This window comes from Paenibacillus sp. SEL3 (genome assembly GCF_054602585.1).
On the sequence record NZ_CM137725.1, the window covers coordinates 4,155,976 to 4,213,646 of the forward strand.

Consider the following 57,671-nt stretch of genomic DNA (forward strand, 5'->3'; position numbering starts at 1 on the left):
AATCGGAAAGGTATTCAATGGAGCGATTGAATACAAGAAATGTGCAACGTCAGAAAAGGTTGATCGGGCATTGTCCCGGTCTTCCTTTTTTTAGATTTGATTGATTTTCATTCTCATTTTCATGCTATCATCTGCACAAGCTATGGGTAAACGTGGTATGATATTTGAAAGATTTCAAATACAGAAATATTCAGGCGGAGCGTGGAGAACCTATGGAACCAACAGAAACCCAGAAAACTGACCCGGCCATGGCGTCAACCGTTGGCATGGAGGATATTGTACGGGCGCATCATATGCTGCGTGAGGTGATTGTACGTACACCTTTACAGAGGGATGCCGTCCTATCGGCCAAATATAACTGTAATGTGTATCTGAAAAGAGAGGATCTTCAAGTCGTGCGGTCCTTTAAAATCCGTGGAGCTTACAACATGATCCGTAGCTTGACTCCTGAGCAAATGGAAAAAGGCATCGTGTGTGCGAGTGCGGGGAATCATGCGCAAGGTGTGGCTTTTTCATGTAATGCACTTGGTATCCATGGTAAAATATTTATGCCGAGTACAACGCCCAATCAGAAGGTGAAGCAGGTTCGTCGCTTTGGCGGAAACAGTGTCGAGGTCATTTTGACTGGAGATACGTTTGACGATGCCTATGATGAGGCCATGAAGGTGTGTAGCGAACAGGCAATGACCTTCATACATCCGTTTGATCAGCCGAAAATTATTGCGGGCAATGGTACGATTGCGATGGAAGTGATGGAGAGTCTAGATACACCTATGGATTATGTGTTCGTAACGATTGGCGGCGGCGGTTTGGCGGCAGGCGTAGGTACGTATGTTAAAACCGTGAGTCCATCCACCAAGGTCATTGGTGTGGAACCCCTTGGCGCGGCGTCGATGACGGAAGCGATGCGTTTACACAAGGTGGTTACACTGGATCAAATAGACAAGTTTGTTGACGGAGCTGCGGTGAAGCGTGTGGGTCAGCTGACATACGATATTTGTAAACATACCTTGGACGATATTGTGAAGGTACCGGAAGGTAAAGCATGTACCGCGATTCTGGAGCTGTATAATGAAAATGCGATTGTTGTGGAGCCTGCGGGTTCACTGCCTGTTGCAGCACTTGATCTGTACCGCGAGCAGATTCAAGGCAAAACGGTTGTCTGTATCGTCAGCGGTGGTAACAACGATATAGATCGAATGCAGGAGATTAAGGAACGGTCCCTAATTTACGAAGGACTGAAGCATTATTTTATGGTGAATTTCCCGCAAAGAGCTGGGGCACTGCGTGAGTTTCTACAGGATGTGCTTGGACCGGACGACGATATTACTAGGTTTGAATATACGAAAAAGAATGATAAGGAAAATGGACCAGCTCTGGTCGGCATTGAGCTGTTCCACAAGGAAGACTATTTTCCTTTAATTGAACGAATGAACCGCAAGGGGCTTAAATATACGGAACTGAATAAAAACGAAAATCTATTTAATATGCTAATTTGAAAAGGAGCCTGCGGGCTCCCTTTTTTGTATCAGGATTTTGCAAAATCCTCGTATGTAAAGCGTTATGCGTAGTTTATAAATTTCTTTTTATTTGAAATAAAGCGTTTACAAAATAGAATGTGATAGGTTAATATATGGGTAACTTCATAAGTATAAACACTAATGTAATAGGTGTGTCACCTGAATTTCATTATAAGATACTCATTCGGAGGTGCGAAAGAAATGTTGAAAGCATGGAAAAAATCAGTACGGAGTAAATTGACCCGAACGGCGTTTGCTGCCGTAACCTCGGCTGCTTTGTTACTTTCAGTGATGCCATCTGCATCCGCAGAGCACTGGGCGTTAACTGGTGATGTGGCAGTACATGATCCGTCCATTACGAAGGAAGGCAACGCTTGGTATATTTTCTCCACAGGGCAGGGGATACAGGTTCAAAGATCGGACGACGGACGCAATTTTTACAGATTGCCGCAAATATTCCTGTCGCCGCCATCATGGTGGAAATCGTATGTACCTAAGCAAAAGCCTAACGATGTGTGGGCACCGGACGCTCAGAAGTACAATGGACGTGTCTGGGTTTACTATTCCATTTCTACTTTTGGGTCACGCACTTCGGCCATTGGATTGACTTCAGCAACAAGCATTGGCGCGGGGAGCTGGAGAGATGATGGACTCGTGCTGCGTACGACGGATGCCAACGATTATAATGCGATTGACCCGAATCTCGTCATTGACGCTTCCGGTAACCCGTGGCTTTCCTTTGGTTCATGGAATTCAGGCTTGAAAGTGACTCGATTGGACAAGAATACGATGAAGCCTACGGGGCAGATCTATTCTATCGCCAAGCGTACGGCGGGTGGTTTGGAAGCGCCACATGTTACATACCGCGACGGCTATTATTATCTGTTTGCTTCCATTGATAACTGCTGCAAAGGCGTAGATAGTAATTATAAGATTATTTACGGTCGCTCTACTAGTATTACTGGACCGTATGTGGACAAGAGCGGCAAAAGCCTGATGGACGGCGGTGGAACGATACTGGATGCGGGGAATGACCGTTGGAAGGGACCTGGCGGCCAATCCGTCTATAACAACAGTGTCATTGCGCGTCATGCCTATGATGCCACTGATAAAGGAAATCCAAAACTTCTGATTAGTGATTTGAAATGGGATTCGGCAGGCTGGCCTACGTACTAAAGAGAGGACCGTTTGGAGTCACCTATGTAGTAAAATCATATAGATATATTCAAAAACTGTTCCTCTTATGGGGAACAGTTTTTGGCTTGCAATGTCATAGAAACATGCTATTATGTATCAAGTTGATAATAATTATCATTATCGTTATCATTTTGGAAAACGTAATGATTTTTTCAGGTACGGAGGGAGTGACCTCATCAAATGCAGTCTAAAGACAGCATGGACAAACATACAGCTCGGACAGAGAGGGCAGTTCCTGAAGTAGTCATAACAGCACGTCCAGTACTTCGAGCGGGTAGGATTCGGCAGGCGTTGTTGTTCACAGCTTCGGCTGTATTGTTGGGTTTGGCCATATTCGCCGCCATTTCTCTCGGAGCCAAGGACTTGACCGTAAGCACCGTGTGGTCGGCAGTATTTCACTATGATCGTTCGCTGATGACACATCAGATCATTCATGAGTTGAGATTGCCGCGTGTACTCGGTGCAGCTGTTATTGGAGCTGCGCTTGCGGTTGCAGGTTCTCTGATTCAGGGCATTACGCGCAACCCGCTGGGAGATACAGGTGTGCTGGGCATTAACGCAGGAGCGATGTTTGTAGTTGCAGTGAGTTTTGCCTTTTTTCCCGATCTTCCTTATGGGACGTTAATAGTATTGTCGTTCCTGGGGGCGCTAATGAGTACCTTACTGGTATTTGGTCTGGGAGCATCTGCGCCTGGTGGATTGACACCTATGAGACTGACGGTGTCTGGAGCTGTGACGGCTGCCCTGTTAGGTTCCATGACTTCGGGGATTGCGATTTATTTTGATTTAAGTCAGGATTTAGCCTTCTGGTATGCGGGGGGTGTAGCCGGGATCAAATGGTCGCAGCTTGAGATTCTTGCACCGATTTTGCTTATTGTGATCGCCTGGTCTATGGGGCTGGCACGTTCTATTTCGCTGATTTCGATGGGCGATGAGGTGGCGTTAAACCTTGGGTTGAATCTCAGGCGCATTCGGCTTTTGGGTCTGCTGACCGTAGTGGTACTGGCCGGACTCTCTGTATCGGCTGCTGGAGCCATCGGCTTTGTAGGTTTGGTTATCCCACATATCGCTCGCAAGCTAATCGGTGTGGATTATCGCCAGATCGTGCCGCTGTCTGCGTTATTGGGAGCCGTGTTACTGGTGCTGGCAGATTTGGGAGCGAGAATGGCAAATCCGCCAGAGGAGCTAGCTATTGGAATTATGGTGTCTTTTATCGGAGTACCCTTTTTCCTCTTTCTCGCCCGTAAGGAAAGGAGGGATTTATAGTGAGTCGCTCTTTAGGGATTGGGGACACAAGAACGAAAAAGGCTTGGCTCGTTTGTTTGGTATTGGCGGGAATCAGCTTTGCCGTCCTTGTTTTGGGTTTGAATACCGGAACGATTCGTATTCCACCGCTACGCGTGCTGGATACGTTGTTTGGCGGTGGCAGCGGACGTGATCATATCGTTCTGTTCGAGTATCGTCTGCCTCGTATTGCTGTAACGGTGCTGGCTGGAGCGGGACTAGGCGCAGCCGGGGCGGTCATGCAAGGCTTGTCGCGGAACGGACTTGCTGATCCGGGAGTGCTCGGTCTTCATGCAGGGGCTGCGTTGGGACTGGTAATGTTCGTTAGCTTTTTTCGCGACTTGGACGGTTCGGCCGCCGTCCTGATCCCCTTGTTTACCTTTGCAGGAGGTGTCATTGCGGCGGTGCTGATTGTTTTGTTGTCCTATAGCCGTAACAGAGGAATCGTGCCCGTGCGTCTGATTTTGTCCGGTATCGGTGTAGCCTCGGGCCTTAGCGCTATAACGCTGTATTGGTCCTTACGGCTGGATGAGGATACATACGTATTTACCGCACGTTGGTTGGCTGGCAGCGTTTGGGGCCGGGACTGGATACATGCAGCAGCTTTGCTGCCTTGGTTAGTCATTGTATTACCCTACGTTCTGTCGCAGACGCGCAGTCTGAATAACCTGTCGTTGGGTGACGAGACCGCGGCTGGAATCGGTACAAGTGTGAAGCGCCAGCGCCTATTACTGCTAGGCGCAGCTGTGGCTCTATCTAGTGCCAGTGTATCTATGGCCGGAGGCATCGGCTTTATCGGGCTGATTGCGCCTCATCTGGCTCGCCGTCTGGTTGGGCCGATGTACCAGCATTTGCTGCCAGTAGCCTGTTTGGTCGGGGTCGTCATTCTGGTCACCGCCGACACGATTGGGCGTTCGGTGTTTCAGCCAAATGCGATTCCCGCAGGTGTGGTGGTTGCTGTGGTAGGAGCTCCGTATTTTTTATTCCTGTTGTCCCGAACAAAATGACAGAAGAGCCTTCTATAATGATCATTATAATGTAGAGTTCTATAGCATAGGAGAGAATAAACATGAGAAAACACAGATTTGAGGGTTCAGGTTTTAAACGTTCATGGGTAGTCACAACTCTTGTTGTATGCATGATCATGCTATCTGCTTGCGGACAAGCAGCCGACAAACAGACTGCCGATACGAAAGCGGCGGACAGTGCGCAGACAACTATTAGTGCGGATTCGCGTATTGCTTCGATGTCTATTCATTTGACGAACAACCTGCTGGCATTGGGCATTACTCCGGCTGGTTCGGTCATTGGCGGAGATGTGAAGGATTTTCTGCCGCATGTAAAAGATCGTCTTCAAAGTACCCGTAAGCTAGGTGTTGTCACTGACCCGGATATGGAAGCGGTACTGGAGCTTCAACCTGATCATATTTTCTTGGACAAAAAATATTCGGGAACCGATGTGGCCAAGTTTGAAAAAATTGCGTCGACCGACGTTTTTGATCTGGATGAAGGCACATGGAAGGATCAATTGAAAAAAATAGCCGTTATGGTCAAACATGAAGCACAGGCAGACGCATTTCTAAAAGACTATGATACACAGAGGGAACGAGTCAAAAAGCTGATTCATTCAAAAATTGGGGACGGAACGGTTATGGCTGTACGTGTGACGGCGAAAGAGGTTCGTGTTATGGGGATGAAGCGTCCGGTAGGACCGCTGTTATATCAGGATTTGGGCTTGAAGCCAGCCAAAGGTGTAGAAAAGATCAACAAGGCTTATCAGGTGGTTTCCCAAGAGGTTTTACCGGATTATGATGCCGATGCGATTCTTGTTATCATCAGTAAAGGCGCGGATGCCCAAAAGGTATACAAGCAGCTGGAAGGAAACACAGTATGGCAAGGTCTCAAAGCGGTGAAGCAAGGGCATGTCTACATGTTGGACGGACAGCCTTGGCTGGACTATTCCGCAATGGGACACAAAATGGCTCTGGATAATGCAGAACAACTATTTTCCAAATAAGTTCTAAAGTATATCAGCCGTATTCCTCCATGCAGCTTCTTGCAGACCAGGAATACGGCTTTTTGGCGCACACCCAAGCTATAAGTCGGTTGCCTGATCGAAATGAAAAGGAGCTGCTATGATCCAAAATGAGGCAGCTCCATATAATGAAAATTGCGGGCTATGAACGTTTTTTACGCAGAAAAATCGGTTTGAGTCCAATAAAGCCGATGGCGGCGAGAATTAAATTTACCCAAGGTGAGATCCTGAATACTGGCATTACACTGCGCAGCGCTAGTCCGGCGACAAGAATCACGACAACTAACACAACATACATCAAGATGGATTTAAGATTCATCTGGGGCTTTACAGGGGCGTGGTCTGGATGTTGTGTCTCCTCGCCTTCTTCGGGACGATCCATAAAATTCATCAGGGCTTCAACGAGTAGAATGGCTCCTGCGGCAATGATGATAAGAGTGGATAGGCTGATTTCTTCAAAGGGTTTGAGATTTCCACCAGTAAAGGTGACAAACCATCCGATAATTGCTTGTGTCAAAAAAAACATAGACAAGGCAATCCATGCAATAAGCGCATAATTTTTTGCTTTATTCATTTCTTCCTCCTGCTTTATGAGCGTATCCCGGGCTGATGGAACCGCCATTTCGTAACAAAGACAGTATACGTGAGGAAGCGTCGGATGGCAAAAGACTTTATCAATAGCATGTATATTACCGCTGCATTCTCCTCAAACTGGATAAAGGGTGAGCACATGGAGCAACCTGAATATAAACGTTGAGAGGATGTGGCATCATGAAACTGGAGAACCAGGCAGATTATTTAGTCCAAAAACGACTGGGAAACGCTTCGAATGGGAATAGCAGGGCGGCCTCATCTACAAATGTGAGTCACCGGAGCGTTCAAGGAACATCTCCAACGTACCGTATACTGGATGATATTGAAGTGGCTGAGGATACAGAATTTGCAGGTGAGCTAGGTGCACAGAACTACCGCAGCCTGTGGCATGAGGATGAACATAACGGCGAATCTTGTAAACTGCAGTGGGAAGGACGAACGGAGACCCACCAAATGTTCAGGAACAGCTACGAATAACGAATGTCACTTTAAATGTAGTGGATTCACTCACATAAGTGTAGTATAGCGTTCTCCGGAATCGCATCGGGGAGCGCTATTTGTTTACTTTTTTAACGATGTGAACTGACAGGTTGACAAGGAAGCAGGGCGATGATAGACTGACTTTACTATAAAACTTATTAAACTTATCGGAATTAAAGTGAATAAATATCCTGGATGGATATTCCACGTTACTATATGAGTTCGAATTCATAAATGTGTAGTGAAGCTTGAAACAGGGGGAATCAGGATGGAACGGCAAATTGGAATTCGTTTTGAACATGAAGAGCTGGCCGCAACAATTCATTATCCAAATCGTACAAATGAGGGAGAGCGTCAGAGACGAGTTCCCCTCGTTGTTATATGTCACGGTTTTGTAGGCAATCGTATCGGCGTAGATCGATTATTCGTCAAGACTGCGCGTGAACTGGCCGAAGGGGGATATTTTGTCCTGCGCTTTGATTTTGCCGGTTGTGGGGAAAGCACAGGTGAATACGGCAAGCAGGGGCTCGAGTCCATGATTAATCAGACACGTACCGTATTGGATTACGCCGTCAATTGTGCGGACATTGACCCGACCAAGGTGACGCTGATCGGTCACAGTCTGGGGGGCGCGGTTGCCCTTCTCACAGCCGTACGGGACAAGAGAGTACAAAATCTGGTCCTTTGGTCAGCAGTGGGCTATCCGTTCAATGACATCGTCAAAATTACGGAGCGAAGCGTGTACGATGAGTCTGTTAAAACCGGTCATGCCGACTATTTGGGCTATAAGTTTACGCCTGCTTATTTTGAGTCGTTAGCTCAATTTCAGCCGTTCCAGGAGGCCGTTAAATTTAACGGGGATGTGCTCGTCATTCATGGAACCTCGGATGATATTATTCCTGTCGATTATGCATTTCTGTTTCAAAAGATATTCTGGATGCGTCCAGAGGGACGCTGTGATAAAGAGATTATTTTCCAGGGAGATCACACTTTCTCGTCAGGTAAAGAGCGGCAACGGCTCATTGATCGGACGCTTGAATGGCTGGATGAACAGGAAAATATTCAACGTGATTGGCAGCACTGGATGATCTGATTTCAGTGTGTAACGGATTGTATTGGAAATTGCGCCTCCGCCGGAGTAAAATGGAAGAGTAACACTATACTGGCGTGTGGAGGTTGGCAGCGATGACATTACCCTCAATTTTTGTTGCGCATGGTTCACCGACACTGGCTGTAGAAAATAACGCATATACCAGCTTTCTTGCAAAGCTGGGCGCGAGCCTGCCCCGACCCAAAGGAATTGTCATTTTTTCCGCGCATTGGGATAGCCCCGATCAATGTATTGGCGCGGATGATCAGCATGCAGCGTTGCACGATTTCTATGGCTTTCCTGAAGAAATGTACTCAATCGATTACCCTGCACCAGGCGATCCAAAGCTGTATGAGGAGATAGAGCATCTGTTCAGTCAGCATAACTTGTTCCACCAGCCGGTACGGAACCGGGGACTGGATCATGGAGCATGGGTGGTTTTGCGGCATATATATCCTGATGCGGACATACCGGTCGTACCGTTATCTATTGATTCTCGGCGCGCTCCTCAAGAGCAATACGAGATTGGACGGATGCTGGCGCCGTTGCGAGAACAAGGGATTTTGATTATCGGTAGCGGCGGATTGGTCCACAACTTGCGGACACTCAAGCAGACGAGTGAGCCAGCCGATTGGGCCGTTCAATATGATGACTGGATTGCACAGCAGCTTCAAGACTGGAATTTACGTCACTTATTCCAATATGACAAGAAGGCTCCATACGCCAAACAGGCGGTACCTTCTTATGGAATAGAGCATTTTTCACCTTTGTTTTATGCGATGGGGGCTGCGGATCAGGAGCGCTCCGCACATAAGCTTTTTCAGTCGTATGTCCTTGGCTCGCTGAGTCTCAATTGTTGGGCTTTTGGTCAAGAAAGTGATACGTAAATGTAAAAAAGAACTTCCGAATCCACATGCTGTGTGGGAATGGAAGTTCTTTTGTGTATTTTGCGTCTTCGATTAATTAGATGGCACGTTCTTTTTTAGCCAAGTGGATACCTGCGTAGTACGTTGATCTCCATTTTGATCCAACAGTGTCATAAATGCTTTCAGCTTTTGAATGTAGGTACTCTTCGAATCCATATTACGTTGAACGACCCATTGATACCCTTTTTTAGCATTCGGATGAATCTTCCCGGTGTCATAATCGAATAATGGCGTATTGTTCGTGCCATAGAAAGTATAGAAGAAGTACAGATCGTGCAATTTTCTTATAGCTTGTGTACGATTGGAATGTGGATATTGGTGTAAAAACAATTCCTGTGCCAGCGCTCGTCCGGCTAACTGTTGATAGCCGATACGGAGCGCGGCATCCTTGGTAGCCGCCTGTCCGGATTCCATCGCCATGATGTCAATATAGCTGCGGATATCTGCCGTGGTGTGCTTCCCGAATACTTTATATTTTTCATAGTTGATGATTGGGTAATACATGCCTTCTGCGGTTTCAAGTTTGTAGCCGGCATCTCTTGTTTGCGTCAGCAACTTTTTCAGGTTCGCATCGCTTGTACGGCTGATTACATTTGTGAACGAATCACCGGGTTTATAGATTTGATTTATTTTGGTTTGAACAGAGGTCGGGTATAGGGTCTGTGCATAGGAATCCAATTGCTGGTTCTGTGCATTTTCCAGATGAAGCACCATGAGGGTAGCTTGAGAAGCTGGAATGGATTGAACATGCTTTTGCAAATAAGTGAATGCCTGAGATAGCTTGCCGGGTTGGCCTAGTAGCTGCTCGAAGGTTTTGGAGATATGTTGTACACTTTCTGTCTGAGATGTCGTAGTAGATGTCGCCGCTTTGGCTGATGCCGTATATCCCGATCCCATAGTCTGCACTGTGAAAGTTACTGCTGCGAGCATGAGATAGGCTTTGGTGATTTTTTTCATGATATAACCCTCCATTACGTTCTTTGATGTAACTGTAGTGTATAGGGTAAATGTATCGTGAGCATTCCATGTTGTATCCAACTTGTAAACGTTTGGGGAGGATAATGAATCCGATAAAAGAGTCCGAGTTAGGAGGAGCTAAAATCCTCCTTGTGAGCATAACAGCGCAAAAAAATAACCATTATCCCGGAGGATAACGGTTATTTGGGGGATGTTTAAGCTATTTTTCGACTAGGGTCCGCTGGAAAGGTATCTTTATTTTTACCAAACAGTCCACGCAGGAAGGGCAGTACCCAACGGTCAAAGCCAATTCTTCCGGCATTTGCGCCAGCAACTACGAGGAAGATTTCAAACAGCAGGTAGATTGCATTGGTGCTTACTGTACCCGAGAACAGGAACGAGAAGTTCATAACCATGGCCATCAAAGCAGCCAGTGTAGTCAATGTACCGAGAAGCAGGCCAACCCCGACCAAGAACTCACCCAACGGGATCAGGACGTTGAACAAACCTACATTCGGCAGGGCAAAGGCTTCGAGGAACGATCCCCACCAGCCTTGTACAGCGGGATGGTCTCCACCTGTTTTAGCAATGGCCCCCGAGATAAATCCGCCTGCATCGAATCCACCTGTCAGCTTTTCAAGTCCGTGAGTCATCCATTCATAACCTAGATAAACCCGTACGACAGTCAGCAACCACATTGCGACTTTGTTCTCACGTAACCAGCTATTAAACATTCAAACCACTCCTCTTTCTTAATCTATAATGTTGGTTGTATTTCATTTTGTTGGGATGATCATCTTTGCTACACCTTTATTGTAGTAGGTTCAGTTACAGTTATTTGTGATAAAAATCACAAAGTATGAATATTTTTAAAATTTTAATGTCTTCAGATAAGTATTCTATAGAGAGGTCATGCTTCAATCAAGACAAAAACAGGAAATAAAGCTTATAATGAGAAAAATAACGAAGTGGAGGGATGAACTTGTCCGGGCCCATTTCCCAACGAAATCATTGGTTGCGTGTAATGGCCTCAGCTCTGTTATGCATGACGCTGATGTCTTGTTCTGCTATGTCCAATACGGGAGATACTGAACCCGTTCCTCAACCGACCAAGCATAAAACAGAGAAGGAGGCGCTTGAACCGCCGAAGGAGCAGTCTACTCCGGCATTTACAGCTCCGCTTACCGGTCTTCCGGTGGAGCAGCCAGTTTTGGAGCGACCGCTCGCTGTCATGATTAACAATGCTCCAGCAGCACGTCCGCAGGCAGGACTTAGTCAGGCAGATATGGTATATGAAGTTCTTGCAGAAGGCGGAATTACCCGTCTGGTCGCTTTTTTCCAAAGTCATGGCGGAGATGTAAAGGTTGGTCCGGTCCGTAGCATTCGTCCGTATTTGATTGAGCTGGGCGAAACTTATGGTGCGTTGCCGATACACGCAGGGGGAAGCACAGATGCCTATGCGATTTTACAGCAGCAGCGGAAGGAACATTTAGATGAGATTTCAAATGGAGGGGCATACTTCTGGCGAAGCAAAGATCGTCGTCCTCCGCATAATCTATACACGGACGTGAATAGACTGCGCAAAGGAAGCGATAGTAAAGGGTATGCTACGCATACGGACGTTCCAGTATATACTTACCTTAAATCCGGCGAAACCCCAGTTATGGTGGACGAGACTGCAACATCTTTACAAATCCGGTTTTTGCTTAAAAGCTACCGGGTATCTTATACCTATGATCCAGCGGATCAACAATATAAGCGTTTTGTGAACGAAAAGTCACATGTGGATCAAAATAATAACCAACAGCTCTCAGCAGCCAATGTCATTGTGATGAGCACCAGGCATCGAACGTTGGATGATGTAGGCAGATTAAGTGTTGAACTGGACGGCAGCGGAGAGGCCATGGTGTTTCAACAAGGACAGTTAATACAGGCTGAGTGGCAACATACGCCAGGTGATGCGATTCGTTTTATGAAGAATGGGGTTGAAATTCCGTTAACGCCAGGTACATCCTATATACATGTGGTGCCTGCAGATACACCACTAAAGGAACATGTAACCATAGAAGTGAATTAGAAGACGAATTACACCTTTTTAGGAAAAAATTGTCGGATAATGAGCTTATATGTCGGGCACTGTATACGTATATCATGAAATTTGCTTTTACAAACATTACAAAAACATTGATGAGTGTGATAAGATAGCAAAGGTTGTCTATTGCAGTCGAAACAGGTTGCGGATATTTTCGTAAAGGGGTAATCGTTATGAGATTGAAGAAAAAGGATATATTCTTCGAGACGTTGGAAAATATGGCAGATACGATCGTGCAAGCAGCCGATTATTTTGCCCAACATACTTCAAATCTTCAAGATGTGACTTTGTTTACAAATGAAATGAAGAAGTATGAAAATAAGTGTGATGATTACACACACACGATTATTACTGAACTGAACAAGACCTTCATTACGCCGTTGGAACGCGACGACATCATGGAACTGACAACAACCATGGATGATGTGTTGGACGGTCTTGAAGCGACGGCTTCCCGTTTTTATATGTACAACATTACGGAGCCGGACGAGTATATTGTGCAGTTCGCTGATATTCTGCGTCAATCAGCTTACGAAATTCAGAAAGCTGTACATCTGCTTTCACAGAAAAAATTGCTGGCCATTCGTGAATACACTATTCGTCTGAATGATTTGGAAAATCAGGGGGATGAATTGTTGCGTATTTGCATCAAAAACCTGTTTGCAACTGTAACTGACCCTATTGAACTGATTAAACGCAAAGAATTGTACGAACGCCTTGAAACGACAACGGATTCATGCGAGGATGTTGCAAATATGCTGGAATCCATCATTATGCGTAACTCGTAAGGAGTCCTTTTACATGGATACAAGTTTACTGGTATTGGGTATTGTTATTTTTCTTGCTCTGGCATTTGATTTTATTAATGGGTTTCATGATACGGCGAACGCGATTGCAACTTCGGTATCGACCCGTGCATTGACCCCGCGACGTGCGATTATTATGGCTGCGGTCATGAACTTTCTCGGGGCAATATTGTTTACAGGGGTTGCGAAGACGATTGGTGGAAGTGTGGCTGATCCAACCAAGCTTACGAATGGAATTGATATCGTCATTGCGACGCTGATCGCTGCGATTATCTGGAACCTCTTAACCTGGTGGTTCGGTATTCCTTCATCCTCTTCTCATGCATTGATTGGTGCATTGGCTGGAGCGGTGTATGTAGGTGCAGGATCGGAAAAATTAAACTGGAGCGGCTTCATCGGGATTGTCGAAGGACTTATTTTCTCCCCGTTGATTGCTTTTGTTGTCGGTTACATCGTGATGATAATTTTAAAATACATCTTCGCTCGCCGTAGTCCGCATACGGTAAACAAAGGGTTTCGTACAATGCAGGTCATTACGGCAGCGCTTCAGTCGTTCACGCATGGTACGAATGATGCTCAAAAGGCGATGGGGATCATTACATTCGCACTCGTTTCGGCGGGGTATCAGGACCATTTGGAAGTACCCATGTGGGTAAAAATTTCAGCCGCAACAGCCATGGCGCTAGGTACATCTATCGGGGGCTGGAAAATCATCAAGACGATGGGAACCAAGATTTTTAAAATCGAGCCAATTAACGGATTCGCAGCCGACATTTCGGGAGCCTCTGTTATTTTCACAGCTACATTGCTTCATTTGCCCGTAAGTACCACTCATGCCATTACTTCGGCTATTTTGGGTGTGGGTTCTGCGAAGCGTTTTTCCGCTGTGCGTTGGTCGCTGGCCGGTCGAATTATTATTACTTGGGTGATAACGATACCGATTGCTGCGCTGTTATCTGGATTGATTTTCAAAATTCTTTTCTAGTTCGTTATTATTTCTTGAAAAATAGGTACACACTATAGAACACACAATAAGCTTCCGTCCGCTTTTTGCGGCAGGGGCTTATTGGCATTCTGGGGCAAAACGGCTTCTTCAAAGTTTACACCTCCAGATAGTTCCATGAAACGTTTTTCAAAAATACCTGACATCAAAGTAGTCAATTTTTAATAACTCCTGTAAAATAAACAGAAAACTTTGAACCGTTCAACTGACTGGAGGAAATTATGCAAAAATCTAGAAAACTAATAGCACTTATCATTTGTTTGTTTTTTGTGGTTGCCCTGGCCGGTAATTTCGGTGTAGTGGCACATGCAGAAAATAAAACAAAGTATGATATCGGCACGGATACAACGTTCGCGCCTTTTGAGTTTGAAGATGTAGATGGTAAATTCGTCGGAATTGATATGGATTTGCTGGCAGCTATTGCCAAGGATCAGAATTTTGAATATACCATTAAGCCTCTTGGCTTTAACGCGGCAGTGCAGGCCCTTGAAACAAATCAAGTGGATGGTGTCATTGCCGGGATGAGTATTACCGATGAACGCAAGCGGAAATTTGATTTTTCTGAGCCTTATTTTGATTCAGGCGTCGTCATGGCGGTCCGTAAGGATAATGATACGGTTAAACGCTATGAGGACTTGAAAGGGCAGCGTGTCGCTGTCAAAACAGGCACGGAAGGTTATACATTCGCAGAGTCCATTAAGGCCAAATACGGCTTTACTACAGTACCGTTCGACGATTCTTCTCAAATGTATGATGAAGTTAAAACAGGTAATTCGGTTGCCTGCTTTGATGACTATCCGGTACTGGCATACGGTGTAAACCAGAATAACGGCCTTAAGCTGGTAACAGATAAGGAAAAAGGTGCTTCTTACGGGTTTGCTGTTAACCAAGGCAAAAACAAGGAGTTGCTGGAGAAATTTAATGCAGGGCTTGTTAATCTGCGTAATAGCGGGGAATACGATAAGATTTTGGCTAAATACCTTGGCGAATCGGGCAAAGGTGTGGCGCCTGTAGAGACCAGCCGCTTGGGACTGATTTCCGCTTCGCTGCCTTCGCTGATTAAAGGCATGGGAAATACGTTGCTGTACACACTTGTATCTTTACTCGTAGCTTTTATTCTAGGGTTGGTGTTTGGCTTTATGAAAGTAAGCCATAACAAGGTGTTCCGTGGTATTGCAACTGTTTTCGTCGATATATTCCGCGGTATTCCGCTGATCGTGCTTGCTTTCTTTATTTACTTTGGTATTCCACAGGCACTGGATTTCAAAATGCCGCTTTTTGTTGCAGCTGTATTGACGCTATCCCTGAATGCGGGTGCGTATGTAACTGAGATTATCCGTGGCGGTATTCAGTCCATTGATCCGGGACAAATGGAAGCAGCTCGTTCGCTTGGTCTACCCTATCGGACGGCTATGCTTAAAATCATTTTGCCACAAGCTGTGAAAATCATGATCCCGTCGTTTATCAATCAGTTGGTTATTACGTTGAAGGATACGTCCATTTTGTCTGTTATCGGTCTGGTCGAATTGACCCAATCGGGTAAGATCATTATTGCGCGGACATTCCAATCCTTTGATATTTGGCTGGTAGTAGCGGTGATGTATCTTATCGTCATTACAGTCCTGACCAAAATTTCCAACCGTCTTGAAGGGAGAGTTCGCCGTGGGTAAAATTATCGTTAAAAACCTGAAAAAAAGCTATGGTAGTAATCAAGTGCTAAAAGGCATCGACATGCAAGTACGTGAAGGCGAAGTTGTGTGTGTCATTGGCCCGTCTGGTTCGGGAAAAAGTACGTTTTTGCGTTGTATGAACATGCTTGAAGAAATTACCGCAGGTGAGGTCATTGTCGATGACTACAACTTGAGTGACAAAAACGTGGACATTAACAAAGTCCGTGAAAATATAGGTATGGTATTTCAGCACTTCAATCTGTTTCCGCATATGACCGTGCTTAAGAACATTATGTTCGCGCCGACTGAACTAGGGAAACAGTCCAAGGCAGAGGCCCGGGAAACGGCCATGAAGCTGCTGGATCGTGTGGGGTTGGCCGATAAGGCAAATGCACTGCCTGGACAGCTTTCCGGCGGTCAGAAGCAGCGTGTGGCGATTGCACGTGCGCTGGCGATGAACCCAGACATTATGTTGTTCGACGAGCCGACCTCGGCGCTCGATCCTGAAATGGTGGGCGAAGTGCTTGGCGTAATGAATGATCTGGCGCGTGAAGGCATGACGATGATGATCGTAACGCATGAGATGGGTTTTGCACGCGAAGTAAGCGACCGTGTTGTTTTTATGGACGGTGGTTACATCGTAGAAGAAGGAACGCCACAAGAGGTATTTGGTAATCCGAAAAATGAGCGGACCATTAGTTTCTTAGAAAAAGTATTGTAAGAGGATTAAAAGTGAGGCAGGGTTTGTGGATGTAGGCGGGGATCTCGTTGTAAGACGCTCCGCGTTCCATTTGATCTTTCGATCGCTGTTGCCCCTGAATTTTTTTGGATTGTATAACACATGAAAAGGTTAAAATACAGGGGCAAAGGCGAACGCTCCGCTTCTCCAGATTCAAATGGACCGCTACGCTACGGCTCGCTGATTGCCCTTTTCGTGCCATGAGCCTGCCTCACTTTTGAATGAGTGGGTGCAGTGGAAGAGGGCGCGACGCAGCTCGGTGCTTGCTGCGCCGAGGGGCGAGGTAAGCCTCCGACCGCTTAGTGGCTTATGATGTTTATTTTCATAAGTGAGGATTTTGCAAAATTCTGAAGTGGAAGGCTTGCTTTGAAGATAAGAACTGCTCTGCACGAGGATAAAGGATATCTTGGGATGGCTTGTTGACCCTGAGATATCCTTTTCTTATTTAGTGTATGGAAATGTAGAGCGTGAGATTTGTATAATGCTGATTGGCTTATATAAAATATAAATAACATATCAGACGGAAGTGTAAGCGAGGGGGACGTACGGTGATACGTACATTGGCTATAGGCCATGATCATCAGGTAACAGTGGGAAAACCATTGGATCAGATCGTCATGGAGGATTACATATGGATGTGGGTAGATTTTAGTGAGCCTACAGATCGGGAGACGGAGCTGCTGACGAGTTATTTTCATTTTCACCCATTGGCTGTTGAGGATTGTATGCATGTTCTGCAACGTCCCAAATTGGATTATTACGAGGATGTGCAGTTTCTGGTCGTGCATGCGCTCAATGTAGATACGTTAGCTGCGGAAGAAGTGGATATGTTTATCAGCGCTCGTTTTTTGGTTACATATCACCATCATGAGTTAGAGGAGCTGGATCAAGCCTGGGAGCGGATTGTCCAGCATGCGAATGAACGCAAAATATGGTCGCGAGGACCGCTGGCTGCAGCCTACACGGTGATGGACAAGCTGGTAGATAACTATTTTCCGAGCCTTTTTATGATTGAGGACGAATTGGCTGAGCTGGAGGGCTTGGGCGGTCGCGAATCCGTAGAGGAATTAATGAAGCAGGTGTTTGACCTGCGTGGCAGGCTGCTCAAGCTGCGCCGTACCATCGTACCTATGCGTGATCTGATGTACCGAGTTTTGAATTCGCAGCATGTGCAGGGCCAAGGAGATCATATGGCTTATTTTACCGATATATATGATCATTTATTGAAGCTGACAGACATGCTGGAGGCCGACCGCGAGATGACAGCCGACCTGAGGGACAGTTATATATCGCTCAATTCCAATCGCATGAATTCAATTATGAAGACGCTAACCGTAATTACGACTGTTTTTATGCCCTTGACGCTGATTGCAGGAATCTATGGTATGAATTTTTCGAATATGCCCGAGTTGGGCTGGAAATATGGATATTTTGGCGTACTGTTCTTCATGTTTTTGTTGAGTGTTGCCATGGTGGTCTGGTTTATGCGCCGAGGCTGGTTCAAATAGTATAGTCTACTTTCTTGTGCGTTTGCGCGGACGTCTGCGCGGGGTAGTGGTACTTTTGCGCTGTGTCTTTTTCCGGCGTCGGCGTGGTGGTGTATATTCATCCAGTTCCTCAGTAATTTGTGTTGTAGATTTTTTGCTTGTGTTTTTGTTGAATGCTGGGAGCGAGCCCATAATCAGTTTTGCCATCGGAGCAAATTGCTGCACGCTAGACATGATCTTTTGTACCTTGCCGACCGTAGCAACAATCCCGTCAATACCGCCCATACGGTCAATAATACCTTTAATATCGTTGAGATTACCAAGATTGCCAAGGCCACCTAGCAGTCCTCCTTTGGCAGGGGCGGGGTCTGGTGTAACCACGGCAGAGTCTGTTATACTCGCTGGCGCCTCGTAAGGAACCAGTGCGGAGGAATCGACTTGCGGAACCTCGCTGTATGGATCGAGTCCAGGATAAGGAGATGAACTATACGGATCGGAAATGGCACGCGTTTGCGCCCTCCGATGATAGTAATGTCCAGGCATGAGATCACATTCCTTTGCAGGTTGATACTCTACTGTATGTTACAAACGCACAGTGGGTTTAGGCGCGTGTCCCGAAATCAGGTATAAAAGCGGATTTGGGCATTCGTACGGTATGTTTCTATGATCATAATGTTGTTCTGTAATGCGTGAAACCGTTAATGCTTGAAAAACTGACTATTCCTCAGGTACAATGAGGAGAGATCGTAACCTTGGGAGATGATAATCCATGCAGCTTAAAAAGCTTAATGATAAAAGTATTGATCAATTGTTCGAAGCTATTTTAACTCTTAAAAATTTGGAAGAATGCTATGTGTTTTTTGATGATCTGTGCACGATTAACGAAATTCAATCCCTCTCCCAACGTCTGGAGGTTGCCCGTATGCTAGGCAAAGGCAGCACATATAATCAGATTGAAGCAGAGACAGGAGCCAGTACAGCTACCATTTCACGTGTTAAACGTTGCCTGAACTACGGTAATGACGGGTACAAAATGACTCTGGAACGTCTGGGACGCTAATGCGGAGCCCTGGGATACTGGTCATCAGCCATGGCTCTAGGGAGCCATATTGGGTAGAACAGGTGGATCAGGCAGTTGCAAAGCTTCATTTGCCGGAAGAAATACCGGTAGAGGTTTCATTTTTGGAAACGGTTAAAGAAAGATTGATTCAAAATGGTATTGACCGTCTGGAAGCCTTGGGTGTAACAGATATATTGGTTATTCCTTTGTTTGTGTCATCAGGTAGTACGCATGTAGATGAGATTAGCTATGCGCTGGGTGTCAAAGATGCGCCGGACAAAGAAACAGATTTGGAGCCGTTTCGATTGAAAGCGCGAGTGCATTTTGGTAGCCCGCTGGATGACGGAGAAGATGTTGCTCACATGGTGTGGGACAAGGTTCGCCTGCTGTCGGCCGACCCTGCGAGAGAGGTTATTTTACTCGTAGGTCACGGCAGTGTGCATAACGGCTTTTTTCAGCGCTGGGAGCAGGGGATTTCTTCGTTGGCCCGTACGGTGCAAAACGTGAGTGGTATCATCACGGACTACGCTTTGCTAAATCCCGAGAGTGTGTACGACAAGGCAGCGTACTGGAATCAGGAGCGGGGTCATGATGTTATTGTGGCGCCGTTATTTTTGAGTTCGGGATATTTTACAAGTCGTATGATTCCTAAACGCTTGCAGGGGCTCGAATACCGTTATTCGGGAGATCCTTTATTGCCGCATCCTTTGCTCACAAGCTGGATAGACAGGCAAATTCATGAATTATTGCAAAGCATGCAGAAGCAAGCGAGGTCAAGTAATAGATAGTCTGGTTCGGCTATAACGTCATTTCAGCCTTAAATTTCCTTATTTGGGCAAAGTCTGGCTTCTTTTATTGTAAAAGAGGTCTTTTTCCAGTATGATGATATTTTGTACAGACTGAATATGATGAACTGCGATGTGAATATAAATATCATTAAATATACGGGTGGCGTAACGGAATGAAAAGAGCTAGATTAATCTATAATCCGACCTCTGGGCGTGAGGAAATGAAGCGTCGTCTTGCGGATGTTTTGCAGCGCCTGGATGAAGGTGGTATTGAAGCCTCTTGCCATGCAACTACGGGTGAAGGGGACGCAACACGTGCCGCAATAGAGGCCATTGAGCGTGGGTATGACATGATTATCGCCGCTGGTGGCGACGGTACATTGTATGAGGTCATTAACGGGATGGCTGAAAGAGAAAACCGCCCGCCCCTAGGTGTGTTTCCTCTGGGGACGACGAATGATTTCGCCAGAGCACTGGGCATCCCCAAGCACTGGGAGGATTATTGCGACCTCGTTATTCGTCAAAATCCGAAGCCACTGGATATCGGAAAAGCGAACGACCGCTACTTTATCAACATTGCAGGCGGGGGAACATTAACCGAGCTTACGTATGAAGTTCCGAGCAAGCTAAAAACGATGATTGGCCAGTTGGCGTATTATTTTAAAGGTATGGAGAAAATGGTCAGCCTTGCTCCACAGGAGCTGATCATCAAGGCATCGGGTCAGGAAGTGATCCACGACGAATTTATGCTTTTCCTGATTGCGAATACGAATTCGGTGGGCGGGTTTGAAAAGCTTGCTCCTGGGGCGACAATAGATGATGGACTGCTTGACGTCATCGCTGTGCGGAAATGCAATCTGGCGGAAATGATCCGATTGGTAACCCTTGCGCTGCGTGGTGAGCATTTGCAGGACAAGAAGATTGTTTATTTCAAAACAGATTACATGGAAGTGACCTCACCCGGCTATGTCCAGCTTAATCTGGATGGCGAACTGGGGGGCACTTTGCCAGCGACCTTCCGGAATTTACCGCATCATTTGAATGTTTTCCGGTGAGGAATGATGAGGAAATATTTCTGCTTCCGGACGGCAACGCAATATAGTATATGGAATGCAGAGTAGGTAGTTGTTTTTTTGTGTGAGCATATTGGTTCTTGCCGTTCTCCGTGGGGAGTAACGGCATTTTCGAGTTGATGTTTGTATGTTTAGATGACCGTTCAAATTAGACGTACGAAAGAAAATACCGCATAAAAAGAAGATCAGAAAGAAGTGACATTCATGACGAATAACCGTAGCGGACGTGGAAAAAGCCGCCAGAATGCAGCAACAGCAACTCCTGTTCAAGGAAATCAGCACCAAAACACTATGAAGGCGACAAGAGAGAGCGAACCAGAACAGTCTCAAGTTAGAGCTGGAAATGGGCTACTTCAAGCCGAAATCAAACATAAAAATGGAAATGTGAATGAAAATATGAATGATTCGGATCGGAAGAAGAGAAAGAACGGACGAGATACTCGTCGTTCTTCCAACGGTAGACGAAGTCATGATGCTTCCAATCGTAACCGGTCTAGTGTAGAGCGTAGCGATCTGCCTGTACAAAAGAACGATGAGGCCGTGATAGACATCATCGGCATGAACCACGATGGCGAGGGTGTAGGACGTGTCGAGGGTTTTACGCTGTTCGTTCCGGGTGCATTGCCAGGTGAAAAGGTACGGGTCAAGGTGCTGAAAACGAAAAAGCAGTACGGCTATGCCAAGCTGCTGGATATCGCGCAGGCTAGCCCAGACCGAATTGCAGCTCCGTGCGCCATCTACGATCAATGCGGTGGTTGCCAGATCCAGCATATGAGCTACGAAGCGCAGCTGGGCTGGAAGCGGCAACACGTGGTGGATGTGCTGGAGCGTATCGGGAAGCTGAGTGTGGCTACAGAGCCCAGAGAGCATACTGCACAGGTTGTGGCTGCTTCTGCGGATACAGATGGTGAGGCCGATACAGTCACGACTGCTGATTCGGCCATGAATGCGGATGGAAATGCCGACAGTATGTCGCGTGTACATGGCGTAGTCGTGCATCATACACTCGGTATGAGTGAGCCTTGGCGATATCGCAACAAAGCCCAGGTGCCGATTGGTGTCACCGAGGGCGGGCTTGTCGGTGGCTTCTACGCACGTGGCAGCCATCGGATTGTGGATATGAACACCTGTCTCATTCAGGATGAGCGTAATGACGAAGTTGTCGCACGTGTGAAAGAGATTGGCCGTATGCTGGGCATCAGTGCATATAATGAAGAAACCGGACGTGGGCTACTGCGCCATGTCGTTGTAAAGACCGCTTTTCGCACGGGTGAAATGATGCTGGTGCTCGTCACGAATGGACGAGATATTCCGCACGCTGATGCATGGATCGGCAGTATCCGTGAGCATATCCCACACGTGGCAAGCATATGCCAGAACGTGAACACGAAGCGAACGAACGTTATTTTTGGCGACGAGACTCGTATACTGTGGGGTCGTGACGTGATCTACGATTACATTGGAAACGTCCAGTTTGCGATTTCCGCGCGATCCTTTTATCAGGTGAATCCCGTACAAACGGAAGTACTGTATGGCAAAACCGTTGAATATGCCGGTCTCACGGGCAAAGAAACGGTAATTGATGCGTATTGCGGCATCGGTACGATTTCTCTATTCCTCGCTCAGCATGCAGACCAGGTGTATGGGGTGGAGATCGTCAAAGAAGCCATTGACGATGCACGGAGTAATGCGCTATTGAACGAAATGCGTAATGTGAAGTTCGAGGTAGGCGCGTCCGAGGACGTTATTCCTGCATGGAAAGAGCAAGGGATCACCGCCGACGTTATCGTCGTCGATCCGCCTCGCAAGGGCTGCGATCCACGCCTGCTCGACACCATTCTGGAGATGAAGCCAGAGCGCGTGGTGTACGTATCCTGTAACCCAAGCACACTGGCGCGGGATTTAAGGATACTGGAGGATGGCGGGTATAGTACAGTGGAAGTACAGCCTGTAGATATGTTTCCGCATACGGTTCATGTGGAGTGCTGTTCACTACTGGTAAGAATCGATTGAATAGATGCATCGATGTTTTAGCTCCTCTAATGAGGGGCTATTTTTCTTGTAGGAAGAAAATGTATAATGGTATTAATTTATATTGGGTGGTGCAGTTATGGAAAAGCCAAATTTAAAACACGAAGCAAAGATTATTACCGCACTTCCTGAATATGAAGATGCTTTTATAAATTACTTCCAAGATACCACTAGGTCATTCATGTCGTTAAAGAATGAACTATTGTCCGGAATAGGGACAGTTAGTCATGAAGGGCCTGCTCGTATGCGGACAAGTACTGATGAAGTTATGTTAGACAAAGAACCTGCAAAAATTGAAATGAAGTTTAATACACCATTTGATGTGATTTTGAGGACTGATGTTGAGGCTTTGATGAAAAGTATTGATGAAGCATCTGATTCAGGAATCGAATCGCTCGTCCCTCAAATTTTTCGATTTTTTGGGGAAGTATGTGATGCTAGCGGTCAGGTGGTAGATGGTAGAGGGCAACCCTTCTCATTCGACTTGTTCTTAGAATTGTTGGAGAAAATAGAGATTACTTTTAATGATGATGGTAGTCCGAACATGCCTACGCTGTTCATACATCCCAACATGCGGAAGGTTCTTGAAGATAACCCACCGAGCGAAGAGCAACAAAAACAAATGGAAGAGCTAATTTCACGGAAGAGGGATGATTTCTTTGCTAAGAAACGTACTCGTAAGTTATATTGAAACATTGAACGAAAGGCAATTTGACATCCCCCTTCTTTGCATCTTGTTGAAGAACGGTTTCCATCACATTCATTTCACTCATGGTGCGTTCGAGTTCGGAAAGGATTTTATAGCGAAAAAAATAGAAGGTGAAAAGACAGTTCAATATGTAATTCAATCAAAAGGTGGAAACATCGGACTTGCTGATTGGGGTCAAATTAGATGGCAAATCGAAGAGGCACGGATTAACCCTCTCTCTCATCCTTCATTTGATGAAGAGTTAGAAAGAGAGATCATTCTTATTACAACGGGTAGACTCGTTGGTAGGGCTACCGTATCTGCGCAACAATACAATGATAGATGTAAATCTGAAGGAAAAATAGGGTTTAAAGTATGGGATATCGACACTTTAATAGAGATGATGCTTAATGGTGGAATTAGTCCTTTAGGGCTGATTGAAGAAACACCGGATTTATTACAAATGCTGTCCAAACTAAAGAAAAACGAGTCGAATTTTAAGGAATTAGAGCAATATTCCCGAAGATGGATAGATAAATGTTTATCTAAGGATAAACGTTCCTTTCTCGGAGTAATTTTAGAGTGTACACTATTCACTCATGAGTTAATAAATACAAATAGGTTAGCTCTGGCAACATACGTCAGTCTTTTTCCAGTACGAGCAATGGTACATGCGTTGCATGATATCGGGTCTATACCAAAGTGGTCAAAAGATTGTTTAAGACTGGCAGAGGACCATTTTATGGTTAATGCAATTAGATTTATCGAGCCAATCAGACAATCCTATAGAGAGAACGAGTCAGTTTTCTATCAACATACTAGGGGAGTTTTATCCTTCATAGCTTATCCGGTAATATGTTCACAACTAATGGAGGTTTTAGGTCTTCTTGGTTTACTTCAAATTAAACGACAAGAGGTATCACTAGCAGAGGAAACAGCAGACATACTAGAAACCTTAATAAACAACAATTCCGGTTTTCTCTCTCCAATTTCCGATAAATATGCAATTTCAATAGTTTCTTCCTCTTTACTTTTAAAAGCGTTTAATCGGATAGATTCGTGTACTCTGCTTATTAGAAAAGTTGCAGTATGGATTTGTAATAGATATGAATTATCAGAAGCGGGGTTAGCAAGCCCTTATTCCAACGAAGAAGAAGAAATCAAAACCTTGTTAGGATATGCGTATGATTTTATTAATTTGCCAAGAAGACGGGAGTCATACGTAGCAACAATAGTGATTGACCTATCAGCACTCTATGAGTTGAAACATTTGTATGAAGATGTAGTAAATGATATTCATGCTGTCGCTGCTTATCCATGTAATGTGGAGGTAAAAAACACTTTGGGACAATATGTAATAGATGGTGATGCAATTTATACCTCGGTTGTTAGGTTTAAAGATAAGTTGACAATCGGTGAAAACTGGAGAGTCGGAAATCGCCAAGAGGAATCAAATGAATCGTTCTGTTATGAAAACTCCCTATGGTGGGAGTTAATATCTACTTCCTCTGTAGTGAGAGATAGACATTTTATAAATGATTTAAAAAAGATTGTAACGAGAGAGTTAACTATAAGTTAATTCTCTGATATTAACACTGTCTGTAATGGCAAGATTGATAAAAGAAAGGTCAATGCTACATGAACCGATTTAATTGTCCCTGCTGTGGGTATCCCACACTAGAAGAAAGACGGGGTTGGGAGATTTGTTGTTTATGTGATTGGGAGGATGACGGTCAAGATGACCCTCATGCAGATGAAGTTTGGGGCGGTCCTAATACAGATTACTCTTTAATGGAGGCAAGGAATAATTTTAAAAAGAATTACACAATGTACAGAGATAAAAGGAACATTCTACGACAGTCAGAAAAAGAAATATTAACTAAGAAGGCCCTAATTATTGAATTTGATAAGCTAAAAACTATTACCAATGATTCCGTTAAACAAATATGGAATGAGATTGTTTCTCTTGAAAATGTATTAGCAAATATTGTCCACGAAAGTACAGAACGATACAGTAATAACATAGAGAGAAATCAAGAAACAATAAACCTAATTAATTCCGAAGACCCTGATACAATCGTAAAGGGCTTGCTTTCCCTAGCATTAAATGCAGATGATGGAGAGTTTGTACAAGACCTTATGGTCCGATATAGTCAGCACAAAAACGGAAATATAAGAGGAATAGCAATTTTATGTTTTGGTCATATTGCTAGAATACACAGAGCGGTTAATAAGGAACTAATTATTCCACTTATTAATGATGCTTTGAATGATGAAAGTAAGTTTGTTAGAGGGCATGCTCATTCAGCTTTAGATGATATAAATATGTTTTGCAACTAATTACGCTTCAGAGACTATCTCTGAGGCGTTTTTTATTTGGAGGGGGTGGGTGTCGATTAAACACAAATTCGCATCATTAGCCTGTGTAACCATTATCGACCCAGTATTATTTTTTTCTGAAATTCTTGTGCGTACAATAATGCTCTAAAATTATAACCTATTCCTTTAAGTGACGGTACTTGAGAGAACTGTAAAATGGTTAGTTACCATCATTAAACGGTGTAATTAGCCTACCTTCGCTTTCTCACGTTTTTGTGAAATTAAAATAAAAAAAGCACTACTCGCAACACAGTGCATAGTCTCCACGATAGATACGGTGAGAAGGTTATGTAGTGTATCGCAACTAAGCGTTAGGATACCCCGACCATTCTTAGTGTAAGGACTAATTGGCTGTGCACACCAATTCGAGTTCCTGTAACACCTTAAATTACCAACAAAATTTTGATATTACAGGGAGAGATTTGTTGTGTTTGATACAGTTCGATTGAAAGCTGAGAACATCGTAGTAGAGTCTATTGTTCTTGAAACACTAGATGCAAAGGTAACAACATATCTTGATAAAAATACTGGATTGATTACAGATGTCTATACATTCGCATGTAATCAGATTCCATTTGTAAAATATAACTCGCCTACCTTTGTTCTAGAAGTGGAATTATCTATTCCCAAATTCATTTTCAATGAAAATATATTCCTTCTAACAACAAAGGATGTCGAAGTTTTCTACACATTACTTTCTCATCAATTACGCAATGTATTAAAAGTTGATATTGACCGTAGCGAGTGGAAAGTGAAGAGGATTGATGTCTGTTGGAACTTTAATGTTGGAAATAAGGTTACAGACTATCTTTTTCAACTATCCCTGATGAAATATCCGAGAAAAGATACTGTAACTTACAACCAAACAGAAACGGTAATTTGGCAGAACAACAGCAGTAGAATTATGTTTTATGACAAGGAGAAAGAACGGCGAAGAAAATACGCACCAACGAGTGTAATTGAGCAGGCGAAAGGTATCTTGAGAATGGAGGTTTCCCCTTCCGAACACGAAATGAGAGAATACTCGATGGACAAGCGAGCAAAACATTTGCTTACTAAGGAGTTCTTTGTCTTTATAACTCGAAAAATCAGTCCGCACCTTGTATTTAGTGGAACTCAAGAACTAACAATTGAATGGCTTGAATCACTGAAGAGTGTGCAAGTAGCGGAAACGCTAATTGGTTTTACCTCACTGGGTAAAGCATTTGGGTATGCAACGATGAAACGACTATACAATCAGGGAACATTCAGTAATCGTATGAAATTACTTGAGACGAGCCCTCAAGCTACTATACTAAGTCCACTTGAAATTAGCTATTCGGCTATAAACTAATCTAGGAGGGGCTACTATGACAGCTATCAGAATCTTTGCAGAAGAAGGTAAGTCCTTCTTAGATTTGTTTCTACCGTTGATTGATTCCGAAATTGAAAGGGTATTAGAAGAACTTAACGAAAACGAGTATAATGAAGGTACTGACACCGATGCATCTTGTGATAAAGGAGAGATTTTATCATGAGATGTGCAGTATATATTCGTGTTTCTACAGATAAAGAAGAACAAAAGAAAAGCCTTGATAATCAACAATCCCTCTTCTTTAATTTTATTGAGGAAAAAGGGTGGGAGTTATACGGAATCTATCAAGATGTTGAAAGTGGGACTACTGACAAACGTCCGAATTTGCAAAGACTTATAGAGGACGCAAAACAACGGAAGTTTGATGTCATTCTAGCCAAAGAATTATCTCGTTTGGCTCGCAACGGAAAGCTATCATACGAGATAAAAGATATGGCAGAAAGAAGTGGCACTCATATCATAACACTTGATAGATAATGCCGCTAACACTATCGAAGGCAACCGTAGTATGTTTGGGCTTTATGCATGGATGTATGAGCAAGGGTCACAGAGAACAAGTGAGCGGATTAAAGCTGTATCACGCACTCAGGCTCAAAAAGGCAAGTTTAAGGGTTCTATTCCTCCTTACGGTTACACTGTGGAGGAAGGGAAACTATTCATCAGAAATGATGGAACGCCTGACGTAGTAAGGCGGGTGTATCGGCTTTACTTGGAGGGAAAAGGCTTTGATTCAATCGCTAGAACCTTGACCAAAGAAGGCTTTCCTACTCCTTCTCAAGTTGCTGAGAAAGTAAAATGGCTCAAGAGTAAAGGGGGACTGGATTCCTGCATTATGATTCGCGGGATTGACGGTTCACTTCGAGGTATCCATTATAAGCATCATCGTCCTACTTTGGTTCTAATGGATGATTTGCTCAAGGAGGATACGGCACGATCCGAAGCTAAACGAGAACAAATTAAAAATACGTTTACGGATGTCATTTTGCCTATTGGCACAAGGGATATCAATATTCTAATCTGTGGAACCATTTTGAATGAAGAAGATATTATGGCCGATTTGCTCAAGGGTAAAATCCCAGGTGTGAGAAGTGTTCGTAAAACAGCCGTGCTTCAATTTTCAGAACGGGATGATCTATGGTCAGAGTGGGAACGGATGTATAATAACTTGCAGGATGAGGATAGGATCAATACTGCCTTGTCTTTTTTTGTGGCGAATGAAGAGGAAATGCTGAAGGGTACGGAAATCTTGTGGAGCGAGTATTTAGACTATTATTATTTGATGTGCAAGAAGCAAGCCATGGGTGAAAAGAGTTTCTATAAAGAATTGCAAAATGATCCGCGTTCAACAGACGAATACATATTTCAGAATCTCATGTATTGGGACAGGTTGCCTGAATTTAAGGATATGGAAATGACCATGTACATTGATCCAGCCATTAAAGCCGGGAAGAAAAATGACTATTCGGCTATTTCAATTATTGGTCAGCACCGAAAGACAAAGCAGATGTATGTGGTGGATGGAAATATTTATAAACTGCTGCCAGATGATTTATTCCACGTGGCTATTGAAAAATTAAATCTTTATCCTGTAGATAAGCTGGGCTTTGAAGTGAATCAGGCACAAAGCTATATGAAGCAAAAGTTTGAAGAAGAGCTATGGAAAGCGAAGATACATACACCCGTGGAAAGTGTACATTCCAAGGGGCAGAAGCATGAACGTATTATTAGCTTGGAGCCGGAAGTGAAGAAGGGTCATATTCTATTCAATGCAGATAACCTCAGGTGAAGGACTACAATCGAAACTGTACATACGATGATGCGCCAGATTCACTTTATGGGGATGTTCAATTGATTCAGTCTGTGAAAAGCCTGAAATTTTATGATAGAAGCTTGTTATTTTAAGGCTTCTGCTAAAAACTCAATCTTTATTTAATCCAATCTGATAGTTATGCATGGGGAAAATTACTATATAGATACTACAACACAATCCTACTGCTGAGATGATATGCAGCCTCATTAAACTAATGGGAGATATGCAATATTTTTAGAGTGTCATTACCCCTTCTATTTATCCTGAAAAACGCTAAACTAAAATTGCTACTGGTATTAGAGTTACAGATCTATTTATGGTAACATTAAACTATCAGCTGAAATTTATTAAAAGGAACAAAAAAATGACTAAAAGTAAATTTGTTCACTTTATATTGATTTTTTACATGGGCTGGGCAATTAAGGAGCTAACATTTCATCCCAAAGTATCTGATTTGGGGCTTTTTTTGATATCCGTTTTGATAAAGCTGATTTTTTGGATCGGGTTGGTGACCATTTATTTCGTATGTATCGATCAATTAAGGATGCAACAAATCATCAGCTACTTGAAATTAAAACACAATGTTATCAAGGGAGTATTTACAGGCGGAATTATTGGATTCGTATTGGTAGTAATTGAGCTTGCCATCTTTAAAGGTTTTAGTTTTGACATAGGAATCAGATGGATCATTACACCGTTAGCGGCGTTTTCTGAGGAAGTGGTGTTCCGGGGATTCGTTATGAATAAACTAAGAGACCATCGGGTAAAGGGATATAACTTTATACAAGCAATACTTTTTATGGGAATACACTTTCCAATAGGTATTATTTCAGGATATTCACTTCTTAACTATGTGACCATATTTCTCGTAGGATACATTCTTGGATTCATATATAAAAAGACTTTTTCAATATGGGCTCCAACAATTGGACATAGTGTCTATAATATTCTTGTTTATTTAAGGCAGTGAGTGTATCTATTCCTTTTAGGCGGCAAACATACCGGAGAATGAGAATTCAATTGCAAAAAGGGGGGGATCAGAATGTGGAGAGATGCTCAACATTTTTGGAATCCAAACTCCTTTTTTTAAAAGTTATAAAATAATTGACCTTAACAAGGAACTACCTAATTAGGTGGTTCCTTATTTATTTAACCGAAAATTAAAAAGCAACCATTACATAGCCCATTTTGAAAGGATTCAATGAGATGCAAATTACGGAACAAATTATTATAGAATGTCTAAACGAACTCCAGTCGGCTGCATTAATTAAACAGAAATATGCAGATTACTACAATGGTCAACATGCTATTCTCAAGAACTATGCCATGCAAGAAAGCCGAAGTAATCAAAAGCTTATCTTCAATTTCCCACGTAAATTTGTAGATAATGAAGTTGGCTATCTGCTCGGTAAGCCAGTAAGCTATGTGTCCAAGTCGGATCAGGATGAAGCCATACATAACATAGATGTACATATGAGTCATTGGGATAAAGAGCATAATCTGCAGCTTCGGAAACAATCTGAAATCTTTGGTGAGAGTTTTGAGTTAAACTATATCGACTCCGATGGCCAGTTTTCAGCCACCGTATTGTCCCCTTTAAATGCGTATGTGTTAGGAGATGGAACAGCAGAAGGAAACGTATTACTTGGCCTACATAAATTTACTCGTCGATTCGATAAGCAAGTGTACCTTGACGTGTATACTGATCATGAAATTCTACATTATACAATCGGCAACGATGATAAACACATTCAGAGTAAGCAGGACCAAGCAACTGAATTGAAATATATCGGCAAACATAATCACATCTTTGGAAGAGTACCGCTCATCTCCTGCCCAGCTAATACGGAGAGAAAAAGTGGCTTCCATGATGTGATTTCTTTATTTGATGCTTATAACGCTTTGAACTCTGATTTGGTCAATGAAATCGCAGATCATCGCAATGCCTACCTGGTGATTGAAAATGCCAAGCTGGAAGGAGTATATTTGTACCTATTTCTCGTTTTTGCGGTTTCTAATGCGTAACTTCATTGTGTATCAGATATGACGTTAAACGAATTCAACATACATATGCGTGTTTGAAAGCTCGAACTATACAGACTCGGTGTTATGCATTAGGTGATCCAAAATACGCATAAACAAAGGTTGAAAAACAGGCAAAAGTGGGGAGTTGGTATGTTTGTACCTTTTCCTCGTTTTTGTGATTTCTAAAGCGTAACAACACTGTCCTGAGCATGACATTAAACGGCTCCATACATACATAAGCGTGTTCGGTTCTGTGAGTCGGATGAGCGATAAAGGAGATTATTGAAAATGAATTTAGAACAAGTGAAGCAGTTCATTGAAGAAAACCAAACGAATGAGGAATGGAAAACGTTTCTTCCGAGTTTGAATCCGTATAGCGTAGAAGGGATAGAGCAATTCATTCAATCCAACAAGGAAGCAAAAAGTTGGTTCGATAGCACAGTGGACAAACGATCCGCTAAATCACTGGAAACGTGGAAAGCCAATCATTTGGAAAGTGCAGTAGATGTTGAGATCAAGAAGCGATTCCCGGCTAAGGGTGAGAAAGAAATCGAAGTTGAGAAGCTACGAGCCGAAGTGGAGCATATGAAGCTAGAGAAGCAACGTGAGCGGTTAACCAGTCAAGCGGTAAAAATAGCATCCGAGAAGAAACTTCCACTCCCGCTAGTGGATTTCTTTATTGGTGCGGATGAAGAAGCGACGACAGCGAATTTGGCTATGTTGGAACAATCGCTACAATTGGCTGTACAGCAGCAAGTGGAGCAACGACTTAAAGGGGAAGGATATACCCCTCCGGCTAGTTCAACAAGTAGCACATTTACATTGGATGCGATTAAAGGAATGTCGCCAAACGAGATTAATCAACATTGGGATCAAGTCAAACAAGCATTACAAAACAAATAATAATCAATAGAAAAGGACAGGGTGATTAGAATATGACAGTACAACATTTTATTCCTACCATTTGGAGCGCACGTTTAAATGAAAGTCTGAAGAAGAATCTGGTGTATGGAAATGTGATCAATACCGATTATGAAGGTGAGATCCAAGGTCAAGGCTCCACCGTAAAAATCAATTCCATTGGGGCAGTAACGATTGGTAATTATGATAAAATTGCAGGGATCGGTAATCCGCAGGAACTGGATGCCACGCAAAAAACGTTGGTGATTGATCAAGCGAAGTATTTCAACTTTCAAGTGGATGATGTCGATGATGCTCAAGCGAATGTAAACTTATTGGATGGTGGAATCGTGGAAGCTTCGTATGGACTCGCCAATGTAGTGGATCAGTATCTTGCTGGATTCTATACGGAAGTCAAAGCTGAGAATACAATTGGCAATGATACAGCACCTATTATTCCAACTTCTTCAACGGCGTATGATTTACTAATTGATTTAGGTGTGCTGCTGGATGAGAACAATGTACCGGAAAGCGAACGGTTTGTGGTGGTTCCTGCATGGTACTATGGCTTGCTACTGAAAGATGCTCGTTTCACCAAGGACTCGAACATTATCCGCACAGGTTATGTGGGAGATATTGATAGCATGACCGTTTATAAATCCAACAATGTGCCAAATACAGGAGGAGCCAAGTATAAAATCATCGCAGGTCATAAGAGTGCGATTTCGTTTGCCGGGCAAGTGGATTCGGTGGAAGCCTTCAGACCAGAGAAACAATTTTCAGATGCAGTAAAAGGATTGCAAGTGTTTGGAGCCAAATGTATCAAGCCTGAAGCTCTCGCCGTACTCACGGCCAATAAGTCTTAATTGAAAGTAGATGATATGAAAACACATTATAATAGAAGAAACACGTTCGGGGTATCCGTTTTGGATGCCCTATTTTTCATTTTTGGAGGGTGATAAGATGTGGTTTTTGAATCAAGAAACAGGCTGCACATGGGAAGTCACAGATCAGGAGTTAATGCTGCGGTTACAGGCTAGTGGGCATTATGAGCAAGTGGAGGGATTTCAACCAGATGAGACTAAGCAAGAAGCAGCCCAAACGAAAGTACAAGCTACCAAGAGCATGAAGCGTACCGAGAAGGCACAGGTAAAGGAGGAACAGGAGCCAGCACATGAGTGAGCTAATGGATTTGATGAAACGATTATTAGGCATGGAACCAACAGACTTATCCAAGGATGATATCCTGATCCATTATTTGAATAAAGCGAGGAGTAACATTTATGGCTATTGTAATGTGGCGACACTGCCTGTGGAATATGATCATGTCATGGTCGATTATGCGGTGTTTCTTTATAAGAATAGGGATTCGACGGGGCTTATAAATAAACAGGAAGGTGAACGCTCAGCTACATACGAAACAGGCATTCCGGTAAGTATTCAACTTGCTCTTCCTCTACCTAAAATCAAGGTCGGGACGGACTGATGTTCTACGATACTAAGCTGGAAATTTTAGATGCTACTCATTTCAAACCTATTCTGTCAGTGATGGCAGATGTACAACCTTATCGTAAAAATTTTTCATTTGAAGATGGTTACGTACTAGAGACGACATATCAAGCTTTCTGTCCACTGGAATCCTTATGGAAGCCAAATGGCTATATCCGAATTGGCAAGGATGTCTTTATTATTCTGGATATGAAGGAATGGAGTGATTACGTGGAGTTGTACCTGTATCGCTGCAAGCCGGATTTTGCATTGGCGGTGGAGGAGTGACAAGGAGCCTAGAGTCGATGTTTGATTTCTTCCTGCGAGAGAAGGGAGAGCTTGTGCATATCAATGGTGTGCGTCAACTTGCTCTCATTCGAGATGCGACAAATCATATTCAAAACACCGATGAAAAACTCATTCGTGCAGCAACACCCTTACCAACAGGAGATATTGTGGATTATCGTGATGAACGTTATCTGATCACCAGTCAGGTGGATCAAAATGAAAAGTCGTGTTGAGGCAGGATAAAAAAATGTAATCAAAGGTTAGCTCTAAACTGGAATGGAGAGGTGAAATGGTTTGATGCTGTGGTGGAAGCTAGACCGTTTTCAATGGAAACAGGTAAAGTTATCTCTATGCCAGAGGGCAACATCTTGATTACCGTAGAAGACAATGCAGATACGAGGGGCATTACATTAAGCCAACGGTTTTATATGACTCATCAGCCATTTAAAATAGTCGGAATGGATCGTACGATGAATGGTATTATCCTGTTAAGCTGCACATTAGACAGCATAAATACAGCTTATGATGACGTGGAAAATAACATTGCAGACCGATGGAAATATGAGACTGCTCATATATATGCTTTACAAATAAACCATGGAACGATAGCTCATGTACCTCTAAACGAAACAATACCGTTGAATGTGACTGCTACGGATAATGGGAATGAGATAGCGAATCCGCCAATTACCTATACATCCAGTGATCCGAGTGTAATTAGCGTAGATCAGCAAGGACAGGTTATGGGCATTGCTTTGGGACAAGCAAGTATTACTGCAAAACTAACGTATCACCCTACGATATTGAGTACGATTGAAATGGGGGTCGTCGAAACGAGAACGCATATCTATTCGATAGCCATTACAGGTAATCCTACGCTTAAAACAGGCCAGAGTGCCTCATACGTCAGTCATATCTATGATCATGGAACAGAGGTGTTTGACCAGTCTGTGGAGTGGAGCCTACGAAATCAAGATGATTCAACTCCGATCATGGGAAGCATAACAGCCAGCACAGGAAATAGCGTGACAGTGAAAGCCGGAAGCAGTAGTGGAGCGAACAATAAAGCCCTTGTACTGACAGCCACCTTAGTAAGTGATCCTAGTATTACCATAGAAAAGACCATTAGCCTTAAGAATTTATTCTAAGCATTATATCTATCGGCTTGCCCTAGAGGTGAGCCATTTTTATTTTAAAGGAGCACATACATATGCAACGAAAATCCATCGACTACTTGCTCAGTCTGAGCCTATTGAAGCAATTGAGATCACAACATGTCATTACAGAAGAAGAGTTCATAGCGATTGATGAGCTTAATAAAAAGTCTTTCAAGTAGCTGTAACATGGACAGAAATGGACTTGATGATGTACCGCACGTATTATAACATGTGACCGTATAAAGAAGATATCGAAAGGAGAAACGTCTGTGGCACAAGCCGCAACCGCAAAAAAAGTCGTGATCGTTCCCATTAAAACGATGGACATCGTAGAGGGAATCCAATCTATTCAAAAGAAGAAAGTCGCCGCCTATTGCCGAGTTAGTACCGATTCCGAGGAGCAAAAGGAGAGCTATACCAATCAGGTGAATCACTATGCTCAATACATTCAAAACAACTTAGAATGGGAAATGGCTGATATTTACGCCGATGAAGGCATCAGTGGAACCAACACCAAAAATAGAACGCATTTTAATCGGATGATACAGGATGCTCGAAACGGTAAACTGGATCTGATTCTGGTCAAGTCCATTTCGAGATTTGCTAGGAATACACTGGATTTATTGAAATATGTACGGGAACTTAAAAGTCTTGGAGCAGCTGTATTCTTTGAACGGGAGAATATTAATACACTGGATACCACAGGTGAAGTATTGCTGACCATCCTGAGTTCCCTTGCCCAAGACGAGAGCCGAAACATTTCTGAAAATAGCCGATGGGGAATACTGCGTGGCTTCCAAAACGGTAAAGTCTTCTGTAACACGAACCGCTTCCTCGGCTATGATAAGGATGAACATGGTGAACTGGTCATTAATGAGAAGGAAGCCGACATTGTGCGGCGTATATACGAGGAATATTTGGATGGCAAAAGCTATCAGGCGATAGCTAGAGGATTGATGCGAGATAAGATTAAAACAATCACGGGTGGCGATACTTGGTGGGATTCCTCGATTACCTTAATTCTGACCAATGAGAAATATTACGGAGCTTTGCTTCAGCAAAAGACGGTGACTGTAGATTTTCTAACCCACAAACGAATAAGGAATAAAGGACAGGAGCAGCAATATTTAATTGAGGATAACCACGAGCCGATTGTATCCAAGGAAATATTCGATGCGGTACAAAAAGAGAAGGAACGGAGAGCTAAGCTGAAAGGGAGCGTAATGGGGGAGAGTAAAAGATACTCCAGTAAATATGCACTGAGCAGTAAAGTATATTGTGGATGCTGCGGAGCCATTTTTAAACGCCGAACCTGGAACAGCAATAATCCATCCAAAAAAGTGGTATGGCAATGCAAAACGTATGTCAATGAAGGGAAAGTAGCCTGTGATGCCAAATCGGTTGATGAACCAGTTTTACATTCCGCGTTTGTACGATTGTTCAATCGGATGTATAAGAACAAGAAAAGGTTGATTAAAACGCTGAAAGACAATATTGAATCGGCACTTTCGAGCAAAGTAGAGCAAGAACCGCTATTGGATATCGAAGGGCAGATGCAACAATTGAAATCCGACTTGAAGGAGTTAGTGAATCTCAAGCTGCGGAATCAGATTGATGAGATTGTATATGATGAAGAGACGAACAGACTTTCCAGTCAGCTAAACGAGCTACGACAACAGAAGTTGACACTGGAAGAAGAGAATGAGCAGCAAGCAAAAATCAAGGAACGAGTCGATGAGATTATTCAAATTTTAAGTTCGCGGCAAGATATGCTGGAACAATTTGATGATAGCCTATTTAATGCGTTGGTGGAGAAGATAACCATTCTCTCATCAGCGCATTTTGTTTTTACCTTGAAAAGTGGAATGAGCATAGATGAAATCATCGAACATTAATAAATCATTGTTAAAGGAATTAATGACCTGAGAATTGATAGGTTAATGCGATCAATGGGCTAACGAATATTTGTGGGTTGTATGACGGGAAGAATCAATCGAATCCCGTCTTTTACTCCTTCCATATAGATGGACTGTTTGTCCTGACTTAGCTGATAACCTATGGCTTCTTCCCATTCGGATAACAAGTGTTGGATATCCTCGTTTTGGTTGGTTTTAAATTGATCCATTTGAGTGAATAGATTGTTGTCCTCTGGTGGGCATGAAACTTGTTGCTCACTGGCGAGTTCTAACTGATAAAATCGTTGGCGTAATGCTTCTTGAAACCAATCTGGCCAATTTGACATAGTACATTTCCCTCCCGTTGTTGAAGTGTGTGTATGTTAACTCTGATGGGGAGGGATGGCAAGAATAAATTCATCCTATACCGTTTATTATGGGAACTTAGAATAGTTAATACTTTTTTACTTAGTAGTTTGACTGTGATAAATAAATATGGATGAAAATTGAAACAGTAAGAGAGCGTTATGTTTCATTAGTTTTAAACAGTGCCGATTTTGTTTTTGATGTCTTTAAGTGATTTAGAAGCAATTTCTCTTGCTTTTTGAGCTCCTGTTTTAAGAATTGAGTCAAGATATGCTGTGTCGTTTAAATATTCAAAGTATTTATTCCGTGAATCTCTAAAATAGTCCTCTATTGTCGCTAACAGTTCTTTTTTTACGTCTCCCCAGGCAATTCCTTCGTAAAATCTTTCACGCATTTTATGAACTTGAGATTCATCGGAAAATTCCTTATACAGAGAAAATAAAATTGAATCGTCAGGATCTTTAGGAGCTTCAGGAGGCAAGGAATTTGTTTTTATTTTAAATATAATATTTTTAAGGGTCTTACTATCCGAAAAAATAGGTAAAGTATTATTATAGCTTTTACTCATCTTTCTTCCATCAACACCAATTAATACTGACGACTGATCGGCTATTTGATATTCGGGTATGGTAAAAGTTTCACCATACAAACTGTTGAAGCTTTGAGCAATATCTCTAGCTATTTCGACATGCTGAATTTGGTCTTTACCTACAGGGATTACATTTGAATGGAATAAAAGAATATCAGCTGTCATTAAAATCGGGTATGTATATAATCCCATATTTATATCAGTATCTGGATCTATACCCGCTTCAATATTTTTATCTCTTATGGATTTATAAGCATGTGCTCTATTCAATAGCCCTTTAGAAGTATGACATGATAAAATCCAAGAAAGTTCGAAGATTTCAGGAATATCAGATTGTTTATAAAAGATAACTTGTTCCGGATCTAAACCTAAAGCCAACCAAGTAGCGGCTGATTTATATATGAATTCCTTCATTTTAGGGCCATTTTTTAATGCCGTTAATGCATGATAATCTGCGATAAAATAAATAGAAGAAAATTGGGTTACTTTAGATAGTTCTATTGCCGGCTTGATTGCACCGATATAATTCCCTAGATGTAATTCACCAGTAGGTTTAATACCAGTTAATGCGACTTTCTTTTGAATATTCAAAATATCACCATCTCTTCTTTTTTTAGTATATAATATCATTAAAAGGGCTAATTTGTATAGGAATTTCATATGTCTGAACATAAGCAATTTAGCAATTTAGAGTCCATAATGCTGTACTTTTGGCTTGAATATACACTGCTCTCTAAGTTGACCTACCCTAAGAACTTAAATTTGGTTATAGCATATAATATTAGTTGTTTTTGATGAAGGGTAGCACCTTAAGATTCATCCCTGTATACAAACTTGTAAAAACAATAAATAGACCTAGTATTGTTAGTATCCAAGATGGAGATATAATGGAGGAAAATAAACTGCCTACTAGAATTGAAACTGAAGAAGCACTTCTTGATAAAACACGATTAATTGAAGAAATTCTTCCGATGTATTCATAACTAGTATTTATTTGAATAATACTTTTAATAGCTATATTGAAAAATGATAAACTAATTCCAAATAAAAAAATAAGTAAATTACTAATTAAAAAGTTTATTGTAGATATGTTAATAAACAATATTAAAAAAATGCCTATAGCAATCATTGAAAATACATATGTTTTTCTCATTCCAAATTTTTTGCTGATTCTAGAAAAAAGGATTGTACCAATTAATAATCCAAAACCCTGAAATGACATGTACATTCCTATATTTTGGACGGACACTCCATTTTGTTGAAAATGAAGAATAAAGAGAATGCTATTAGCCCCTATTCCTAATGCTATAACCCAAGTTGAAGTAAGAGTAGAGAGCAGATTTTGATTTTGTTTAAGTATATCGAATCCTTCTTTTAGTTCCTGTATGATGTTTATATTTTTGTTGATTAAGGTTTTTTGTGTTTCATTCCATCTAGTATTTATAAAACAATATCCAATAGCGCTAATTAAAAAAGAAGCAGAATTCAACATAAACGTTCCTGAGTAGTTCAGATGTTCAATAAAAACTGTTCCCAATATGGGTCCTAGAATCAAGGCAATTGAGTTTAATAGTAGTAATAGTGAATTTGCTTCAGATAGATTTTTATTATCAACTAGTGATTTAATTATTGTAACTTGGGTTATAGCCGAAAATGATGAAGTAATTCCTGTCATAATGGTTATAAGGATTAGTATCCAAGGCGCATAAATTTCTGGAATGAAAATTAAATAAAAAATAATAAGTGATCTACAAATTTCGGAAATTACTATAATGTTTTTTTTATTGCTCCTGTCAATAAAAGTTCCTGCAAACAAACTTACTAAAATGGTTGTTATAATTTCAATAAAAGATATTAAACCAGTTAGTGCAGATGAATTTGTTAATTTATAAACATACAATGGTAATGCGATTAAATGGAACGCGCTTGCAATCTGGGATAGCCCTTGGCAAATAAATAATACAAGGAAGGCAGGTTTTTTTAAAAGTGTCAGCATATATAATTCTCCAAAGGATAAATTTATTAAAACTTTTTGATTGCTATATTAATTATTGTAATGTTGTTCTTAAAAGTATCCTTGAGCGCCATATTAACATTTTGTAGGGTAGACTCTGGAGGCATAAAATGTCCTGATTTATTATTTACTACGCATCCCTTTATCTCTTTAGAATTGTTTTTCACAAATATAATCTCTCCTGCTCCTTGAATAATAATGTCTTTTGTTTTTACTAAATATGGGTGTATTAATGAGTACCCTTGATTTGATTTAAATTCTTTTCTAAAAACCAAATCAATAATTGAAATAGGTTGTTGGTAGATAATCAATTCACCATACTTATCAACTATATAGATATAAACATTATCAGAGATAATATGGTGTAAATGTGAATAATTACCTTTTAATGCGTGAGTTTCATTTTGTACTTTTTGAGCAGTAGGTTGGTAATGTTTGATATAGTAGTTATAATCATATTCTAGAAATATTTTTTGGTTTTTGAGATGTTCTTTTATTATATGAAAATTATGTTCAACCAACATTACTCGACTTGTTTTGTCATAATGATCTTGAAGGATTTTTGTTGCTTTTTCTAGCTGTACTGATAAAGCAGCTTTGTCACTCTCGTCATTTAGATTAATAAACATCTTTAATATAGATATTAATATATTATATTTAATGACGAGTGAGGTAACAGAATAATAACCGTATTTCAAGCTATATGTCTCAAGATACGAATGCAATTCGTTTATTTCCACATGGAATGGAGTCATTTTCTATAGACCTCTCGCTAAAGAATAATCTTTTTCTAACTGATTATTTATTATCTTTTTTAATTCAGTCTGAATCCCCAAAGATTGAGTAAATGAATATATTGAATCATAAAAATAGGATTGTTGTTCAAGGAGTGTGGGTTTTTTTAGAAGAAAATAAAACAATTCTTCTAAAAATAAACTGAATCTTCCGTTGAATAATTCTTTTGTTATAGTCCTAATAATTGATGGAGTACCTGTTCTATTCCAAAATAAATCAACAAGTCTATTAATTACAGTTGCAATTTCAATTTCTTCTTTTTTAAATGTATTTGTTTTTCTGATAGTATAATTCGTGCTATCAAAATCAAAACCGAATTGTTTGATCTGTTCCGCCATTACTGTGTTAGGTAGTATTTTTAATACATTAGAAAGAATCTTTACATTTCCTAAATTGAAGCAGTAATCTAATGTTTCGTACCAATCATTTAGGGATTCATCAGGTAATCCAATAATTGTATTGACATTAACTTCAATATTATAGTCGATGAGGTATTTTACGTTTTGTTCTATTTTACTCCAATTATTTCTTCTCTTAATTAAACGCAAAGTCTTCTCATGAGCAGACTGTAATCCTAATTCTACTGATAGACAGTTTGCCTGGGCCATTAATTGAATTTCTTCTAATTTTAAATTTTCTGGTTTTATCTCCGCATGAAAAGTCCACGATCGACTATGCGTTGTAAGCAGATTCAGTAGTTTGATTGTTCTTTTATTGCTAAGGTTAAATGTACCATCAAGAAAACTAATATGTTTAGTATTCTTATCAGCAAAGAATTTCAAATCACTTTCGATACGTTCCATTGTGATACTTTTATATGGTTTATGCCCTTGATCACAAAAAGTACAATTAAAAGGACATCCCCTTGAAGTTTCATATTGAATACTTTCTTTTTCTAGCGATTCATCCATCAGTTCAGGTAATTCGATGTATGGATTAGGTAAGTAATTGATGTTCTCATTATCATCATAAATTATTAAATCTGAAGATGATTCAGGGTGTTCTTTGTAAAGAGTATAAACACCTTTATATGCAGTGATATTTTGGTTCATAGAGAGGCATTTTAAAATGTGGAGTAATGGTTTTTCGCCTTCTCCAACAACTAACGCATCTAATATATTGTTTTCAACTAATTCTTTCAATTCCTTGTTGTCAAAGCTAACGTGTGGTCCTCCTAGGACTAGTTTTGTATTGAAGAATTGTTGTTTTGATTTTAATTCATGTATAAGCTCTTTTATTTGGATATGATTCCATATGTACATGGAGAAGCCAATTACATCGCAATTTATGTTGTTCAAGTAATCTACAACGGTTTCATTTGATGTTTGGTAATTAAAGCTTGAAACAATTACGTCAACGTTGATAGAGTTTACACTGGCATACTTATTAATGAATGCCTTAAGTATCCAAATGCCATACGGAGGCAAATCAAAGCCTTCTGCATTAATTGTAAGTAAGCATAATTTCAAATTCTGTCTCTCCTTTCAAAGTAAATAATGTTGTAAAAATGAGGAGCAGTATGTCAGCTCCTCATTTCCACAGCTTTAACAATTAACGTTCAGGAGATAAATCAGTTAAGGAACCCCAAAGTAAACTTCTGAGTTCAGCAGGACTTTTTGAACCTTCAACTTTTCTTAATGATCTGAGCAAGTTTTGCAAATCTTTGTTACTGACGTTCTTGTCTTGTTTCATAGCAAATCCTCCTTGAAAAATAGTATTTTATGGTACACCATAATTATCCAACATTGTTCCAAAAACGTATATAGCTAATAATGTATTTTTTGTTTTTTATTGTCGAATAATGAAATTTTGAAATCTAATTTACATACTAGAAAAATAGAATTTGCAAAGTCATATATCCTCTTCATCGTCTCGACACATGTGGAGTGCGTGGTAGTAATATATCGAGATGAGAAGCACACAAAGTCATCTCAAAGCATAAACAGTCGTACTAAAGCATAAAAAGTCGTGTTACGAGCCGAGCGAGAAAGGGGTTCCGTTCCTGTTTTCCTCGGCTCTTTTTCCTATTTCCACCGCAATACATAGAAAGTTCGCCCAAATCTCCGCTAATCATTGAACAGAGGCGGTTTTTCTCCTGTTTTTTTTCGATCATTTCCTTCGATTTTCTTTTGCCCTATCCCCATATTTTTCCTGTCATTCCCCCTACCCTTAGTTCGACTTTAATTGCTTTTTTGACCTCGATTACTCCCGTTCCGACTCAGAAATTCCTCTGTTTCTTCTTACGACTATTATTGCAGGCAGAAATTGGGTGAGAGCGTGAGTGAGAGGCTGTGAAGCCTTGTGGCTGTAAGGCGGAGCAGCGGTGGGGCAAAGGTGACATGGATGATATGACTATTTAGGAAATGCACATAAGAAGCAGTGATGTACAGGGTTTAAGAAAAACTTTAATATGTTCCTGCATTCAGAATATCGCTTTAAGGTTGAGTGCGGGAACATATTTTATTTACAATGGCATGTGAAGTGTACAGTGTTGCTGGCAAGGAGGGGCGGCGCTCTTCCTTTTTTTGCGAGTCTTTTGGGGAGTATGCTCCTCTATTGAGTATGATATACTCATTTAGATGTCTAAGCTTAACATATACTGCCGTTTGAACTACGTTGCTTAAACATGTTATATGTGAAGAAGAAGCAAGGACATGAACAGATTAGCTTTACCATTTTGGGACCAAAGATTTGTCCTGGTATTTATAGAGGAGTTTTTGATATGACGAATAATTTTTGGCGTGAGTTGCCACGACCCTTTTTTATACTGGCACCGATGGAAGATGTGACGGATGTTGTGTTTCGCCATGTCGTAAGTGAAGCAGCCAGACCGGATGTGTTTTTTACGGAGTTTGCGAATACAGAGAGTTATTGTCACCCGGAGGGGAACAAAAGTGTACGCGGGCGTTTGACTTTTACAGAGGATGAACAGCCCATGGTGGCCCATATCTGGGGAGATAAGCCGGAATATTTCCGTGAAATGAGCATCGGTATGGCGAAAGAAGGCTTCAAAGGCATCGATATTAATATGGGTTGTCCTGTAGCGAATGTAGCCGAGAATGGGAAGGGAAGCGGCCTGATCTGCCGTCCCGAAATCGCAGCGGATATCATTCAGGCCGCCAAAGCCGGGGGACTGCCCGTCAGTGTAAAAACAAGGCTCGGTTTCACTACCGTAGACGAATGGCGCGACTGGTTGACCCATATTTTGAAACAAGACATTGTGAATTTGTCCATTCATCTGCGGACAAGAGAGGAAATGAGTAAAGTAGACGCTCACTGGGAACTAATTCCGGAGATTAAGAAACTTCGTGATGAGGTGGCACCAGATACACTGCTGACCATTAACGGAGATATTCCGGACCGTCAGACCGGCTTGAAGCTCGCTGAGCAATATGGTGTGGATGGCATTATGATTGGGCGTGGTATTTTCCAGAATCCATTTGCGTTTGAGAAGGAGCCGAAGGAACACAGCAGTGAGGAATTGCTTGAACTGCTACGGCTTCATCTAGATCTCCATGATCATTATTCAGCGCAGGAGCCACGTTCGTTCAGCCCTCTCGCCCGCTTCTTCAAAATATATGTCCGTGGATTCCGAGGGGCAAGTGAACTCAGAAACAGCTTAATGAACGCCAAATCAACAAGTGAAGTGCGTACATTGCTTGATGAGTTTGGAAGCAAGGATCATGATGAGGTAGAGGAACGTGGAAATTAAATTGCCAAGTTGGGAGACGGGCTGTTAGTAGGCATTGAAAACATAGGAGGATATATGTCCTGGAGTAAATTGAAGCAACAACTGGAGAGCTTCCGCTGTCCTGCGTTAGACGGAAGAGTCGAATACCGAGCGACCAGTTACCGTTATTTGCCTGATAAGTCTGGGATTTGTTATATAACTGTAGATAAGAAGAACATACTCAATATGAATGATATCACTAGTCCGATCAAATGGTATCAGACGGAGTTGGAAATCAAGAATGATCCAGATATCCAAGTTCCTATCAGCAATGAAGAAATTGAAACGGTTAGAAAAGATACTAATGGGAACGTTCCCGAGGAGCGTCTACAAGTAATTGCAAGAGGTAGAAAAATATCAGAACATGCAAAGGAGCTTTTATCAGCACAGGCCTCATTAAGCAAATCTAATTTTAATGTTGTAGCTAATAAATTTTTAACTACTTCTATAGAGGAAAGCTTAGAGAGTAATGATATCTTATTGAATATTCTAGCTTTAGTGGACAGACGAGTTGGAAAAAAGCGAATATTAAACATGACCGAGAAGATGAAGTTAAAGCATCCCATTGTGCAGTATTTTTATGAACTACGGCGTAGTACGTTATGAAAATAAATAACTTTCATTGATGGGGGCACGTCGTGTCAGGATTAAGTGCTGTTCATTGTTGCTGCATTGCACATTGGCAAATAATTTGGATGTCTGGGAAAACAGCAAAGAGGGGCGGTGTGCCCCTCTTATTTTCGTAATGCTGAGCATTTTCATTTATTTACAGAAAGTGTAGCACTTCATTTTCATAATTTATCATCATAAAAAAACTTTTCTCTCATTCAATGATCTTGCTATATTCGATAAAAGCTGAATTGTATTCCTTATCTCATCTTCCGTAGTGTCTGGGTGAATTGCACAGATTCGGAGAACCGTTTTTCCATTAAGTTGTGTTGTAAGCACAGAGGCGTATCCGTTTGTCGTCATTTCTTGGGAGATCCTTCTATTCAGTGAATCTAATTCTTGCTCAGATAATCCAGTTGGCGCATATCGAAAGTTAACAATCGCTAACTTAGCGGGGGATACAATTTCCCAATGATTATGTTTTTTGATTTCATCTTCAGCCCATTCTGCGAGTTGAACTCCATGCTCTATGGCTTCACCGACAGCATTAGTTCCTAAAGCTTGTAGTGTCACCCATAGTTTCAAACTTCGAGCAGGCCGCGTTAATTCAGGACCCAGATCCCAATAATTAATATGTTCTTCATTAGTCTCGGCATCTTTCAAATATTCTGGATGTGTGCTGAAGCAGTTTCTGAGCTGTTGATTTTCTTTGGCTAAAACTACGCTACAGGAATATGTCTGCATTAACCATTTATGTGCATCCCAGGTAATGCTATCTGAACGCGATATTCCGCTCAAAAGGGGCTTATATTTCGAAGAGGCCAAAATCGATGCACCGTAAGCTCCATCCACGTGTAACCAAATGTTATGTTTTTCACATAGGTCAGCAATATCGTTTAGCGGGTCAATGCTTCCTGTATTGGTTGTGCCTGCCGTGGCAATGATCGCAAAAGGTTTCATGCCAGTCGCCTGATCATCCATTATTTTTTTCTCTAAGGCTGAAACATCCATACGAAAATTTTTATCACTTGGAACCTTTCTGATTTGATCACTACGGAATCCGAGGATGCGTAGCCCTTTGGCGACCGATGAATGAGTTTGATCTGAAACATAAGCAGTTCCAATGGCATATTCCTGCTCGGATAACCTTGCATTGCGTGCAGCCGCTAAAGCGGTCAAATTCGACAGCGATCCGCCCGACAGAAATAAGCCTCCAGCAGTATTGGGATATCCTGCTTGGTCACACATCCACCGTATCACTTCCCCCTCTAAAAGGCTTGCGCTCGAACTCAGCATCCAGCTTCCGGCATGGGTATTATAGGCGCTAGTCATGATATCTCCTAACCACGAGTAAAGAGACATTGGACCAGGAACCAATGCGAAAAAGCGAGGGTGTTGCATGAAGGTTTGGTGAGGATAGACGTTTTTCCTCATTTCATCGACGACCTCTTGTATCGGTCTTCCTTTTTTCGGAAAACCAACTCCCCTTAAATGAGCTATTGTATCCCCATCTGCAGTGTTGATTACTTTTTGAGATCGAATGTTATTGTTTTCTGCTATAAATGAATGTATGAACTGCTCAATAATCTCACCTAATTGTTGATTTAGTTCTTGATTCATCATAAGCATCTCCTTTGTTTAACTTCAACCAAAGTATAATATAACATCTGTTGTCATATTGTGAGATTCACCGATTTCATCATTACGTTTATTTTTAGGCTCCACATGCAGACTATATTTATATGGCTCAGGTTTAATCCATATTCATGAGGTTGAGTTCGTTTTATCAAGTTTATTTCTGCTGTTATGCTAAACCCATCCCGTAAACTCCAGTATAGACGCTTTCGCAGATTGCGCTTCAGATTGTGCCCCTTTACGCCATTCTTTTGGCGGCTTTCCCATAAGCCTGGAGAAGCAACGGTTGAAGCTGGAAATGGAGTGAAAACCGACTTGTTCGGAGATCGAAAGAATAGAATCCTCCGTGCTTTTTAACTGCTTGCAAGCCTCTTCGATTCGGGTGCTGTTTAGGAAATCGAGAGGCGACGTCCCCATAATTTCATGGAATTTTCTTCGAAAATGAGTTGTACTTAAATGGCACAGGTCGGCCAAAAAATCCATCGTAATGGGGTTCATATAGTTTTTCGTGATGTATTCCAAAACCGGAGAAATGACAAAATCGTTTTTCAGGCTATGCTCTGTTTCTTGATCTGCCAACAGTTCATTCCTGGAATGAATTCTAAGGAGTTCTATGTAAAGGGATAGCAATAAGCCATAGGCACTTTCCTGATAGTAAGGATTCTGCTGTTTTAATTCTTCTACGATCGAAGTTGCAAGTGTATAAACCTTGGGATACTGCTCCTTATTCAATATACAGTTTTTTCCCTTCACCACCCACAAATTTGGTTCGAAGTTGCTGTAAGCACTTTTAAATGAATGTTTAAAGAGATCCTCTGGTGAAAAAAAGATATAAGACCACAGACTGGCTGTATTTGGCGAACTATACGTGGTATGAGGAAGATACCTGGGGATGAAGGTCACATCGCCGGCTTTGAAGGGTACAGATTCTCCTTTGATCTCCATGACGCCGCTATCTGAATAGCATATACCAATCTCCAAATGGTTATGGAAATGGAGATGCTCACTTTTAATATCAGAAATCTTCCAACGTTCACCGCTTAATAGCAAGACAGGGAAATTTATGGGCAAGCTATAGTGTCGATATTCTATAACGGGCTTCTTTTTTCTGGGCATATTCAATACCCCCATGACTTTGGTTTTAACCAGCAGATATACATCAGGATTTTGTAAAATCCTCACATAAATGATTGGAAATGCGCAGTTTTGTTGCGAATATGCTTAGATGGAGACTATTTTACTGCGTAGAATGGAATAAGTAAAGCGTTTTCAAAATAGTGACGAACAGCTCTCAAGCGCTTTTGGGAGCGTGGGCGCTAAGAGAGGGGAATAAAGATGCTTCAATTGGTTTGTGACAAGGAAGAGATATTAAAAGTTATCGACAAAGTCGTCAGAAAAACCATGACGATGGATTTAACGTGGGATTGGCCCTGCGGTGTGGCTTACTATGGTGTATCCAGAGCCTATACGAAAACAGGAAATAAAGAGTATTTAAATATGCTTGTGCAGTGGGCGGATGAATATATCGAGCTGGGTCTGCCGCACTGGACGGTAAACACATGTGCTATGGGCCATATGCTGATCACGTTGTATGAAGAAACAGGAGATCAAAAATATTGGGATATTGTGATGAGCAAGGTGGATTACATCCAAAACAATGCTCTCCGGTTCGGAGACCATGTTTTGCAGCATACGGTATCCGTGGCTAATGATTTTCCAGAACAGGCATGGGCGGACACATTGTTTATGGCGGCATTTTTTCTGCTGCGTGTAGGAACCAAATTAAAGGATGAGGCCATGATCCAGGACGCCTTAAATCAATATTACTGGCATATCAAATACCTGCAAGACCCTAGTAGCGGTTTCTGGTACCATGGCTACAATAATGTCAAGCAGGATCACATGTCCGGATTTTTCTGGGGGAGAGCGAATGCTTGGGGAGCATATACCATGTCGCAAGTTAAAATTCATTTGAAAGACTGGTACTTGTATCCGCAATGCATGGACGTAGAGTGTTCGCTTCGGGATCAACTGGCGGCACTAAAGGGTGTTCAAACGGAGAATGGTTTGTGGCGGACGGTACTGGATGACGAGGAGTCCTATGAAGAAGTGTCGGCATCTTGCGGTATCGCGGCGGCCATGATCAATAACGGTAATCCGCTGCATACCAAATACGTGCAAAAGGCATTGGAGGGCATCTTGAACCATATCAGCGAGGACGGACGGGTACTAGGTGTGTCGGGCGGCACAGCGGTTATGAAAGATCGGGATGGGTATCGCAATATTCCAAAAGACTGGATTCAGGGCTGGGGTCAAGGCCTGGCATTGGCCTTTCTGTCTGATATGTTGAATTAGGAGGGAAGCAAGTTGTCCAAACAAACTACGGGGAACTTTACACTACCGGGAGAATCCGGTTATGAGGCGCTGACCCTGAAATTAGCTGAACGGTGGGGTGCCGATGTCATCCGTGATAGTGACGGCACGCAATTGTCCGATGAGATTATTAACGCTGGGTACGGCATATATTCGACAATCTGTATCATCAGAGATCATAATGAGTGGGCGTCCCGTAATCTGGATAAGCTGCAGCAGTGTTTTTTAATTACAAATCCAAAGGTAGCTGTACAAGATTATGTGTCCATCTATCTGATGGAGGATTTTTTTGCTGAACAGTTCAAAGTGAATGATTCCAAAGAAGCGTTTAACTATTGGCAGGTTTTTGACAGAACGACCGGAGAGGAAGTTCCAAGAGAACAGTGGAATTATGAAAGGGAATCCGGAAATGTGGTCATTACCGGAATTGTTCCTTGGCATAAATACACGGTGAGCTTCATGGTCTACCGGATCTGGGAAGAGATTTCCATGTACAATCACACCACTAATCATTGGGACAAAGAGCATTTGATGCAGATAGATCCTATCTATGCAGAAACGCAACAGTATCTGCTGGATTGGATGGAAGATTGGTGTCTCCATCATAAGGAAACCACGGTTGTTCGGTTTACTTCCTTATTTTATAATTTCGCCTGGATCTGGGGCAGCGATGAGCGCAATCGCCATCTGTTCTCTGACTGGGGTTCATACGATTTTACGGTAAGTTCAAGAGCGCTTGATCTGTTTGCCAAGAAATACGGGTATTCGATGACTGCCGAGGATTTTGTGAATGGCGGGAAATACCGCGTCAGTCATATCCCGGCTGAGCAGCGCAAGCTGGATTGGATGGCATTTATCAATGATTTTGTAATCGAATTTGGCAAGAAATTAATTGATATTGTGCATAAGCACGACAAGCTGGCCTATGTGTTTTATGATGACAGTTGGGTTGGTATGGAGCCCTATAATGACCGTTTCCAAGAGCTTGGTTTTGACGGATTGATCAAATGTGTGTTCTCAGGTTATGAGGCGAGGCTGTGTTCAGGTGTGAAAGTGAATACGCATGAGATTCGGCTGCATCCATACTTATTTCCGGTTGGCTTAGGCGGGCTTCCTACCTTTATGGAGGGGGGCGACCCCACGCTGGATGCCAAAAAGTATTGGATTAATATCCGGCGCGCCTTGCTGCGGGAGCCTATTGACCGGATTGGATTGGGCGGATATTTGCACCTTGTAGAGCCTTACCCGGATTTTTGCGATTACATCGAAAAGATTGCCAATGAATTCAGAGAAATTAAAGAACTGCACCACGAAGGCAAACCCTATCATATGAAGACGAAGGTAGCTATTCTGCATAGCTGGGGAAAATTGAGATCGTGGACCTTGTCCGGACATTTCCATGAAACGTATATGCATGATTTGATTCATGTCAATGAAGCTTTATCTGGATTGCCGATTGAAGTGCAGTTCATTGACTTTGAAGATATCCGTCAGGGAATTCTACAGGATTGTGATGTAGTGATCAATGCCGGCTCTGCTGGTTCAGCATGGAGTGGTGGGGAGTACTGGAATGACAACAAGTGTGTGGACTTACTGACCCAATGGGTTTATGAGGGGGGTATCTTTATTGGCATCAATCAGCCTTCGGCGGTAGAAGGTCACGACAGCTTTTTTAGAATGGCGCATGTTCTCGGACTGGATGAGGATACAGGCTCCAGGGTAGGTCATGGAAGATGGACATATGAGGTTAGGGATGAGTATGGTTTGGTGCCTGAGGGGGCAAGTATAACGCCAAAGAATAGCATTTATCTTACGGATGGGTCAGCTGCGGTAGTGGAGGAAGCAAGTGGTATGATAACACTGTCTACACATGCCTTCGGTAAAGGAAAGGGAATTTACCTTCCTTCATTCGAATTCAGCTGGGAAAACACAAGGTTGTTGCTGAATATGATTCGCTTTGCAGGTAATGAGTTACATGAAACGAAGTACATTACGGATAACCTATATACAGAGTGTGCTTATTATCCAGAAAGTAAAATGTTGGTGGTTATTAACAATAGCGATCAACTTCAAAGAACGACGGTTGATACGGAATATGGCAAACAAACGATGGAATTAGATCCGTATGACACCATGATCACTCGTATTGGCTTAACAAAATCGGTATAGAAACGGAAAATAATAAGAGTAGCGGTGTCAAGCCCTCCTTTATTTAAGGAAGGGCTCTTTGTTTTAGCACCTCCAGAAAATCCAGCCAATTTACCGGGGATTTTGTCCATTCAAAAGTATCTACTCCATCATTAACTATAAGTAAAACAATGAAGGAGATGATTTCTTTGAGAAAGGCAACCTTAATGAAAATTAAAAATGCGGAAGCCAAGTTGGGAAGAAAGTTAAAAAAAAGAAGTCACGTGGTTATGAATCTTAAAAAAGCCATTCGTGTAACTCAACTTGGAGATGGATTTGCGCGTTTCACTTTCGCTGCGGTTACTATCCCCCCAAATAGCTTTAGAAGCACTACGATTAACGGTAACGACTACAATCTGATTAGTGGTTCATGGATTTTCTCTGGAAATCAGCAAGGGTTTCTTCTCGATAACTATTCTGCGGCGGAAGACAGATGGTTCTTTACTGCATGGAATCCAACTGGATTCACAAGAACGGTCTCCTATGCTGTTATCGCCAAACGGAAGCCATAATTCAAATGTCATAGTTAGTAAGGAAAAGAAGCTTGATCCTTCTTTTCCTTGCTAAAAGGTAGAGGAAATGTTGAACAAACCTTCGATGATCTTATAATTTTTGATAGTGGTTCAAGAGATGCTCAACTTTTTCTTTAATAATCTGTTTTAAAGATTCAGGCTTCACAGATCGTACATAATGACCATATCTCATAAAATAATGAGCGATAAACTCTTCTTCTCCAGGATTATAGAATCCCTTAATGACTGTCTTATCACCATTTTCTATTTTCATAGAGGGATAATGTTCTTTATAGAAAATGTCCTTCGCTTGTTCTACAATCTCTACTTCAAAGTCAATGCTCTTCTCGGATTGATACATTTCTAATGAACGATTAAGGAGCTCATCTATAGAAAAGTCAGAATTGCTCTCCTCTTCTTCTATTAAGGTTATTCGATCACATCTGAAAACTCTATATTTATTCGTATTTAACTCTATGCCAGTAGCATACCATTGACCAAACTTAGCGGAAATTTTGAAAAATTGAATATAGTAACTTTTTTTCTGATTATTTTTTACATATTTAACTTTACAGGTACTCTCATTAAGAATGCTTGTTAGAATTTTATCTAAATAACGACTAACATGAGTATGCTGATATACTTCAAATTGTAAGACCTTTTTCATTTTATGAATCTGGTCTATTTGTGTTTTAGAAAGACAGTGTTCAAACTTTTCATTGAGTTTATTAATACTTAAATGAAAGGGGGTGGATTGATAAGCTTCTAACGTCAACATTGCAAAGTACAGAGCATATACTTCATCCATCGTGAAAATAATGGGAGATAACAACCTATTTTTTAAGATACCATATCGCCCATGTCTGCCATGTTCCGAAAAAATAGGCATACCTAATTGTTCTAATGAATGAATATCACGTAGAGCTGTACTTTTTGAAATATGGTATTTATCCATCAGGTCATTTAAATTAAAGAACTCTCGACTGTTTAAGTATCTGATCATATCATTTAATCTTTCTGATTTCTTCATCTAAACCTCCTTATAAAGGTGTCATGTTTTGATACCTTTTTATATGATAATAAGCTTAAGGGAATATATCAAATTCATAAGATATCTACCTGAGGATTTTACAAAATCCTGACTAAGATTATATATAAAGGAGATTGATATCATGAGTGCAACACTGGAAGTAGCTATTTTCTTATCCATGAACGGAAAGGCAAAGGAAGCTATGCATTTTTACAAAAAACACTTCAACGCAGAGGAATTGTTTCTGGTTACCTATCAAGACATGGCCCAACGTGACAGTTCCATACAGATTACGGATGAAAATGAAAATTATATTTCTCATTCTGTCTTATCCATCGGAAAAACAAAAGTAATGATAGCAGAAGATACAATGAATCCCAGTGAAAAATATACAGTTGGTAATAACACTTCATTATGTATTCAAAGTGCTGACTTAGAAGAAATTAAACATTTTTATCATAGCTTAATTACAGATAATCGCGTGAAAATTATCGTGCCTTTATCTAATAATATGTTTAGCCAAGCCTACGGTATTATTGAAGACCCGTTCGGTATTCAAATACAATTAATGTTTGATAATCGATTACAATAAAAAGGTTGTTAAAAGCTAAAAAGCACAATAGCATGGTGAAAAGTGGATAATAAATGGACAGAGGTAAAAACTAAAAGGGGAAAATCCAAGATACCACAGCAGAAAAGGAGACACTATGACGGAGAGAAAAGAAATAGCAGATAAAATAGGGTGGAACTTCGACAACAGTTACTCTCGTCTGCCGGAATCCATGCTTACAAAGCTCAACCTAACTCCTGTCCGCTCACCAAAGCTGATTATACTTAATCATCCGTTGGCAGCATCACTGGGGTTGAACGGCACGGCGCTGCAAAGGAATGATGGCGTAGCGGAGCTGGCCGGCAACCAAATTCCTGAAGGGGCTACGCCTCTTGCTCAAGCTTACGCAGGACATCAATTCGGGCATTTTAACATGTTAGGAGACGGTCGTGCTCTGCTGCTTGGCGAACAGATCAATCCCTTGGGTGAACGGGTTGATATTCAGCTCAAGGGCTCTGGCAGAACGCCATACTCCCGTGGTGGTGACGGGCGTGCGGCACTTGGTCCGATGCTTCGTGAATACATCATTAGTGAGGCGATGCATGCGCTAGGTATTGCTACCACCCGCAGCTTGGCGGTGGTATCCACAGGTGAGACGATCATCCGGGAAACCGAGCAGCCCGGTGCCATTCTGACCCGTGTGGCTGCCAGTCATCTTCGCGTCGGAACCTTTCAATACGTCTCAGCATGGGGCACGTCCGAAGATCTCCGTGCTCTGGCTGATTATACATTGGAAAGACACTACCCGGAAGTTGCCAATGACGAAAACCGTTACCTTTCACTGCTTCAGGAAGTGATTAAGCGTCAGGCCGAGCTGATTGCCAAATGGCAGCTGGTTGGTTTTATTCACGGGGTGATGAACACCGACAATATGACCCTTAGCGGAGAAACCATTGATTATGGTCCTTGCGCCTTCATGGATACCTATGATCCTGAGACGGTATTCAGTTCCATCGACAGGCAGGGACGCTATGCTTATGCCAATCAGCCGCATATTGCTGCGTGGAATCTCGCGAGATTTGCTGAGACGCTCTTGCCACTGCTGCATGACAACAGGGAGCAGGCTGTCACACTGGCTGAGGATGCAATTTCAGATTTTGTAAAAATGTTTCACAGTCACTGGCTTGCAGGAATGCGAGCGAAGCTAGGGATCTTTAACGAAGAGCAGGAGGATGAATCTCTTATTGAGGATCTTCTGAATATCATGCAGAAGCATCGTGCTGACTACACCAATACCTTCCGTGCCCTAACTTTGGACAAGCTGGAGGATACGGTTCTGTTCAGCACTGAGGAATTCACCCAGTGGCACGAGCAGTGGCAGGCGAGACTGGGCAGACAGCAGGAATCCCAAGATTCATCGCATCAGCTGATGCGCAGCAGCAATCCTGCAATCATCCCGCGCAACCACCGAGTAGAAGAAGCATTGGAAGCTGCGGTGGAACGAGAAGACTACCATGTGATGGAGCAACTCCTTGAAGTTCTTTCGAACCCTTATGCTTATTCTGACGAACAGGCTATTTACTCTACATTGCCTGAGAAATCCAACTGCTCATACCGAACCTTTTGCGGTACCTAATGTAATGTAATCATGTTGAACAACTCGATGATAACCTATTTCATGCGTTGGTGGAGAAGATAGCCATTCTCTCACCAGCGCATTTTGTTTTTATTTTGGTAGGCTGCAACTAATTAATCCAGCACTTGACCGTCATTTTCGATTTGTATGTGCCCGCAATAAAGACATTGATGCGTACAGTTCTGTGTAAGAGCAGGCTGGCCTTCGATGCGCATGTCGCTTTTTCCGTTCAGCCAAGGCATCGTAAGAACAGGAATACATGGAGCCTTTTTCACCCCATAAATATCGACCATCTCACTGGCTTGCACAGCCGGATTCAGCGGACTGGAGCAATTTCCAAAAGATTTTATGTTCACTCCAGGCACATAATCTCCAATATTCATCTGGGCTTTATTTTTGACATACACCCCGTGGCTAAAAGGGCGCTTCAAACGCGTAGGCTGTGTACCATAACTACAGCTTAAAATCGCACCTGCTACGACATAGCTTTTTTTCGCACCTGATCCAGGCTGCACACTTGCTTCTTCCATACGGATTATTCCTCCTTTGTGGACATCTCCACTTTTTGCACACGAACACCTGTAAATGGACGACGCAGCAGACTTTCCGCTACCGCGAGATTGATATAGATATGAGCTTCCAACAAGCCGGCGATCCGAAATATAGACGATTGGATTTTTCCGTGTTTAAGTACCAACTGCTTCAAGGTATGGTCAGGATACCACTCGGTTTGTGAGGAAAGACAATCCACCACAGGTGGACGCAATATCCAGTACACATCCTGCCTGGCCTTCTGAAAATCGGTAAGTATAGCGACCTTCCATTCCAGCTCCGGCATATATTTTTCCAACAGGACTTTCATGGAGTCTGAAACCAGTGGCAAAGGGAACTCCAGAAAATCCGGATATACGGTTCGTGGATCTGTATGTACTGCTAAAAACAGGGGAGTGTCCTCCGCCTGAATGGTATGACCCGAAAGGAGTTCTTCCACCTGCAAGGGAGACAGGGGCGCAGTCTCTACCCGATGCTTTACGCGCTCGTCCACCATGAGTCGAAAATATCTCATTTACCCCCACTCTCCTTACTCACTGTATCTGTTACCTGTGTAACCAGGGGTGCTTCTACAGCAGCAAGACCAATGGCTTCGCTTAGTTGGATATCTGTAAAGATTGCCCGGTGTAGCTTTGCCCCTGTAAAATTAGCTTTTACTAAACATGCACCTATAAACGAAGCGTCAGTGACATCAGCTCCTACAAAGCAGGCACCTGTTAGATCCGCGCCGTTAAATAAAGCTCTTTGCAGCGCGGCATCTTGGAAAGTAGCTCCTTGAAGCTGTGCCTGTTGAAAACGAGCTCCCTGTAAATTAGCTCTTGTAAAATCCACTCCATCCAATCCTAACGGTTCCCAATCCAGCCAAGCATCCGATCCATATTCGCTATTGCTTAAAACTTCGTCCAGTACAGCCTCTTGCAGGGAACAGCCACGGAAATCGGCTCCGTGAAGCAGGCTGTGCGAAAAGTCGGTTCCATCTAGCTGAGCTTCTTGCCATACCGTGCCTACGAGGATACAGTGATGCAATCGGCTTTGTTGCATCCCGATCTGGCGAAAGACTGTATAACGAAAATCCAAGGAACTGTAATCTCCATCCGACAGTTGCACTTGAGACAGTGCTTGGTAGCTGTAGGCCGATTCTTCTTTTTCCTCCAGCCAAGACTTTATGATGTTAGCATCCACGGGTCTTCGATCTTCCCGGTACACGGAGACACTATGATCCATATACTCTCCGACGCGAATCTCAAAAGCTTCTTCACGATCCAACGCCTCAAACTCTGGTAGGTGGACTGCTTGCTTCATAGCCTGACGAACCAGACTAACGATCATCGTATGAAGATATCCCGCTGCTTCCAGCATGATCTGCTCTAATTCAAGTTCGGAAAGGGAGACTTGCTGGTTCAAGGTTTCAGCCCCAAGTTGTTCATGTAATTGAGTCCAATAGAGAAAAATCCAACTTGCATCGTATTCCAACTGAACGGGTTCAGCATCAAGCATCCATAAGGCATCCGTAGCTTCAACAAGATAAACGGGCTTCTGTTCAAGCCATGTGGTGCGCAGCATGGAGTAGGTGATGTAACCGATATGACCTTTACGACCTGTGAGTTGCTTTTGCCGAACGAGCTCACAAAAGGCCCGAAAATGTTCTACTATATGCTGTAATCGTTGTGTTTGTTTTGATTTACATTTCAACGCCCATTCTTTGCGAATGAGAGACCAAGCCTGTTGAAGAGCTGCTTGTTGCTGATCTAACACATCTGTTTGCTTTTCCATTGCTAATCATCCTTAATTTGACTTCACTTCGCTGCCTTTCATATCCGCTGACCCGCTTAATTCAATATGACTGCCGTTACAATCCATACGGAGCTGACTACCTGCGGACAGACTCATCGTCTTTCCCGCAGACAGGCTGAGATTGCCTCCTGCCGAAATATTCACTTGCTTGCTGCTGGTGATATGAATGCCTTCTTTATCATCCAGTTTGATGTAAATAGCGCCGTCCTTGCCTGTAACGACCAGTTCATCCGGTCCCAGCCGAATTTCCTTACCATGCGGGGTACGCCATATTTTCATTTGTGGATTGGAAAAATGGTTATGCGTACTCTTGCGATCTGCCCGTCTCACCGCACTACCTGCCACGCCGTCTTCTTCCCGACTACCGGGGAAATAGAGAGAAACGGAATCGCCTTTTTCTGGCATGACGTACCAGCCAGTATGGCCACCGCCACTGTAAACAGTAGAATAGTTGAACCAGTGTGCTTTGCTTGCGTCTTGTTG

60 protein-coding genes and 1 pseudogene (2 of these 61 only partly in view) are annotated in these 57,671 nt (G+C 42.2%); 43 read left to right on the forward strand and 18 right to left on the reverse strand.

Annotated elements, in window-relative coordinates:
• From ACYCS5_RS19130 to ACYCS5_RS19155, 6 genes are all read left to right on the forward strand, one after another.
• Positions 1-2, forward strand: partial view of a carbohydrate ABC transporter permease gene (locus ACYCS5_RS19130; RefSeq protein ID WP_318628216.1) — a 2-nt sliver only. It extends 838 nt beyond the left edge of the window; only 2 of the gene's 840 nt are visible here; the start codon falls outside the window, past its left edge; the stop codon is cut by the window's left edge — 2 of its three bases fall inside, at positions 1-2.
• 210 nt (positions 3-212) lie between these two features.
• On the forward strand, positions 213-1,499 hold the full coding sequence (ilvA, locus tag ACYCS5_RS19135) for a threonine ammonia-lyase IlvA (protein ID WP_029517135.1): 1,287 nt from the start codon (positions 213-215) through the stop codon (positions 1,497-1,499).
• A 222-nt stretch (positions 1,500-1,721) separates the two neighbouring features.
• On the forward strand, positions 1,722-2,696 hold the full coding sequence (locus ACYCS5_RS19140; protein ID WP_029517134.1) for a glycoside hydrolase family 43 protein: 975 nt from the start codon (positions 1,722-1,724) through the stop codon (positions 2,694-2,696).
• Positions 2,697-2,897: 201 nt separating this feature from the next.
• Positions 2,898-3,983 carry a FecCD family ABC transporter permease gene (locus ACYCS5_RS19145; RefSeq protein WP_318628218.1) on the forward strand — a complete coding sequence of 362 codons (1,086 nt, stop codon included), beginning with the start codon at positions 2,898-2,900 and terminating at the stop codon, positions 3,981-3,983.
• Positions 3,983-5,008: a FecCD family ABC transporter permease gene (locus ACYCS5_RS19150; protein ID WP_459759968.1), complete on the forward strand. Its 1,026-nt coding sequence runs from the start codon at positions 3,983-3,985 to the stop codon at positions 5,006-5,008. Before ACYCS5_RS19145 ends, ACYCS5_RS19150 begins: the two co-directional genes overlap by 1 nt.
• Before the next feature lie 62 nt (positions 5,009-5,070).
• Positions 5,071-6,018 carry an ABC transporter substrate-binding protein gene (locus tag ACYCS5_RS19155; RefSeq protein WP_340884411.1) on the forward strand — a complete coding sequence of 316 codons (948 nt, stop codon included), beginning with the start codon at positions 5,071-5,073 and terminating at the stop codon, positions 6,016-6,018.
• Positions 6,019-6,178: 160 nt separating this feature from the next.
• Here the strand turns inward: ACYCS5_RS19155 and ACYCS5_RS19160 are convergent, their stop codons facing one another.
• Complete coding sequence (locus tag ACYCS5_RS19160; protein WP_459759969.1) at positions 6,179-6,610, reverse strand: hypothetical protein; 432 nt, start codon at positions 6,608-6,610, stop codon at positions 6,179-6,181.
• A gap of 197 nt (positions 6,611-6,807) precedes the next feature.
• Here ACYCS5_RS19160 and ACYCS5_RS19165 point away from each other — a divergent pair, with 197 nt between their 5' ends.
• The 3 genes from ACYCS5_RS19165 (at position 6,808) to ACYCS5_RS19175 (ending at position 9,087) form a co-directional block, all read left to right on the forward strand.
• Complete coding sequence (locus tag ACYCS5_RS19165; RefSeq protein WP_340884414.1) at positions 6,808-7,107, forward strand: hypothetical protein; 300 nt, start codon at positions 6,808-6,810, stop codon at positions 7,105-7,107.
• A 271-nt stretch (positions 7,108-7,378) separates the two neighbouring features.
• Positions 7,379-8,203 carry an alpha/beta hydrolase gene (locus tag ACYCS5_RS19170; RefSeq protein ID WP_029517128.1) on the forward strand — a complete coding sequence of 275 codons (825 nt, stop codon included), beginning with the start codon at positions 7,379-7,381 and terminating at the stop codon, positions 8,201-8,203.
• Positions 8,204-8,295: 92 nt separating this feature from the next.
• A complete protein-coding gene (locus ACYCS5_RS19175) occupies positions 8,296-9,087 on the forward strand; it encodes a dioxygenase family protein (protein ID WP_029517127.1) in 792 nt (263 codons plus the stop codon).
• Between the two features lie 72 nt (positions 9,088-9,159).
• Here the strand turns inward: ACYCS5_RS19175 and ACYCS5_RS19180 are convergent, their stop codons facing one another.
• The gene (locus ACYCS5_RS19180) at positions 9,160-10,083 is read right to left on the reverse strand and encodes a hypothetical protein (RefSeq protein ID WP_459759970.1); all 924 of its coding nucleotides are present in this window, start codon (positions 10,081-10,083) and stop codon (positions 9,160-9,162) included.
• Between the two features lie 215 nt (positions 10,084-10,298).
• Positions 10,299-10,817, reverse strand: coding sequence for a DoxX family membrane protein (locus ACYCS5_RS19185; protein WP_029517125.1), 519 nt, complete (start codon positions 10,815-10,817; stop codon positions 10,299-10,301).
• Between the two features lie 248 nt (positions 10,818-11,065).
• Here ACYCS5_RS19185 and ACYCS5_RS19190 point away from each other — a divergent pair, with 248 nt between their 5' ends.
• From ACYCS5_RS19190 to ACYCS5_RS19200, 3 genes are all read left to right on the forward strand, one after another.
• Complete coding sequence (locus tag ACYCS5_RS19190; protein WP_165149957.1) at positions 11,066-12,160, forward strand: DUF3048 domain-containing protein; 1,095 nt, start codon at positions 11,066-11,068, stop codon at positions 12,158-12,160.
• Between the two features lie 188 nt (positions 12,161-12,348).
• Complete coding sequence (locus ACYCS5_RS19195; protein ID WP_007428879.1) at positions 12,349-12,963, forward strand: DUF47 domain-containing protein; 615 nt, start codon at positions 12,349-12,351, stop codon at positions 12,961-12,963.
• A gap of 13 nt (positions 12,964-12,976) precedes the next feature.
• Entirely contained in the window at positions 12,977-13,966 is a 990-nt protein-coding gene (locus ACYCS5_RS19200; protein WP_459759971.1) for an inorganic phosphate transporter, read from the forward strand.
• Positions 13,967-13,998: 32 nt separating this feature from the next.
• On the opposite strand, the gene ACYCS5_RS19205 is transcribed toward ACYCS5_RS19200, so the two are convergent.
• Complete coding sequence (locus ACYCS5_RS19205; RefSeq protein ID WP_155271710.1) at positions 13,999-14,142, reverse strand: hypothetical protein; 144 nt, start codon at positions 14,140-14,142, stop codon at positions 13,999-14,001.
• A gap of 63 nt (positions 14,143-14,205) precedes the next feature.
• On the opposite strand from ACYCS5_RS19205, the gene ACYCS5_RS19210 reads away from it, so the two are divergent.
• The 3 genes from ACYCS5_RS19210 (at position 14,206) to corA (ending at position 17,901) form a co-directional block, all read left to right on the forward strand.
• Positions 14,206-15,654 carry an amino acid ABC transporter substrate-binding protein/permease gene (locus tag ACYCS5_RS19210; RefSeq protein ID WP_459759972.1) on the forward strand — a complete coding sequence of 483 codons (1,449 nt, stop codon included), beginning with the start codon at positions 14,206-14,208 and terminating at the stop codon, positions 15,652-15,654.
• Positions 15,647-16,375, forward strand: coding sequence for an amino acid ABC transporter ATP-binding protein (locus ACYCS5_RS19215; protein ID WP_165179478.1), 729 nt, complete (start codon positions 15,647-15,649; stop codon positions 16,373-16,375). The genes ACYCS5_RS19210 and ACYCS5_RS19215 overlap by 8 nt, the downstream gene beginning before the upstream one ends.
• Before the next feature lie 566 nt (positions 16,376-16,941).
• Entirely contained in the window at positions 16,942-17,901 is a 960-nt protein-coding gene (gene corA / locus ACYCS5_RS19220) for a magnesium/cobalt transporter CorA (RefSeq protein WP_459759973.1), read from the forward strand.
• A 6-nt stretch (positions 17,902-17,907) separates the two neighbouring features.
• Here corA and ACYCS5_RS19225 read toward each other — a convergent pair whose 3' ends face one another.
• Positions 17,908-18,423, reverse strand: coding sequence for a tyrosine protein kinase (locus ACYCS5_RS19225; protein ID WP_209949970.1), 516 nt, complete (start codon positions 18,421-18,423; stop codon positions 17,908-17,910).
• Positions 18,424-18,649: 226 nt separating this feature from the next.
• Here ACYCS5_RS19225 and ACYCS5_RS19230 point away from each other — a divergent pair, with 226 nt between their 5' ends.
• The 21 genes and pseudogenes from ACYCS5_RS19230 to ACYCS5_RS19330 all read left to right on the forward strand — a co-directional run bounded on the left by ACYCS5_RS19230 (position 18,650) and on the right by ACYCS5_RS19330 (position 36,816).
• Entirely contained in the window at positions 18,650-18,940 is a 291-nt protein-coding gene (locus ACYCS5_RS19230; RefSeq protein WP_007428885.1) for a YerC/YecD family TrpR-related protein, read from the forward strand.
• A complete protein-coding gene (locus ACYCS5_RS19235; protein WP_459759974.1) occupies positions 18,940-19,728 on the forward strand; it encodes a sirohydrochlorin chelatase in 789 nt (262 codons plus the stop codon). Before ACYCS5_RS19230 ends, ACYCS5_RS19235 begins: the two co-directional genes overlap by 1 nt.
• A gap of 173 nt (positions 19,729-19,901) precedes the next feature.
• Positions 19,902-20,783 carry a diacylglycerol kinase gene (locus ACYCS5_RS19240; RefSeq protein WP_013308843.1) on the forward strand — a complete coding sequence of 294 codons (882 nt, stop codon included), beginning with the start codon at positions 19,902-19,904 and terminating at the stop codon, positions 20,781-20,783.
• 222 nt (positions 20,784-21,005) lie between these two features.
• On the forward strand, positions 21,006-22,814 hold the full coding sequence (gene rlmD / locus ACYCS5_RS19245) for a 23S rRNA (uracil(1939)-C(5))-methyltransferase RlmD (protein ID WP_459759975.1): 1,809 nt from the start codon (positions 21,006-21,008) through the stop codon (positions 22,812-22,814).
• 97 nt (positions 22,815-22,911) lie between these two features.
• Positions 22,912-23,523 (forward strand): hypothetical protein, encoded by a 612-nt coding sequence (locus ACYCS5_RS19250; RefSeq protein WP_459759976.1) that lies wholly within the window; start codon positions 22,912-22,914, stop codon positions 23,521-23,523.
• A gap of 43 nt (positions 23,524-23,566) precedes the next feature.
• On the forward strand, positions 23,567-25,099 hold the full coding sequence (locus tag ACYCS5_RS19255) for a hypothetical protein (RefSeq protein ID WP_459759977.1): 1,533 nt from the start codon (positions 23,567-23,569) through the stop codon (positions 25,097-25,099).
• A 59-nt stretch (positions 25,100-25,158) separates the two neighbouring features.
• A complete protein-coding gene (locus ACYCS5_RS19260) occupies positions 25,159-25,860 on the forward strand; it encodes a CPCC family cysteine-rich protein (protein ID WP_459759978.1) in 702 nt (233 codons plus the stop codon).
• Positions 25,861-26,326: 466 nt separating this feature from the next.
• Entirely contained in the window at positions 26,327-27,232 is a 906-nt protein-coding gene (locus ACYCS5_RS19265; protein WP_459759979.1) for an ANTAR domain-containing protein, read from the forward strand.
• Positions 27,233-27,248: 16 nt separating this feature from the next.
• Complete coding sequence (locus ACYCS5_RS19270; protein WP_459759980.1) at positions 27,249-27,416, forward strand: hypothetical protein; 168 nt, start codon at positions 27,249-27,251, stop codon at positions 27,414-27,416.
• Positions 27,413-29,155, forward strand: a pseudogene (gene terL, locus ACYCS5_RS19275) (phage terminase large subunit). The gene ACYCS5_RS19270 and the pseudogene terL overlap by 4 nt, the downstream one beginning before the upstream one ends.
• 272 nt (positions 29,156-29,427) lie before the next feature.
• Positions 29,428-30,033, forward strand: coding sequence for a CPBP family intramembrane glutamic endopeptidase (locus tag ACYCS5_RS19280; RefSeq protein WP_459759981.1), 606 nt, complete (start codon positions 29,428-29,430; stop codon positions 30,031-30,033).
• 236 nt (positions 30,034-30,269) lie between these two features.
• Positions 30,270-31,088, forward strand: coding sequence for a phage portal protein (locus ACYCS5_RS19285; protein WP_459759982.1), 819 nt, complete (start codon positions 30,270-30,272; stop codon positions 31,086-31,088).
• 288 nt (positions 31,089-31,376) lie between these two features.
• The gene (locus ACYCS5_RS19290; RefSeq protein ID WP_459759983.1) at positions 31,377-31,991 is read left to right on the forward strand and encodes a DUF4355 domain-containing protein; all 615 of its coding nucleotides are present in this window, start codon (positions 31,377-31,379) and stop codon (positions 31,989-31,991) included.
• 32 nt (positions 31,992-32,023) lie between these two features.
• Positions 32,024-32,854 carry a P22 coat protein - protein 5 domain protein gene (locus ACYCS5_RS19295; protein ID WP_459759984.1) on the forward strand — a complete coding sequence of 277 codons (831 nt, stop codon included), beginning with the start codon at positions 32,024-32,026 and terminating at the stop codon, positions 32,852-32,854.
• 97 nt (positions 32,855-32,951) lie between these two features.
• Positions 32,952-33,170, forward strand: coding sequence for a hypothetical protein (locus ACYCS5_RS19300; RefSeq protein WP_459759985.1), 219 nt, complete (start codon positions 32,952-32,954; stop codon positions 33,168-33,170).
• On the forward strand, positions 33,163-33,474 hold the full coding sequence (locus ACYCS5_RS19305) for a phage head-tail connector protein (protein ID WP_459759986.1): 312 nt from the start codon (positions 33,163-33,165) through the stop codon (positions 33,472-33,474). Before ACYCS5_RS19300 ends, ACYCS5_RS19305 begins: the two co-directional genes overlap by 8 nt.
• Entirely contained in the window at positions 33,474-33,764 is a 291-nt protein-coding gene (locus ACYCS5_RS19310) for a hypothetical protein (protein WP_459759987.1), read from the forward strand. Before ACYCS5_RS19305 ends, ACYCS5_RS19310 begins: the two co-directional genes overlap by 1 nt.
• The gene (locus ACYCS5_RS19315) at positions 33,761-33,997 is read left to right on the forward strand and encodes a hypothetical protein (RefSeq protein ID WP_459759988.1); all 237 of its coding nucleotides are present in this window, start codon (positions 33,761-33,763) and stop codon (positions 33,995-33,997) included. Before ACYCS5_RS19310 ends, ACYCS5_RS19315 begins: the two co-directional genes overlap by 4 nt.
• Before the next feature lie 93 nt (positions 33,998-34,090).
• Positions 34,091-34,912 carry an Ig-like domain-containing protein gene (locus ACYCS5_RS19320; protein WP_459759989.1) on the forward strand — a complete coding sequence of 274 codons (822 nt, stop codon included), beginning with the start codon at positions 34,091-34,093 and terminating at the stop codon, positions 34,910-34,912.
• 62 nt (positions 34,913-34,974) lie between these two features.
• Positions 34,975-35,100 (forward strand): SHOCT domain-containing protein, encoded by a 126-nt coding sequence (locus ACYCS5_RS19325; protein ID WP_010348683.1) that lies wholly within the window; start codon positions 34,975-34,977, stop codon positions 35,098-35,100.
• 90 nt (positions 35,101-35,190) lie between these two features.
• The gene (locus ACYCS5_RS19330; RefSeq protein WP_459759990.1) at positions 35,191-36,816 is read left to right on the forward strand and encodes a recombinase family protein; all 1,626 of its coding nucleotides are present in this window, start codon (positions 35,191-35,193) and stop codon (positions 36,814-36,816) included.
• Between the two features lie 59 nt (positions 36,817-36,875).
• Here the strand turns inward: ACYCS5_RS19330 and ACYCS5_RS19335 are convergent, their stop codons facing one another.
• The 6 genes from ACYCS5_RS19335 to ACYCS5_RS19360 form a co-directional block, all read right to left on the reverse strand.
• Positions 36,876-37,163: a hypothetical protein gene (locus ACYCS5_RS19335; RefSeq protein WP_459759991.1), complete on the reverse strand. Its 288-nt coding sequence runs from the start codon at positions 37,161-37,163 to the stop codon at positions 36,876-36,878.
• 194 nt (positions 37,164-37,357) lie between these two features.
• Positions 37,358-38,356, reverse strand: a complete 999-nt coding sequence (locus tag ACYCS5_RS19340; RefSeq protein ID WP_459761326.1) for a tryptophan--tRNA ligase — start codon at positions 38,354-38,356, stop codon at positions 37,358-37,360.
• A gap of 196 nt (positions 38,357-38,552) precedes the next feature.
• Entirely contained in the window at positions 38,553-39,767 is a 1,215-nt protein-coding gene (locus ACYCS5_RS19345) for an MFS transporter (protein WP_459759992.1), read from the reverse strand.
• Positions 39,768-39,793: 26 nt separating this feature from the next.
• Positions 39,794-40,483, reverse strand: a complete 690-nt coding sequence (locus ACYCS5_RS19350) for a hypothetical protein (RefSeq protein WP_459759993.1) — start codon at positions 40,481-40,483, stop codon at positions 39,794-39,796.
• Positions 40,484-40,543: 60 nt separating this feature from the next.
• Positions 40,544-42,049 (reverse strand): B12-binding domain-containing radical SAM protein, encoded by a 1,506-nt coding sequence (locus ACYCS5_RS19355; protein WP_459759994.1) that lies wholly within the window; start codon positions 42,047-42,049, stop codon positions 40,544-40,546.
• A gap of 82 nt (positions 42,050-42,131) precedes the next feature.
• Positions 42,132-42,272: a hypothetical protein gene (locus ACYCS5_RS19360; RefSeq protein WP_431090299.1), complete on the reverse strand. Its 141-nt coding sequence runs from the start codon at positions 42,270-42,272 to the stop codon at positions 42,132-42,134.
• Between the two features lie 1,030 nt (positions 42,273-43,302).
• On the opposite strand from ACYCS5_RS19360, the gene ACYCS5_RS19365 reads away from it, so the two are divergent.
• The gene (locus ACYCS5_RS19365; RefSeq protein WP_330721278.1) at positions 43,303-44,292 is read left to right on the forward strand and encodes a tRNA dihydrouridine synthase; all 990 of its coding nucleotides are present in this window, start codon (positions 43,303-43,305) and stop codon (positions 44,290-44,292) included.
• A gap of 54 nt (positions 44,293-44,346) precedes the next feature.
• Positions 44,347-44,916 carry an SF0329 family protein gene (locus ACYCS5_RS19370; protein ID WP_459761327.1) on the forward strand — a complete coding sequence of 190 codons (570 nt, stop codon included), beginning with the start codon at positions 44,347-44,349 and terminating at the stop codon, positions 44,914-44,916.
• 198 nt (positions 44,917-45,114) lie between these two features.
• Here the strand turns inward: ACYCS5_RS19370 and ACYCS5_RS19375 are convergent, their stop codons facing one another.
• Together ACYCS5_RS19375 and ACYCS5_RS19380 are read right to left on the reverse strand one after the other, a co-directional pair.
• Positions 45,115-46,539, reverse strand: a complete 1,425-nt coding sequence (locus tag ACYCS5_RS19375; RefSeq protein WP_459759995.1) for a pyridoxal phosphate-dependent decarboxylase family protein — start codon at positions 46,537-46,539, stop codon at positions 45,115-45,117.
• Positions 46,540-46,728: 189 nt separating this feature from the next.
• Positions 46,729-47,685 carry a helix-turn-helix domain-containing protein gene (locus ACYCS5_RS19380; RefSeq protein ID WP_459759996.1) on the reverse strand — a complete coding sequence of 319 codons (957 nt, stop codon included), beginning with the start codon at positions 47,683-47,685 and terminating at the stop codon, positions 46,729-46,731.
• Positions 47,686-47,889: 204 nt separating this feature from the next.
• Between ACYCS5_RS19380 and ACYCS5_RS19385 the strand changes: the two genes are divergently transcribed.
• The 3 genes from ACYCS5_RS19385 (at position 47,890) to ACYCS5_RS19395 (ending at position 51,626) form a co-directional block, all read left to right on the forward strand.
• A complete protein-coding gene (locus tag ACYCS5_RS19385; RefSeq protein ID WP_459759997.1) occupies positions 47,890-48,909 on the forward strand; it encodes a glycoside hydrolase family 88/105 protein in 1,020 nt (339 codons plus the stop codon).
• Between the two features lie 12 nt (positions 48,910-48,921).
• A complete protein-coding gene (gene gnpA / locus ACYCS5_RS19390; protein ID WP_459759998.1) occupies positions 48,922-51,096 on the forward strand; it encodes a 1,3-beta-galactosyl-N-acetylhexosamine phosphorylase in 2,175 nt (724 codons plus the stop codon).
• Positions 51,097-51,281: 185 nt separating this feature from the next.
• Positions 51,282-51,626 carry a hypothetical protein gene (locus ACYCS5_RS19395; RefSeq protein ID WP_459759999.1) on the forward strand — a complete coding sequence of 115 codons (345 nt, stop codon included), beginning with the start codon at positions 51,282-51,284 and terminating at the stop codon, positions 51,624-51,626.
• Positions 51,627-51,717: 91 nt separating this feature from the next.
• Here ACYCS5_RS19395 and ACYCS5_RS19400 read toward each other — a convergent pair whose 3' ends face one another.
• Positions 51,718-52,656 carry a helix-turn-helix transcriptional regulator gene (locus ACYCS5_RS19400; protein WP_029517106.1) on the reverse strand — a complete coding sequence of 313 codons (939 nt, stop codon included), beginning with the start codon at positions 52,654-52,656 and terminating at the stop codon, positions 51,718-51,720.
• 142 nt (positions 52,657-52,798) lie between these two features.
• On the opposite strand from ACYCS5_RS19400, the gene ACYCS5_RS19405 reads away from it, so the two are divergent.
• Together ACYCS5_RS19405 and ACYCS5_RS19410 are read left to right on the forward strand one after the other, a co-directional pair.
• A complete protein-coding gene (locus tag ACYCS5_RS19405) occupies positions 52,799-53,248 on the forward strand; it encodes a VOC family protein (RefSeq protein WP_029517105.1) in 450 nt (149 codons plus the stop codon).
• A gap of 115 nt (positions 53,249-53,363) precedes the next feature.
• Positions 53,364-54,842: a protein adenylyltransferase SelO gene (locus ACYCS5_RS19410; protein ID WP_069012890.1), complete on the forward strand. Its 1,479-nt coding sequence runs from the start codon at positions 53,364-53,366 to the stop codon at positions 54,840-54,842.
• 113 nt (positions 54,843-54,955) lie between these two features.
• On the opposite strand, the gene ACYCS5_RS19415 is transcribed toward ACYCS5_RS19410, so the two are convergent.
• The 4 genes in view from ACYCS5_RS19415 to ACYCS5_RS19430 are tightly spaced (at most 12 nt apart) and all read right to left on the reverse strand, a layout consistent with a single transcriptional unit that may run on beyond the window.
• Complete coding sequence (locus tag ACYCS5_RS19415) at positions 54,956-55,372, reverse strand: DUF4280 domain-containing protein (protein ID WP_459760000.1); 417 nt, start codon at positions 55,370-55,372, stop codon at positions 54,956-54,958.
• A 5-nt stretch (positions 55,373-55,377) separates the two neighbouring features.
• Positions 55,378-55,908 (reverse strand): hypothetical protein, encoded by a 531-nt coding sequence (locus tag ACYCS5_RS19420; protein WP_176715766.1) that lies wholly within the window; start codon positions 55,906-55,908, stop codon positions 55,378-55,380.
• Positions 55,905-57,167, reverse strand: a complete 1,263-nt coding sequence (locus ACYCS5_RS19425) for a pentapeptide repeat-containing protein (RefSeq protein WP_459760001.1) — start codon at positions 57,165-57,167, stop codon at positions 55,905-55,907. The genes ACYCS5_RS19420 and ACYCS5_RS19425 overlap by 4 nt, the downstream gene beginning before the upstream one ends.
• Before the next feature lie 12 nt (positions 57,168-57,179).
• Positions 57,180-57,671, reverse strand: the 3' end of a protein-coding gene (locus ACYCS5_RS19430) for a phage baseplate assembly protein V (protein WP_340884435.1). 924 nt of this gene lie beyond the right edge of the window; 492 of the gene's 1,416 nt are visible here — the last part of the coding sequence; its start codon lies beyond the right edge, outside the window; the stop codon is at positions 57,180-57,182.

Coding starts and splice junctions, on each gene's coding strand:
- ACYCS5_RS19175 (WP_029517127.1), top strand. CDS start 8,296: ATGACATTACCCTCAATTTTTGTTGCGCATGGTTCACCGACACTGGCT.
- ACYCS5_RS19140 (WP_029517134.1), top strand. CDS start 1,722: ATGTTGAAAGCATGGAAAAAATCAGTACGGAGTAAATTGACCCGAACG.
- ACYCS5_RS19395 (WP_459759999.1), top strand. CDS start 51,282: ATGAAAATTAAAAATGCGGAAGCCAAGTTGGGAAGAAAGTTAAAAAAA.
- ACYCS5_RS19250 (WP_459759976.1), top strand. CDS start 22,912: ATGGAAAAGCCAAATTTAAAACACGAAGCAAAGATTATTACCGCACTT.
- ACYCS5_RS19360 (WP_431090299.1), bottom strand. CDS start 42,272: ATGAAACAAGACAAGAACGTCAGTAACAAAGATTTGCAAAACTTGCTC.
- ACYCS5_RS19420 (WP_176715766.1), bottom strand. CDS start 55,908: ATGAGATATTTTCGACTCATGGTGGACGAGCGCGTAAAGCATCGGGTA.
- ACYCS5_RS19290 (WP_459759983.1), top strand. CDS start 31,377: ATGAATTTAGAACAAGTGAAGCAGTTCATTGAAGAAAACCAAACGAAT.
- ilvA (WP_029517135.1), top strand. CDS start 213: ATGGAACCAACAGAAACCCAGAAAACTGACCCGGCCATGGCGTCAACC.
- ACYCS5_RS19180 (WP_459759970.1), bottom strand. CDS start 10,083: ATGAAAAAAATCACCAAAGCCTATCTCATGCTCGCAGCAGTAACTTTC.
- ACYCS5_RS19335 (WP_459759991.1), bottom strand. CDS start 37,163: ATGTCAAATTGGCCAGATTGGTTTCAAGAAGCATTACGCCAACGATTT.
- ACYCS5_RS19425 (WP_459760001.1), bottom strand. CDS start 57,167: ATGGAAAAGCAAACAGATGTGTTAGATCAGCAACAAGCAGCTCTTCAA.
- ACYCS5_RS19385 (WP_459759997.1), top strand. CDS start 47,890: ATGCTTCAATTGGTTTGTGACAAGGAAGAGATATTAAAAGTTATCGAC.
- ACYCS5_RS19325 (WP_010348683.1), top strand. CDS start 34,975: ATGCAACGAAAATCCATCGACTACTTGCTCAGTCTGAGCCTATTGAAG.
- ACYCS5_RS19280 (WP_459759981.1), top strand. CDS start 29,428: ATGACTAAAAGTAAATTTGTTCACTTTATATTGATTTTTTACATGGGC.
- ACYCS5_RS19305 (WP_459759986.1), top strand. CDS start 33,163: ATGAGTGAGCTAATGGATTTGATGAAACGATTATTAGGCATGGAACCA.
- ACYCS5_RS19345 (WP_459759992.1), bottom strand. CDS start 39,767: ATGCTGACACTTTTAAAAAAACCTGCCTTCCTTGTATTATTTATTTGC.
- ACYCS5_RS19165 (WP_340884414.1), top strand. CDS start 6,808: ATGAAACTGGAGAACCAGGCAGATTATTTAGTCCAAAAACGACTGGGA.
- ACYCS5_RS19260 (WP_459759978.1), top strand. CDS start 25,159: ATGAACCGATTTAATTGTCCCTGCTGTGGGTATCCCACACTAGAAGAA.
- ACYCS5_RS19200 (WP_459759971.1), top strand. CDS start 12,977: ATGGATACAAGTTTACTGGTATTGGGTATTGTTATTTTTCTTGCTCTG.
- ACYCS5_RS19365 (WP_330721278.1), top strand. CDS start 43,303: ATGACGAATAATTTTTGGCGTGAGTTGCCACGACCCTTTTTTATACTG.
- ACYCS5_RS19185 (WP_029517125.1), bottom strand. CDS start 10,817: ATGTTTAATAGCTGGTTACGTGAGAACAAAGTCGCAATGTGGTTGCTG.
- ACYCS5_RS19415 (WP_459760000.1), bottom strand. CDS start 55,372: ATGGAAGAAGCAAGTGTGCAGCCTGGATCAGGTGCGAAAAAAAGCTAT.
- ACYCS5_RS19410 (WP_069012890.1), top strand. CDS start 53,364: ATGACGGAGAGAAAAGAAATAGCAGATAAAATAGGGTGGAACTTCGAC.
- ACYCS5_RS19370 (WP_459761327.1), top strand. CDS start 44,347: ATGTCCTGGAGTAAATTGAAGCAACAACTGGAGAGCTTCCGCTGTCCT.
- ACYCS5_RS19320 (WP_459759989.1), top strand. CDS start 34,091: ATGGAAACAGGTAAAGTTATCTCTATGCCAGAGGGCAACATCTTGATT.
- ACYCS5_RS19270 (WP_459759980.1), top strand. CDS start 27,249: ATGACAGCTATCAGAATCTTTGCAGAAGAAGGTAAGTCCTTCTTAGAT.
- ACYCS5_RS19310 (WP_459759987.1), top strand. CDS start 33,474: ATGTTCTACGATACTAAGCTGGAAATTTTAGATGCTACTCATTTCAAA.
- ACYCS5_RS19155 (WP_340884411.1), top strand. CDS start 5,071: ATGAGAAAACACAGATTTGAGGGTTCAGGTTTTAAACGTTCATGGGTA.
- ACYCS5_RS19400 (WP_029517106.1), bottom strand. CDS start 52,656: ATGAAGAAATCAGAAAGATTAAATGATATGATCAGATACTTAAACAGT.
- ACYCS5_RS19195 (WP_007428879.1), top strand. CDS start 12,349: ATGAGATTGAAGAAAAAGGATATATTCTTCGAGACGTTGGAAAATATG.
- rlmD (WP_459759975.1), top strand. CDS start 21,006: ATGACGAATAACCGTAGCGGACGTGGAAAAAGCCGCCAGAATGCAGCA.
- ACYCS5_RS19145 (WP_318628218.1), top strand. CDS start 2,898: ATGCAGTCTAAAGACAGCATGGACAAACATACAGCTCGGACAGAGAGG.
- ACYCS5_RS19295 (WP_459759984.1), top strand. CDS start 32,024: ATGACAGTACAACATTTTATTCCTACCATTTGGAGCGCACGTTTAAAT.
- ACYCS5_RS19225 (WP_209949970.1), bottom strand. CDS start 18,423: ATGCCTGGACATTACTATCATCGGAGGGCGCAAACGCGTGCCATTTCC.
- ACYCS5_RS19375 (WP_459759995.1), bottom strand. CDS start 46,539: ATGAATCAAGAACTAAATCAACAATTAGGTGAGATTATTGAGCAGTTC.
- ACYCS5_RS19300 (WP_459759985.1), top strand. CDS start 32,952: ATGTGGTTTTTGAATCAAGAAACAGGCTGCACATGGGAAGTCACAGAT.
- ACYCS5_RS19235 (WP_459759974.1), top strand. CDS start 18,940: ATGCGGAGCCCTGGGATACTGGTCATCAGCCATGGCTCTAGGGAGCCA.
- ACYCS5_RS19380 (WP_459759996.1), bottom strand. CDS start 47,685: ATGGGGGTATTGAATATGCCCAGAAAAAAGAAGCCCGTTATAGAATAT.
- ACYCS5_RS19170 (WP_029517128.1), top strand. CDS start 7,379: ATGGAACGGCAAATTGGAATTCGTTTTGAACATGAAGAGCTGGCCGCA.
- ACYCS5_RS19240 (WP_013308843.1), top strand. CDS start 19,902: ATGAAAAGAGCTAGATTAATCTATAATCCGACCTCTGGGCGTGAGGAA.
- ACYCS5_RS19405 (WP_029517105.1), top strand. CDS start 52,799: ATGAGTGCAACACTGGAAGTAGCTATTTTCTTATCCATGAACGGAAAG.
- ACYCS5_RS19230 (WP_007428885.1), top strand. CDS start 18,650: ATGCAGCTTAAAAAGCTTAATGATAAAAGTATTGATCAATTGTTCGAA.
- ACYCS5_RS19285 (WP_459759982.1), top strand. CDS start 30,270: ATGCAAATTACGGAACAAATTATTATAGAATGTCTAAACGAACTCCAG.
- ACYCS5_RS19210 (WP_459759972.1), top strand. CDS start 14,206: ATGCAAAAATCTAGAAAACTAATAGCACTTATCATTTGTTTGTTTTTT.
- ACYCS5_RS19160 (WP_459759969.1), bottom strand. CDS start 6,610: ATGAATAAAGCAAAAAATTATGCGCTTATTGCATGGATTGCCTTGTCT.